The sequence below is a fragment of the Dactylosporangium sp. NPDC050588 genome (assembly GCF_040654975.1).
In the GTDB taxonomy this organism is placed as follows: Bacteria; Actinomycetota; Actinomycetes; order Mycobacteriales; family Micromonosporaceae; genus Dactylosporangium; species Dactylosporangium maewongense.
This window is the reverse complement of the sequence record NZ_JBFAJA010000040.1, coordinates 56,051-107,647: the sequence shown is the minus strand read 5'-3', so window position 1 is coordinate 107,647 and position 51,597 is coordinate 56,051. Positions and strand designations below refer to the sequence as shown.

Genomic DNA, 51,597 nt, shown 5'->3' with positions numbered 1-51,597 from the left:
AGTCCTCCACGCTCAACACCCTCCAAGATCATCAAAGAGGAGGGGTCAAGATTCAAAAACCCGCTGGGGGTCAGTCTTCAGGAAGCCGCGACAGCTGCGCGACCCGCCGCTGCGCAGACCAGGAGCCCTTCACGCACCACGCCGCGGACCCGCCGCTCCGTGGAGGACCAGGCGCCCTCCACACCACCTTGCCGAGCCTTCGCCCGCCGCATCGCGACCCGGCACACACCGCTGCGCGACCCGCTGCGCAGACCAGGAGCCCTTCACGCACCACGCCGCGACCCGCCGCTCCGTGGACCAGGCGCCTTCCACACCACCTTGCCGAGCCCGCCGGACCCGCGGTCAGCACCTCGCGCACCGCCCCGCGACCCGCCGACCCGTGGAGCAGGCGCACTCCACACCGCGCCGCGACCCAAGACCAGGCGCGCCTTGCACCCGCCGCCCTACGACCCGCCACTGCGCAGACAAGGCGCCCTTCACGCACCGCGTCGCGACCCGCCACCCCAAGACCGGGCGCGCCTTCCACCCGCCGCTCCGGAACACACCGCCCAAGGCCAGAGGCGCACTCCACTGCCGGGCCCCACGACCCGGCGCTCCGTGGACCAGGCGTCCCTCGCACACCGTTCCGCGACCCGCCGCCCCATGGCCTGGCGTCTTCCAGCCGCCGCGGCGCGATCCGGCGGGCCGTGGCCTGGGGGCGAATCATGCACCGCTGGGAAGTCGCTGTCGGGCCCGTGCCGCAGCCCGTCAGCTCCTGGTAGGCGTTGCGCGATGCATCCGCACAGCTAGGCGGTTGATCGCACGGGCGGTCAGGGGGTCCAGGACGGGTTGCGGCCGCTGAGGGCCAGGGCGCGGGACAGCGGCGGGGCGGCCAGAGGGACGGGGACCTCGGCGCCGTACACGTTCATCTGGCGGCCCATGTCGGCGGTGCGGGCGACCTCCTCGTACACCCGCTGCACAACGACATCGTCCCAGTGGGGGGCGACGCCGGTGGCGCGGGCGAGGTCCCAGCCGTGCAGGACCAGCTCGCCGAGGACCATGCCGCCGACCATGTCCGCGGGCAGGTCCATCGGGCCGCCCATCCGGGTGGTGCCCGACCACGCCGCGGGGGCGGTCCAGGCCGTGGTGAGCGACTCGAGGTGGGCGCGCAGCAGGGCGCGCCAGTCGCCGGCGGTGCGGTCCTGTTCTGGGCCCGGGTCGACGGTCTCCTTGCGGGCGGCGCCGGTCAGGGCCGGCGCCCAGTGCAGCAGGTGGTTGACGAGCGCCCGGACGTCCCACCCGGTGCACGGCGTCGCCGCGTCCAGGGAGTCGATGCCGTCCACGATCTTCAGGGTCACCGGAGTGGCGAGGCCGATGAGCAGGTGTCCTTCCATCGGCGCAACGGTAGGCGCCGCGGCACGCGCGGGTCTTGGACAAACGCGACGGCTACCCTTGCGGGGTGCGCGACCCGAGGGAGCTGGGCGGTGCGTGGTCGGCGTTCCAGCGGCACGGCGCCGCGGCGCCGTCGCCGGTCCTGGAGGGGGTCGTCGCCCGGCACTGGTGGGCGACCTGGGACCTGACTGGCCAGCCCGGCTACCGCCAGCTGCTCCCGCCGACGCCGAGCGTGCAGCTGACGTTTCCCACCGGCGGCGAGCCCCTGCTCCGCGGCGTCCACCGGCGTCACTTCACCCGGATGCTGCACGGCGCCGGCGGCGTCCAGGGTGTCGCGTTCGTCCCGGGCGCGTTCCGCCGGTTCCTCGGTGCGCCCGTGAGCTCCCTGACGGGACGCACCGTCCGCGCCGCGGAGGTCTTCCCCGGCATCCCCGCCGTGCCGCCCGGCGACAGCGCGACCGTCGACGCCTTCCTCGCCGGGGTGCTCCCGCCGCCCGACCCCGCCGGTGACGCGGCCGCCGCATGTGTACGCCACGCCGCCGCCACTCCTGGCCTCCGCCGCGTCGACGATCTGGCCGGCGCGTGCGGGCTGGGCGTACGGCACCTGCAACGCCTCTTCGCCGAGCACGTCGGTGTCAGCCCGAAGTGGCTGCTGCGCCGCTTCCGCCTGCAGGAGGTGACCGACGTGCTGGCCGCCGCGCCCGGCGCCCCGGTCGACTGGGCCGGCCTCGCCGCCGACCTCGGGTACGTCGACCAGGCCCACCTCAGCAGGGACTTCGCCGCCATGTTCGGCGAGCCCCCGACCACGTACGCCGCCCGCTACTGACGGCGACCGGCCGGACCCCTCGGACGGGGACCGGCCGGCAGCTTCCCGGTCAGCGACGCCTGCGGAACGGCAGCGCGCGCAGCCGCTCGGCGAGCATCTGGCTGCCCGCGGCCCGGCTCGCGGCACCGCCGGCGATCAGCGCGAGCGCCGCGAGGGTCAGGAGCGTGACCGGCGGGCCGGTGACGGGCAGGCCGCCACCGCCGGTGCCCGGCGCGGAGACGTCCGCCGGGGCGGCCCCGACGGTGACCGCCAGCTTCAGCACCCGCAGGGTGCCGGACGGGTCGGTGCCCATCGAGACGAACGTGTGCTCGCCGGCCAGGCCGGCCGGCACGGTCACCTGCTTGCTGAACGACCCGTTCTCGTCGGTGAGGGCGGTGCCCAGCGCGGTCGGGCTGGAGAAGACCAGCAGCTGCACCCACGTCCGCGGTGCGAACCCGGTGCCGACCAGGGTCGTCGGCCGGCCCGCGCTCGGCAGTGCCGTGCCGGCGCTCGACGTGAGGACGCCGTCGACGGCCGTCGGCGGCACGGTCGCCGGCACCGTCACGGGTGCCGCCGGCGTGACCGCGAGCGGGGCGCTGGCCGTCGCGTCGCCCTCGGCCACCGTCGCGGCCACCGTCACCTGGTAGGTGACCTTGTTGGTCACGCCGGTCAGCTTGTGGCTCGTCGTCGAGCCGCCGGTGACCGTCGCGGTGACCGGTGCGCCCGTCGCGGGGGTCGCCGTCACGGTGTACCCGGTGACCGCGCCGGCCGGCTGGGGCACCGTCCACGTCACGTCGATCGTCGTGTCGCCGGGCACGACGGTCACGACCGGGGCGGTGACCGCCGGCGCCGTGACGGATGCCGTGCCGGTCGGCGAGGCGCCCTTGACGTTGACCGCGGCCACCGACACGGTGTAGCCGGCACCGGGGATACCAGCGAAACTGCAGGTGGTGGCGAGCGGCGTCGCGGTGGCGCAGTCCGGCGCGGCCGGGCCGGCGCCGCCGGAGCGGGACACCGTCACCGTGTAGGACAGGATCGGCGCGCCGCCGGTCTCACCCGGCGTCCAGGCCACCTTGATCAGGCCGCCGTCGACCGAGGCGCTGACCGCCGGGGCGGCCGGCACCGCGGCCTCGAGGGTCACCGACGCGGTGCCGCCGACCGAGACCCCGGCGTTGTTCTGCGCCGTGACGGCGACGTCGTAGGTCGCGCCGGGCACGCCCGTGGCGCTGCACGTGGTGCCGGTCGGGGTCGCGGGCATGCAGGTCAGCACGGTGGCCGGGGTGCCCTGCCGGGTCACGGTGACCTGGTACGCGCTGATCGGCGCCCCGCCGGTGGCGTTCGGGCTCCAGTTGACCGTGATCGTGGTGCCCGACGACGCGGCGGTCACCGTCGGCGCGGCCGGGGCGACCGCGGCGGCCGTGATGGTGCCGGTGCCGGCGGTGGAGCTGCCGGCGCTGTTCACTGCGACGACCTCGACGTCGTAGGTCTCGCCGGGCACACCGGTCGCGGTGCAGCTGACCGGCGGCGTCGGTCCACCGGGCGGCGGGGTGCAGGTCAGCGACGGCGTCAGCGGGGCGCTCTGCGGCACCAGCGTCACCACGTAGCTGGTGATCGCCGCGCCGCCGTTGAAGTTCGGCGTCCACGCGACGGTGATGACGCTGCCGGAGACGGTGGGCGACACGGTCGGCGCCGACGGGGCGACCGCCGCCACCGTCGCCGTGGCGGTCCCGCCCAGGGAGGTGCCGGCGCTGTTCGTCGCGGTGACGACGACGTCGTACACCGAGCCGGGCGCGCCGGTGGTGCTGCAGGTCGTGCTCGTCGGCGTTGCCGGGGTGCAGGTCAGCACCGTCGCCGGCATGCCCTGCCGGGTGACCGTCGCCTGGTACGCGGTGATCGCCGCGCCGCCGGTGGCGTTCGGGGTCCAGTTGACCGTGATCGTGGTGCCGGACGTGCCGGTGGTGACCGTCGGCGCGGCCGGGGCGACCGCGGCGACCGCGGCGGTGGAGGTGCCGGCGGTGGAGGTGCCGGCGACGTTGACCGCGGCGACCGCGACGTCGTACGTCTGGCCGGGCACGCCGGTCGCGGTGCAGCTGACCGGCGGCGTCGGCGCGCCGAGCGGCGGGGCGCAGGGCAGCGTCGGCGTCAGCGGGGCGCTCTGCGGCACCAGCGTCACCACGTAGCTGGTGATCGCCGCGCCGCCGTCGCTGCCCGGCGTCCAGTTGACGGTGATCGCGCTGCCGGAGACCGACGTCGTCACGGCCGGGGCCGCGGGCGCGCTGGCGAGGACCGCCGTGGTGGTGCCGGCCGTCGACGGGCCGGTGGAGTTGTAGCTGCGGACCTCGACCGAGTACGTGGCGCCGACGACGCCGGTGAAGGTGCACGACGATCCGATCACCCAACCGGGCGGGTTGGCGGCCTCGACCGTCGCCGGGGCGTTGCACGCCACGGGGACCGGGCTCCCGCCGTCGGACCGGTTGACCAGGACGGTGTGCCCGACGATCCCGGTGACGCCGAGCTGCTCGGCCCAGGTGACCGTGACGCTGGTGCCGCTGACCGTGGCCTGCGCGGTCGGCGCGGGGGGCACCGGCGGGACGGTGACCGTGGTGGTCTGGTAGGTCGACCAGCCGACGCTGTTGTGGGCCCGGACCTTGACCTGGTAGGACGTGCCGGCCTCCCCGGCGATGGTGCAGGAGTTGGCGGTGGCCACGGTGCACGGCACCGTCACCACCGGGTTGCTGCCGGAGACCGTGGCGACCGTCTCGTAGTCGTCGATGCCGGTCTCGCCGCTGGCGGGCTGGTAGCTGATCGTGATGGTCGTGCCGGTCCGGGAGGACGACACCTGCGGCACGCCGGCCGCGGTCAGCAGCTGCGCCAGCCAGACGGCGCTGGACCGGGGCTGGCCGCCCACGTACGCGTACACGACCACCCGGTTGACGCCGGGGAAGATCAGGTTGGAGAACGTGCACGGGCTGACCGTGCACTGGGAGATGCCGTTGCCGTTGACGCTCACCAGGTAGCTCGTGGCACCCGGGGCCGCGGTCCACGCCACCGTGAACGTCGTCGTGGTCTCGACGATCGAGGTGATGGTCGGCGAGAGCGGCTCGCCGACCCCGCCGGGGCTCGGCGTCGCCTCGACGGTCGCCGTCCCCGGGACGCCGTTGCCGTGCCAGGGTGCCGGCGGAGGCGGCGGCGCCGTCAGCCCGGGGGCGGCCGGCCGCGCGTGCGTCGAGAGCGTCCGCGCGAACCCGTGCACGGTCTTGCCGGCGGCGGAGGCGCTGGCACCGGCGCCGGCCGAGCCTGACCGAGCCGTCGCGGCCGGGCTGCCGGCACCGGCCGGCGTGCTGGGGCTCCCCTTGCCCGCCGCCCCGCTCTTGCCGGCCTTGCCGCCCGCCTTGTCGCCGGTCTTGGCGTTCGTCTTGCCGTTCGTCTTGAGGTTCGTCTTGTCGCCGGCCTTGGTGCTGGCCTTGGTGCCCGCCTTCGCGCTGCCGGACCTGACGGCGGCCGGCTTGCCGGTGGGCTCGCCGGTGGCGGGCCTGGCGTCCCGGGCCTCGGTGGTGGCCCGCGGCGACGGGCCGCGCCCGGTGCCGGGGTCCGCCGAGGCGGGCGCGGACAGCCCGATCAGTGCCAGCAATGACGCGACGGCGCATGCCGCCGCCAATCGACGCGATCGGAAGTTCCTTGGCGACATCATGCCCCTGGTCCCTGGTGCGCTTGATTGATCCACTCCAACGGGACGCTATGGCACCTGACCGACAAAGTGGGTATTTCTCAAAAATCAGACGAATTTGCACCACACCCGGCGGCCACCGACCGGGCGGCGCCGCCGGACGGCCCACGTGTACAACAGACGCCATGGACGCGAAGCGGGCGCAGGGGATCGGGTTCGCCGCGGCGATGGGCGCGCTGGCCGGCGCGGCCCTCGGGGCGCACCGCGGGCCGCGCGGCGCGGTCGCGGGTGCGGTGCTGGGCGCCGGCGCCCTGGCGGGCGTCGACGCGCTCGCGCGGGCCAGGCAGCGGCCGGGCGAGATCCCCGCGGTGTGGTCGCGGGTCGCGGCCAGCGGCGCGATCGCGGCACCGGTCGGGTGGGCCGCCGGCAAGGCCGGCGCGAGCCCGCTCGCGGTGGGTGTGGCGAGCGGCGCGGTCGCCGGGGCGATGGGGATCAGGCCGCACAAGGTGGCGCTCGGGCCGGTGGTCGGGCTCGCCGTCGGCGCGGCGCTGCGCGACCGGCCGCCGGCGCAGGTCGCCGCGGCGAGCGTCGTGGCGTTCCGGACGGTGTCGCAGCTGGTGTTCCGGGATCCGCAGGTCAGCCTCCTCGCGGAGCGGGTGCCGGCGGAGCGGCTGCCGTTCGTCGTGCCCCTCGAGGCGCGGACCAGGTATGTCGGCACCGGTTACGTCCGGGCGCTCGCCGAGGCGACCGGCGGCACGTACCGGGAGGCGGCGCCGGACGTCGGCATCGTCGCCGACCTCGACGTCCTCGCGGGGCCGGGCTTCGACCCCGGCGCGGTGCCGCCGCTCGTGCGGGAGTTCTACGAGCACACGACCCGGTTCACGCTCGACATCGTGCCGCGCTGGCGGGCCTGGGTGCGGCCCGGGTATCTGCTGTACCGCAACCTCGTCGCCCGGCCGCTCGGGCAGGCGAACGTGCCGATGAACCAGCGGGAGGCGCTGCGCGGGGTCCGCAGCCGCATCGACACCGTCACCACCGGCGACGGCCTGCAGACCCGCGGCTGGATCCGCAGCTACGCCGACACCGACGAGCCGATCTACGTCGGCATCTACACGACGTACCGGCATGAGGGCCGCGGCTATGTCAGCGTGGGCTTCCCGTTGCCGCAGGCGAACTTCACCGCGACGCTCGCGCCGCGGCAGCGCGAGCACGGGCTGGTCCTCACCAGCTCCGCGCACGACGGGCAGACCGGGCACTACCTGAGCCACATCGACGCGGACACCCGCGAGCTGACGACCCTTGCGGTGAGCGGCTTCGCCGAGGAGCTCGACGTGTACGTCGACAACGGTGAGCTGCGGGCCGTGCACGCGTTCGCGGTGTTCGGGCTGCCGTTCCTGCGCCTGGAGTACACGATCCGCCGGAAGAGCCCGCGCTAGCGCCGCCCGCCGGGGTCCTCCGACAGGCCGAAGGCGGCGAGCGCGGAGTCCAGCATCGCCTCCTGCACGGCCGGCGGATACGCCGACGGGTCGGCCGCCGCGAACGCCGCCGCGCCCTCCACCATGGCGATGAGCGCGACGGTGACGGTGGCCGGGTCCTGCGGCGGGCCGCACGTCTCGACGAGCCGGCCGACCCTCGTCCGCCACGCCCGGCTGTTGACCCGGTGCAGGTCGGTGAGCTCCTCGTCGGCGACGGCCGCGGCGAGGAACCCGAGCCAGACGGTGCTCTCCGCGACCGTCTGCGGGTCGAGGGCGAGCCCCTGGTGCAGGATCGCGCGCAGCGCGGCGCGGGGCGAGGCCGCGGCGGCCTCCAGGGTCTCGACGCGGGCCTTGGTCGTCTCGTGCAGCAGCTGCCGGGCGTGCCGCAGCAGCGCCCGCCGGTTGGGGAACCTGTGCATGACGAGGCCGGTCGTGCAGCCCGCGGCGGCGGCCACGGCGCGGATCGTCAGCCGCTCCAGGCCCTGCTCCGCGAGGACGTCCCAGACCGCCTTCGACAGCCGCTCCTCGTGTGGCACGCGTCGCACTCCATCCGTCTCGTAACAACTGTTACGGTACCAGCCATGACCGACTGGATCATCGAGGAGCGGGGCTGGGACGACCCGGACGGGGCCGCCCTGCGCGCCGCGCAGCGGGCCGAGCTCGACGCCCGCTACGGCAGCGACGACCACGAGCCGGGCGGCCCGCCGTCCGGCGACGACATCGACCTGTTCCTGGTCGCGACCGCCGGCCGCGGCCCGGTCGGCTGCGGGGCGCTGCGGCACCTCGACGCGACCTCCGCCGAGGTCAAGCGGATGTACGTGGTCCCGGACGCCCGCGGCACCGGCGTCGCGACCCCGATCCTGCGCGGCCTGGAGGACGCCGCCCTGGCCCGCGGCTGGACGACGCTGCGCCTGGAGACCGGCACCGAGCAGCCCGACGCCCAGCGCTTCTACCGGCGCGAGGGCTATCACGAGATCCCGCTCTTCGGCGTCTACGCGGGCTCCACCCTGTCCGTCTGCTACGAGCGCGCCCTGCGCCGGTAGCGTGCCCGCCATGGCGCACCGGAGGCACCAGGAAACGGTGGGGCGCCCCTTGCCGTCCGGGGTGGCAAGGGGCGCCCGGTGGGTCAGGCCGTGACGATCGTGCCGTCGGGCTTGCGGGTGCAGGTGACGGTGCGGGCGGTGGCCGAGGCGGCGCCGGTGAGGCACTTGCCGAGGACGGCGTGGCCGGCGGCGCTGGGGTGCCACGACTCCTGGCAGGTCTGGAAGTACGTGACGCAGGTGTTCGCGATCCGCTGGATGGCGATCTTGTCCTTGCCGGCGAGGCTGGTCACGAACACGCCCGAGGCGCCGTCCTGCAGGCGGATCGGGGTGGCCAGGGCGTTGCCGGGGCTGCCGGAGCGCTCGCAGAGCCGCGCGCCGTCGAAGGCGTGCTGCACGTCGAGGTAGACCAGGTCGTCGCCGGGGAACTCGGCGGCGAGGGTGTCCCGGGTCGTGCGCACGATCGTGCCGAGGCCCTGCGAGAAGCCGTGCCCGGGCGCGAGGCTGGCCCGGTGGATCGGGCAGCCGGCGGCGTACCGCTCGGCGCCGAGGTCGCGGAACTTGTCCCGGTCGTCCTGCCGGCCGTCCTCCTCCCAGTAGGTCTGGTCGAGGTCCAGCGGCAGCGGGTTCGTGTAGTCCTGGAACACCACCCGGTGCTGCCCGTCGGCGTCGATCTGGTCGAGGGTGGCGATGATCTGCCGGGCGGCGGCGATCGTCTCGGCGGTCGCCGCCTGGACCTGCGCCGCGGTCGCCAGGTCGGCGGCCGTGCACGGCTCCTGCTCGACCGGGCCGTTCAGGTAGGCCCAGAACTCCCACCAGCCGGTCCACGCGTCGGCGATGAACCGGTTCGCGCACTTCTCGGCCACGTCGCCGAACGTGAACGAGCTGTTGTTGGAGCCGAGCCCGATCAGCACCAGGTCGATGTCGTGGGTCTGCGCGACGGCCCGGAGCTGGTCGAGCTGCGCGGCGACGGAGCGGCCCTTGTCGCGGGCGCCGGACGGGTTGGCGATGTCGTGCGGGCGGCCGCCGGAGCACGCCAGGTTGAAGCGGGCCTGGATGCCGGGCAGCGCCGCCTGGTTGAGCGACGCGTTGGCGGAGCGGTGGCAGAAGAAGGCGTTGGTGTTGGGCGCCGACCAGCCGGGGAACGGCTGCGCGACGCCGTTGACGTCGACGACCGGCTGGTAGCTGCCGGCGCCCTCCCCGCTGATGAAGCTGTCGCCGAGGGCGACGGCGGCGGTCGGCAGGGCGGCCGCGGCGGGCAGCGCCGGCACGACCGCCGCGCCGGCGGAGACCAGCACGCCCGCCACGACGAGCGCGGTACGACGGAACACGGACACGGCGGTTTCCTCGATCCCATCGAATGTGAGAAATCCTCTGGGTCGGGATCAGATCACGACGTGCGCACGTCCGTCAATGTTTCCGGGCGATTTCCCTATAACTCCGGTCGGATAAGTCACATGGATCGCGTGACCGTGAACATGAAGCAGCCGTAGGCGACGTTGCGGGAGTCCACCCGTACCACCGCCGCATCCGACAACACGTCGGCGATGACGCCCTCCGGGTCCCCGCCGTCGTGGACCCGGGTCGCGGGATGGATCCATCCGCGCGCGTCATAGGCCCGCAGCACCTGCGACCGGCCGCGCCAGCCCTCCGGGTAGCCGGTCCCGGCGGGCCCGCCGCACCGCCGCGCGTGGGCGAGGACGGCGCCGATCTCCCGGTACGGGCTCGCCGGCAGCACCGGTTCGAACCCGAACAGCATCAGCCGCTCCCCCGCCACCGCGTCGCGCAGGCAGCACCGCAGCGGCTCGCCCCCACTCGCGTCCTGCTCCACGACAGGGTTGCCGGAGACGTCGATTCCCTTGCCCCGCACCGATTCCAGGATCGCGGGGTCGATCGCGTGCACTGTGAACATGCCCCGATCCTGTCCCACGCAAGGGGTTCGAGGCTGGCGGGAATCGGCCGTCGCGCTCGCCGTGCGGACCCGCACCGGCGCCCTTACCGTTGCAGGAGTGGAACGCGTACCCCTGGACGAGAACGCCGCCACGCGGCAACGCCTGACCGCCCTCATCGACTCCCTCGGCGACGACGACCTCGCCCGGCCGGTGACCCCCAGCTGGAGCGTCGCCACCGTGCTCGCCCAGCTCGCGTTCTGGGACCGGTGGGCGCAGACCCTGGTGCGACGCTGGCGCTCCGGCGAGCTCCCGCCGCCGAGCGTGCCGCCGTGGTACGACGACGCGCTCAACCACACCCTCCTGCCGACGTGGCAGGCGCTCCCCGGCCGCGAGGCGGCACAGATCGCCCGCGCCGCCGCCGAGGCCGCCGACCGCGAGATCGAGAAGGCCGAGACCCCGGTCGTCGCCGGCATCCTCGCCTCCGGCCAGGCCAACCTCCTGGACCGCGCGACCCCCCGCAACGACGCCCTGGACCGGATCGAGCGCGCGCTGCGCTGAGCGGCACGGGAAGGGGGCGCCGCGAGAAGCGGCGCCCCCGGAAAACCCTGCGACGAGATCGGCTACAGGCCCGTGCGCGGGACGTCGCCCCGCGACTGGCCGGTCTCGGCGCCGTGCTCCTCGACGTACTTCTTGAATCGCTTCGCGTCGGTCTTCACCTGCAGGTCGTCGACGCCGACGGCGGCGCCGGCCTTCTCCACGACACCCTCGGGCTGCCAGTCGAGCTGGACGGTCACGCGGGTGTCCCGGTCGCCGAGGCGGTGGAAGGTGACGACGCCGGCGTGCTTGGTGTCGCCGCCGACGCTCCTCCAGGCGATCCGCTCGTCGGGGTGCTGCTCGGTGATCTCGGCGTCGAACTCGCGCCGGACGCCGCCGACCTTCGTCACCCAGTGGGTGCGACGGTCGTCGACCTGCCTGATCGACTCGACGCCGCTCATGAACTGCGGGAAGGACTCGAACTGCGTCCACTGGTTGTACGCGGTGCGCACGGGCACGTGGACGTCGATGGTCTCGGTCACGCCACTCATTCGTTCCTCCGAAGAACTCGTGATTGTCGCGTTCGCCCACCTCGTGCCCGCCCTTGAGCAGAGCAAACGGGATTCAGGCCTGTTGTTGCGTGGGTCGCACCAGCAGCTCGTTGACCGCGACGTGCCGGGGCCGGGTGACGATGTAGGTGATCGTGTCGGCGATGTCCTCGGCCTCGAGGCGCTGCATGTCGGCGAAGCGCTGCTTGATGCCCTCCAGGATCTCGGGGCGGTTGTGCCCGGCGAGCTCGGTGGCGACGGCCCCCGGCTCGACCAGTGACACGCGGACGTAGCGGCCGGTGACCTCCTGGCGGAGTGCCTCGCTGAAGGCGCCGACGGCGTGCTTGGTGGCGTTGTAGACGCCACTGCCGTTCCGGGCGACCCGCCCCGCGACCGAGCTGACGTTGACCATGTCGGCGACCCGGCGCGGACCGTCGGCCGCCGCGGCGAGCAGGTGCGGGAGCGCGGCGTGGGCGCAGTACATGAGCCCCATGACGTTGACGGAGACCATGCGCTGCCACTCCTCGACGGGCGCGTCGACCACGGGCCCGAGCAGCATCACACCGGCGTTGTTCACGAGGGTGTCCAGCCGACCGAGCTCGCTCACCGTCTGGTGTACCGCGGCGACGGCGGCCGACTGCTCGGTGACGTCCGCCTCGACGACCAGGGCGGTGCCACCGTCGGCGCGGATGCGCTCCGCGAGCGTGGCGAGCCGGTCGGCCCGGCGGGCGGCGAGCGCGACGGCGGCGCCGCGGGAGGCCAGCGAGAGGGCGGCCGCCTCACCGATCCCGCTGGAGGCGCCGGTGACCAGCGCGACGGTTCCTGACAAAGATCCCATACAAGGGAAATTACCCCCTTGCTACGCCTCCAGATCGCGCCGGATCTCCTCGAGGACCTTCTGCGTCTCCGTCGGCGGGCGGGCCTCGACGCACAGCCGCTCCATCGCCTCGGCGTACAGGTCGACGTCGTCGCGCTTGTCGAGGTAGAGGGCGCTGGTGAGCTGCTCGATGTAGACGACGTCGGGCAGGTCCTGGTCGGGGAAGCGCAGGATGGTGAACGCGCCGCCGGCCGCGGCGTGGCCGCCGGCGTTGAACGGGATGACCTGCAGCCGCACGTTGGGCAGCGTGTTGGCCTCCAGCAGCGCGTCGACCTGGCCGCGCATGACGTGGGTGCCGCCGATCGGGCGGCGCAGCGCGGCCTCGTCGACGACGACCCACAGCTTCGGCGCGTCGGCACGGGTGAGGACCTGCTGGCGGGCCATCCGCAGCTCGACCCGGCGGTCGATCTCGTCGGCCTTGGCGCGGCCGTGGCCGAGCAGGACGACGGCCCGCGCGTACTCCTTGGTCTGCAGCAGGCCCGGCACGAACTGGACCTCGTACGTGCGGATGAGGGCCGCGGCGGCCTCGAGCCCGAGGTAGGACTGGAACCAGTTGGGCAGCACGTCGCCGAAGCGGTGCCACCAGCCGGGGTTGTTGGCGTCGCGGGCGAGGGCGAGCAGCCGGGTGCGCTCCTCGTCGTCGTCGAGCCCGTACAGGGTGAGCAGGTCGGCGACGTCGCGCTCCTTGAAGCCGACGCGGCCGAGCTCCATCCGGCTGATCTTCGACTCCGACGAGCGGATCTCCCAGCCGGCGTCCTCGCGGGTCACGCCCTGCGCCTCACGGAGCCGGCGCAGATGGGCGCCCAGCAGCATCCGGAGGACCGTGGGGCCTCCGGCCGCGCCGCCTTCCGGTGTTCCGGTCGTCACCTACTGCCTCCGAGTCCTGGACGCCGCCCTGTCACCCACTGGCCCCGCGGCGATCCGTTCCTGAGCGGTCCGTCCTGGCGAACCTTCCCATGATGGTGCCGTCCCGTGGGCGAGCCGGAGTAAGCATGCCATGACCCGACAGTAAGCGGGAGTGGGCTCGCATCGATCGGCGGTATCTCCAGCGAGCCCGCCCCGACCGTCACATCCTCAGCCGTCCAGCAGGTTGTCGAAGTCGCCGTCGCGGGCGCCGGCGATGAAGGCGGCGATCTCGTCGTAGGTGTAGATGAGCGCGGGCCCCTGCGGGTCGCGCGAGTTGCGCATCGCGAAGCCGGTCCCGTCTGGCAGGGGGGCCAGCTCGACGCAGTTGCCACTGGGGTTGCTACGGCGGCTCTTCTGCCAGGTGACGCCCGGCAGCTCGCCGGCCGGCATCCCGTTGTACGTCTGCTCCATGGACATCTCTCTGCAACATGTAGTTGAAAGTTTGCCGAGAATCGGCGTCTGCACGTGCATCGGCTCTTGCGTATGCAGCCGATAACGCGCATGCTAGCGCATGTGCGAATGTGCGGGGACGCTCACAATTTGTGACCAGAACCGGACGTTCGTGCCCAAATGATCGGGTGGCTTCCCCAGCTACGATCTTGGAGGACGCGCGCATGGACCCTCTCGCCTTCCTGGCCGGTGCGGCCGTGGCGGCCGGAGCGTGCGCGGCGTGGGTGTCCCAGCGCCGGGTGACCCGCCTGCGACGGCAGCTGACCGCGGAGCGCCACGCCGCCTGCCATGACCCGCTGACCGGCCTGCCCAACCGCCGGGCCTTCTACTCACGGGGCGCCGAGCTCGTCTGCGACCCGCAGGCGCACCCCCTGGTCGCGGTCGTGCTCGACGTCGACGGGTTCAAGCAGATCAACGACGTCTACGGGCACTCCGCCGGCGACGAGGTCCTGGTCACCATCGGGCACCGCTTCGCCTCGTGCGCGGGCGAGGGCCCGCGGCGGGGCATCGTGGCCCGGCTCGGCGGCGACGAGTTCGCCGGCCTCATCCCCGAACGCGACGGGGAGCCCGACGAGCAGGCCGCCCGGCTCGCCGACATGCTCGCCGCCCCGATGCGGCTCGGCGGTCAGGTCGTTTCGGTCAGCACGTCGGTCGGGCTGGTCCCGGTCGAGCCCAGCGCGCACCTCGCCGATGCCGTGCACCGGGCCGACGCCGCCATGTACCGCGCCAAACGCCACACCCAGCGCCGCCGGACCCCCCTGGTGACGCACCAGCACGTCCTGCACACCTCGCTCCGTTGTGAGCTGCCCACCCACCCCACATCGGCGACCTGACAAGGACCCCCCGCGATGGACCTCAAAGAGCTCGTCCGCCAGCGCCGCCGCCACCAGCCCCGTCCGAAGAGCTGGCTGGCCGCCAAACTCCACCGTGCGGAGCAGTGCCGCGACTGCCACCAGCCGTGGCCGTGCGACCAGTACGTCGCCGCCCGCAACTCGGTCCTCGTCTACGCCCTGCGACGCCTCGAGCTCGCCCGGCCCGGGAGTCTGGGGTGACAATCGCGCACATCCCGGGCCGGCCGACCTGGCTGTGCACGGGATGTCGCGAGCCGTGGCCCTGCCAGGCCAAGCGCGACCAGCTCGTCGCGGAGCACGGCGACAGCCCCGCCGCGCTGCGCACGATGATGGCGCTGCGGGTCGCCGACGCCGCCGAGGACCTGCGCCAGCTGGGCGCCGACCAGCTGTGGACGCGGTTCCTGGGCTGGCTGCCCGCACCCGGCCAGGGCCCCGTGATCCGCTGGGTCGCGAACCCGCCGCTCGGCGGGCACCGCAGACCGGCGCCGGTCAAGGAGCAGATCGACCCGCGGGGTCCGTCGCGCACGTCGCCAGCACCGGAAAATGGTCCGACGCGGACGCAGTCCCGCCGCCGGTCACCACACGGCACGTCGTGAAGTCCCCGGCGACCGCCGGCGACGCCAGGATGTAGTCCAGCCGCGCCCGCGTGAACTCCTCGCCGCCGAGCGCCGTCGGCACCGTCCAGCCCGGCCCCTCGCCGACCGCCTGGAACACGTCGACCAGGCCGCGGCGGGCCAGCAGCGCCATCGCCCGGGTGTCCACCCCGCCCCGCCCGAACCAGGTGCGGTGCCGCCGCCGGACGTCGCCCGGCGGGCCGGACGACGGGGACAGCGAGTTGAAGTCGCCCATCAGGACGACCCGCTCCCGCCGCCTGGCGAAGGCCGCGAGCAGCCGGGCCTCGTACAGGCGGATCCTGCCCCAATAGGGGAACAGGTGCGTGCTGACCACGGTCAGCGGGCCCGCCGCCGTGTCGATCTCCACCCATGCCGCCCCGTGATGGAAGCTTCCCGGCACCGCGCCGTGGCGCAGGATCCGCAGGCGCGGCGCGACCAGCAGCCCGACCGGCTGCCCGGTCCGCGGCGGCGCCACGTGCAGGCGCATCCCGGTGCGCTCCGCCAGGGGCGGGTCGCCGCGCAGCTCCTGCACCGCGGCGACGTCGGGCGCCGCGGCATCGATGACCTCGCACACGGCGTCCAGCCGCCCGCCGTTCGCACCGGTCAGGATGTTGTACGACAGCAGCGTCAACGACATACATTGCCCGGATGGACGTCCACAACGCTCTCCTCAGCTCCCGCGACGAGACCATCCGCACGCTCGTCGACCTGGTCCGCGTACCCAGTGTGGGTGGCACCCAAGCGGAGGGCGAGATCGTGCGTCACGTCGCCGGCCTGCTCGCGGCGGAAGGCGTCGAGACCGACCTGTGGCAGATCCCCGTCGCCGACCTCGCCGGCCGCCCCGACTTCCCCGGCATGGAGGTCGAGCGGTCCGAGGCGTGGGGGCTCGTCGCCCGGCTGCCCGGCACCGGCGGCGGCCGCACGCTCATGTTCAACGGGCACCTCGACGTGGTCCCGCCCGGTGACCTGTCGACCTGGTCCGACGACCCGTTCTCCGGGCGGGTCGCCGACGGTCACGTGTACGGCCGCGGCGCCTGCGACATGAAAGGCGGCTTCGCCGCGGCACTGGCCGCCCTGCTCGCCCTGCACCGCAGCGGCACCCGGCTGCCCGGCGACGTCCTGCTCGCGGCGGTCGTCGGCGAGGAGGACGGGGGCCTGGGCACCTATGCGACCCTCGACCGCGGCTGGCGCGCCGACGCGTGCGTCATCACCGAGCCGACCGCGCTGGACGTCCTGGCCGCCAACGGCGGCGCGCTCACCTTCCGGCTGCGGGTGCCGGGCCTCGCCGCGCACGCCTGCGCCCGCACCAGCGGCGTGAGCGCGGTCGAGAAGTTCCAGATCGTCTTCCCGGTGCTGCGGGCCCTGGAGGCGTCCCGGAACCGGTCGGTCGACCCGATGATGCGGCGGTGGGACATCGCGTACCCCCTGGAGATCGGCACCGTGCGGGCCGGCGACTGGGCGTCGACGGTGCCGGACCTGCTGGTCGCCGAGGGCCGCTTCGGGGTCGCGCTCGACGAGCCGGTCGACGAGGCGCGCGCCGCGTTCGAGCGGACCGTCGCGGAGGCGTGCGCCGCCGACCCGTGGCTGAAGGAGCACCCGGTGACGGTCGAGTGGTGGGGCGGGCAGTTCGCGTCCGGCCGCTGCCCCTCCGGCACCGACCTGGTCCGGCGGGTCCTCGACGCGCACACCTCCACCCACGCCGGCTCCCCGTTCGCCGCCGAGCCGGCGGTCGTGGGCGCGCCGTACGGCTCCGACCTGCGCCTGCTGACGAACATCGGGGGCATCCCGGCCGTGCAGTACGGGCCGGGCGTCGGCTACGGGCACTGCCCCGACGAGAAGGTGTCGATCGAGCAGGTCCACGCGTGCTCGGCCACCCTGGTCAACCTCGCCCTGGCATTCTGACCGTTCGCGCTCATCGCGCTACATTTCGTGTTGATAGCGCTCCCGTACCGGCGAGGCATTGACCAAGAGTTGTAAAGACTGTTAACTAATCAGCCAGACGAACGCTGCGATGCGGAACGAGGCTGGTCAATGCGGATCTCTCGCACGGTGCTGCCGGCTCTCACCGCCGCCGGCGCCGCGGTCCTGCTGCTCGCACCCCTGACCGCGGCCGCCGCGGCGGCGTCGCTGACGGCGACGTTCGCGCAGACGTCGGTGTGGGGCAGCGGGTACGGGGCCGAGTTCGCCGTCACCAACCGCGGCGACGCGGCGGCGAGCGGCTGGGTGGTCGAGTTCGACCTGCCGGCAGGGTCGGCGGTCAGCAGCTCGTGGGACTCGACCCGCACCAGCACCGGGCAGCACCACCGTTTCGCGAACGCCTCGTGGAACGGTGCCGTGGCCGCCGGCGCGACGGTCCGGTTCGGGTTCAACGTCAGCGGCACGGGGGTGCCGGTCAACTGCACCGTGAACGGCGCGCCGTGTGCGGGCGGTCCTGCACCCTCACCGTCTTCGCCCGCCCCGTCATCGCCCTCGCCTTCGCCGTCGCCGTCCTCGCCTTCGCCGTCGCCGTCCTCGCCGGGTGGGTCCACTGTGGACGTCTCCACGGCCGCGCAGCTCGAGGCGGCCCTGGCGGGGGCGCGGCCCGGCCAGACGATCCGGCTCGCGCCGGGGGTGTACGACGGGTCGTTCATCGGCACGACGCCCGGCACCGCGGCCGCGCCGATCACCGTCACCGGCCCGCGGACCGCCGTCCTGACCAACCCGGCAGGAGCTGGCAGCGGCCCGTCGTGCCCCGTGCCGACGCCCGGCTGGGACCCCGGCTACGGCTTCTGGCTCGCCGGCGCGCCGTACTGGCGGCTGAGCGGGTTCACCGTCGCGAACGCGAAGAAGGGCGTCGTCGTCGACGACTCGCCGCACGTCACGCTCGACGGCCTGTACGTGCACCACATCGGCGACGAGGGCGTCCACTTCAGACGGTCCTCTTCGGACGGAGTGCTCCGCGGCTCGACGATCGAGTACACCGGCACGGCGCAGCCCGCGTACGGCGAGGGCGTCTACCTCGGCTCCGCGAACTCGAACTGGGCCTGCCACGGCAACACCGGCGGCGTCGACCGCTCCGACCGGGTGCAGGTGCTCGACAACCGCATCGGCCCGTACGTGGCCGCGGAGCACATCGACGTCAAGGAAGGCACCGTCGACGGGGTGATCCGGGGCAACACGTTCGACGGGCGGGGCATCGCGGGGCAGAACTCCGCCGACTCGTGGGTCGACGTGAAGGGCACCGGCTACCTGATCCAGGGCAACACCGGCACGTTCGCGCCGCCCGGCACGTTCGCCAACGGGTACGAGACCCACAACCCGGTCGCCGGCTCCGGCTGCGGCAACGTGTGGCGGGACAACAGGTCCGACCTCGGCGGCGCCGGCCGCTACGCGGTCAACGTGACGTCGACCTCGAAGTGCGCCGGAAATCTCAACGTGGTCTACTCCTCCAACAGCGTCACCAACGCCACCGGAGGATTGACGAACATCTCCGTCACGAGCGGATGACCGATCGGTCGATGTCATATATCGATGAGCTGAATATAGTGATGGGCATGACTGGCGTACCGTTACGTGAACCGACGTTCCTCGTGCTGACCGCGCTCGCGGCCGAGCCGCAGCACGGCTACAGCGTCCTGGAGGACGTGCGGCGAATCTCCGACGACCGCGTCCGCCTCCAGGCCGGCACGCTCTACGGCATCCTCGACCGGCTCCGGGTGGACGGCCTCATCGAGGTCGACCGGGAGGAGGTCGTCGCGTCCCGGCTGCGCCGCTACTACCGGCTCACCGTCCCCGGCCGAGACCTGCTCAGCGCCGAGACCGACCGGCTGCACCGCAACGCCGCCGCCGCTGACCGGCGCCTCCGCCAGCTCCGCCTGGCCACCGACGCCGCCTGACCCCTTCCCCGCTCCGCTCACCCCGCGGTGATCGGATCGCGGATCCGGTCGCCATGACGACCAGATCCGCTACCTGATCGAGGACGGGCCGCTCAGGTGGCACTGATCCGCAGGAGCGACTCGCGGAGGCGGGCCAGCTCGTCCGCGCCCAGAAGGACGGGCCGCTCAGGTGGCACTGATCCGCAGGAGCGACTCGCGGAGGCGGGCCAGCTCGTCCGCGCCCAGCAGGGCCGCGAAGTCACCGTCGACCGCCGCCATCGCCGCCGGCGCGTCGGCGAGGAACGCCGTGCCACGGTCGGTCAGCGCCACGATCACCGCCCGCTGGTCGCTCGGGTCCGGACGGCTCGACACGTAACCGCTCGCCTCGAGCTCCTTCACCAGGCGGCCCGCCATCTGCCGGGTCATGCCGGCCTTCGCCGCCAGGTCCGTGATCCTGATGCCGGCCGGGTCCAGGCTCGTGATCACCGGCACGTGCCCGAGGCGGATCTCGCCGTGCCCGCCCGCCTGGAGCTTGGCCAGGGACGCCGCCTGGGCCCGCCGGTGCGCGTGCAGCAGCAGCCGGCCGAGCGGCAGCGCACGCAGTTCCTCGGGCGTGAGATCAGACATACGAAACCCCGTTTACAAAGTACGAAACCTGGTTTAGCTTTTGGGGACGGCCTTCAAGGAGACCTTGCAGGCGACCTTCAAGGGGGACAACTATGAGTATCGTCCGTGCGGCCGACGCGCCGCGATTCGAGCTCGACGGATCCAGGTTCACGGTGTTCTCGGGGCCCAGCAACGGGTCCCACCAGGTGTGCGCGTGGCGGCTGACCGTCGCCGCGGGCCACGAGTCGATGCCGCACAGCATCGATCGCGACGAGGTGTTCATGGTGCTGTCGGGGCAGCTGCGGGTCACGCCCGGCGGTGAGGTGCTCGGCGCCGGCGACTCGGTCGTCGTGCCGGCCGGCTCGCCGATCGCCGCCCACAACCCGGGCAGCGAGCCCGCCGAGGTGTACGTCTCGGTCGCCGCGGGGTTCACCGCCTACCGCGCCGACGGCAGCGTCTTCGGCACCCCACCGTGGGCCGCGTAGCGGGCCGGGGTGACCCCGACGTGCCGGACGAAGTGCCGGTGCAGGTGTGACTGATCGTGAAACCCGACCTCCGCGGCCACGTCCGCGGGGCGGCGGCCGCTGAGCAGCAGCCGGCGGGCCTGCTCGACCCGGCGGCCCACCAGGTACCGGTGCGGCGGCAGGCCGAAGGTCGCGGTGAACGACCGGACCAGGTGCCCCGGGTGGCACCCCAGCAGCGCGGCCGCCTCGACGAGGGTGACGCCCTCCCGGGTCCGCGCGTCGAGCAACTCCCGCAGCCCGCCCGCGACTCCCCGTGCGGGCGGGCCCGGAATTACGTGCCGGCCGAAATGTCCTTGCAGGCGGTCGCGGATCAGGGTCAGCCGGCTCTCCGCCTCCAGCTCCTCACCCGGCGCGTCCAGGGCCAGGTGGAGCTGGTGGATGCGCTGCCGCAGCAGCGGATCGTCGACGCCGGGACGGTCCACGGCGGCGCCGGCGAGGCCCGCGTCGAGGACGGTCGTGTCCAGGTACAGCACCCGCTTGCGGAACCCGTCGCCGGTCGCGGCCCGCCCGTCGTGCGGCACGTCCGGCGGCAGCAGCGTCACCGACGCGCCGGCCGCGCCGCGGTGGTGGCGGTCCAGGTCGAAGCGGATCGCGCCCTCGTCGACGATGAGCAGCGTCCACGCGTCGTGCACGTGCGGCGGGTACGCGTGGTCCACGAAGTGCGCGTGGAACACCTCGGCGATCCCGGGCACGCTGGGCCGCCACGCGGTGACGAGCTCCATGTGCACAACGTACAAGACCACCCCGGCCGGCCCGGGCACGCTGACGGCATGACGTCTCCCACGAAGATCGCGGTGCTGCTGCGGGACGACCTGGCGGTCTGGCAGCGCCTCAACGTCACCGCGTTCGTCGTCAGCGGCATCGCCGGCACCGCGCCGCAGCTGCTCGGCGAGGACTACGCCGACGCCGACGGCAACCGGTACCTGCCGATGTTCGGCCAGCCCGTCATGGTCTTCGAGGGCGACGCGACCACCCTCGCCGTGGCGCACCGCAGGGCCGTGCAGCACGCGGAACGGTCGGTCGCGTGTGCAACGTTCACGGAGGAGCTGTTCAAGACCGGCAACGACGAGGACAACCGGGCCGCCGTCCGGGCCGTGCACCAGGCAGATCTCCGGCTCGCCGGGATCGCGGTCCACGGGCCGCGCAACGCCGTCGACAGGATACTGAAAGGTGCGCGCCTGCATCGTTAGGCTCCGCCGCCATGAACCACGCGCCTGTTGAAGCCCCCGTCCCGGCCGCCGCTCGCGCCGAAGCCGATCACGTCCCGGCCGCCGCTCGTGCCGTGGCCGGTCACGTCCCGGCTGCCGCTTGTGCCGTGGCCGAGCACGTCCCGGTGGTCTTCGAAGGGCCGGGTGCCGGGAGCGGGCCGCTGTCCTGGGGGCAGATCGAGAGCTGGAACGCGGTCACGACCCTCGGCCACTGGATGCCGATCGGCGGCGCGCTGCCGGTGCGGCCCGGCACGACCGTCGAGGACCTCGCCGGCGAGCTGCGGCACCACCTGAGCCGGCACCCGTCGCTGCGGACGCTGCTGCGGATCCCGCCCGGCGGCGGCACCCCGACGCAGGAGGTCCACGCCTCCGGTTCGGCGACGCTGCAGGTGTACGACACGCGCGGCGCCGACCCGTCCGCCCTGGCCGATCTCGTCGCCGCGCGGTTCCGGGACGCGCCGCTCGACTTCACGGCCGAGTACCCGATCCGGATGGCGGCGGTGCTGCACGGCGGCGTGCCGAGTCACGTCGTCGCGCTCATCTCGCACTTCGCGGCCGACGGCGCCGGCGCGCAGGCGATGCTCCGCGACGTCGCCGCGCGGCCGGCCGCGCCGGTCGAGGGCCGGCAGCCCCTCGACCAGGCGCAGTGGCAGCTGTCCCCGGCCGGCCGCCGCCAGAACGAGGCCGCGCAGCGGCACTTCGAGTCCATCCTGCGGACGATGCCGCCGGCGCGCTTCCGCAAGCCTGTTGCGGCGCGGCGGCCGCGGTACTGGCGCGGCGTTCTCGACTCGGCGGCGCTGCCCCTGGCGTTGCGGGCGCTGACCGCGCGGACCGGCGCGGACCCGTCGGCGGTGCTGCTCGCCGTGTTCGCCCTCGCCGTGCACGCGACGTGCGGCGTCGACCCGGTCGTCGTCCGCCCCCTGGTCAGCAACCGCTTCCGCCCCGGCCTCGCCGACGTGGTCTGCACCGCCGTGCAGGCCGGCCTCTGCCAGGTGCCGGTCGCTGCCGGCTCCGCTGCGGCTGCCGGTTCCGTTGCCGGCTCCGCTGCGGCTGCCGGCTCCGTTGCCGGTTTCGCTGCCGGCGACGGGGGTTTCGAGGAGGTGCTGGCGCATGCGAAGCGGGCGACGATGAGTGCCTACAAGCACGCGTACTTCGACCAGCGGGACCTGTTCGCGCTCGTCGACCGGGTCGGCGCCGAGCGGGGCGAGCGGCTGGAGATCGGCTGCTTCCTCAACGACCGCCGCGACCCTCCGGCCGGTGCGGGCGGCCCGGCCCCGACGGCGGCGGAGATCGCGGCGGCGCTGCCGGGGACGGTGTTCGACTGGACGGTCCGCCGGGACGCGCCGGGCTTCGAGCCGATGATCCTCGACGTCGAGGACACCCCGGGCGGCCTGCGCTGCACCGCGCACACCGACACGGCGCACATCTCCCCGACCGACACCGCGGCGCTGCTGCACCACCTGGAGCGGATCGCGGTCACAGCGTCAGGTGCGCGGCACGGCTGAGGCCGACCAGCTGCGTCATGTCCAGCGGCGGCTCGGGCCGGGTCGTGGTGACGGCGCCGTCCGCGCCCGTATCGAAGTTCGCTGCGGTGACCCGGACGTGCACGCCGTCGCGCCGGTACGCGTCGACGGTGCGCCGCACGGCGCCGCCGCCGAGGTCGGCCGTGACCCGGACGACTGTGCCGTCCGCCTCCACGCTCCGCTCGCAGGTGCTGCCGGCGGCGCACCCGGCCCCGGCGGGCTCGGCCTCCTTCGACACCTCGGCGTCGACGCGGGACACGCCGGCGGCGTCGGCGACGACGACCGCCGCCACGAACCGGCCGCCGTCCGCGTGGAACGCCATCCCCCGCTCGCAGCTGATCGCGTCCTGCAGCGTCGCACCCGGCAGCGCCCGGCCGAGCGGCTCGGCAAGCGCCGGCGTCAGCATGCCCTCGGTCACGGCCTCGAGCCGCCGGGCCGCGTCCTCCGCCTCGGTGCTCGCCGGCGGCCGGGTGACCGCGCCGGTGGGCTCGCACGTCGCCGGCGGCTGCGCGGCGGCGCCGCCGTCGCGGTCCCGGTCCACGACCAGCGGCACGGCCGCCGCCGCGACGACCACCACCGCCGCGACGGCGACGAGCAGCCGGGTCCTGGTCCGGTGGCGGCGCGCCCGGCGCACGACGGCGTCGAGGTCGACGCGCGGCGGCGGGTGCGGCGGGTCGAGGCGGCGCAGTTCGTCGGTCAGCTGGTCCACGGTGACTCCTCCTGGACGGTCATGCGCTCCCGCAGCGTGTCGAGGGCCGCGCCGCCTGGCTCTTCACGGTGCCGGTGCGGCATCCGAGCTCCCGCGCGGTCTCCTCGACGGAGAGGTCGCAGCGGTACCGCAGCACGACCACGGCACGGCGGCGCGGCGGCAGCTCGTCGAGCAGCGCCACCCGCGCGTCGACGGCGCCGCTGCTGGTCCTGCCGCCCACGGCGGTACGCGATCCGGCGCAGCGCCGGCAGCCGTCCCGTCACGTACGCGCGACTAACCTCGACATCCGTTGCCACAACCACCTGACACCGACGGCGGCGTCCAGGGTTGCTCAGGATCCGCTACCGCTCCTGGGCGCGGTCCGCTACTGCTCCTGCTCGCGGAGCAGGTCGGCGAACTCCGGATACGACGAGTCCGACTTGGGGAGGATGCCGGCGGCGACCATCGCGGGACCGAGTTCCCGGCGCACGTCCGGGTCGTCGCACTCCAGGCCGAACTGGATGACCTCGGCGACGACCTCGGTCGTGCCGGCGCGGAAGACGGTGCCGCTGTCCACCTGGTACAGCCACGCGTCGAACCTGGGCTCGTCGCCGTCGACCACCCGCCGCAGCCAGCAGAACCCGCGGAAGCCGGACTCGTCCTGGTCGTCGTCGGACAGCCGGGCCTCCGCGTCGAGGTCCTCGCCGTCGTACAGCCGGCCGGCCACACGCAGCTGCTCACGCTCGACCGGGCTCAGGTCACCGGCGTCGGTGATCTCCCGCTCGTCCACGAATCGGCTCACCACGCCGCACAGCCAAGCGCACGCGACTTCCCGCGTCAACCACCCGCGCCGGCCCGCTGGCCGTGGGGCGGGGCTGCAAGCGGCTTGCGGGTCAGACGGTACCCAGGGTGTAGGCGACCTCGTCGAGGAGCTCGCGGGCCAGGAAACCGGTCCGGCCGTGGTGCGGTGCGAGGCGCTGGCCGCTGACCGCGTGCGCCCAGGTGCCCCAGCACGCGGCCTGCTCGGGGTCGGCGCCGCGGGCCAGCAGACCGGCGACCACCCCGGCGAGGACGTCGCCGCTGCCCGAGGTGCCGAGGCCGGCGTCGCCGCTCTCCTCGGTCCAGATGCCGCCTCCGGGTGCGGCGACCGTGCCGTACAGCGTGACCACCGCCGAACAGCGTCGCGCGACCTCCACGGCGACGGCCGCGAGGTCGTCGCCGGCGGCGCCGGGCCGTCCGAGTAGGTAGCCGGCCTCGGTGACGTTCGGCGTGAGCACGACGCGCATCCGGCGGCCGGCGAGGAGCCGCGGGTCGTGGCTGAGCGCGCCCAGCGCGTACGCGTCGAGGACCACGCCGGCGTCGGGGCGCACCGCGTCGAGGACCGCGCCGAGCAGGGTGGCGGTCTCGTCGATGTCGTCGAGTCCGGGGCCGATCGCGACGGCGTCGGCCTCGGCGGCGAGGTCGAGCAGCCGCTTCGGCACGTCTCCGGCCACGCTGCCGGACCTCGTCTCGGGCAACCCGACGACGGCGGCCTCGGGCACCGCGATGCTCAGCGCGGTCGCGGTACCTTCGGTGACCGCGAGCTGCAAGCGTCCTGCACCGGCCCGCAGCGACGCGACCCCCGCGAGGAGGACGGCGCCCGGCGTGGAGCGGGAGCCGCCGATGACGAGCACCGTGCCGCGGCCCTCCTTGCCGGCCGTCCCCGCCTTCGCGGTCCCCGGCAGCGGCCAGTCGCGGAGCAGGCCCGGCGTGATGGTGCGCGGTTCAGATGTCGGCATTGACGTCCTCCTGCCGCGTCGCCGGGGTGCCCTCGCGGTGCAGGTGCTCCACGGCGTTGAAGCGTTCGGGCCGCAGCCGCTCGCCGTCGGAGCGCCAGCTGCTGATCGAGCAGTTGCCGAGCGCGCTTTCCCGGGAGAGCCGCATCAGGGTCGCTTCGTCGAGGCCTTCGACGAGGTACCGCACGAGCATGACGATCGCCTCGTGGCCGAACAGGACGACCCGGCCGCCCGGGTGCGCGCCCCGCACGTCGCCGAGTAGCGACCGCAGCCGCAGCAGCACGTCGGCCCAGGACTCGCCGCCCGGCGGCCGGTAGTAGAACTTGCCGAGCCGGCGGCGCCGGGCGGCCTCCACCGGCAGCCGCGCCTCGACGCCGCGGGCGGTGAGCAGGTCGAGGACGCCGAGCTCCCGGTCGCGGAGCCGCTCGTCGAGCACGGCCGGGACGTCCATCCCGGCCAGCGCCAGCTCGGCGGTCTGCCTCGTCCGCAGGTACGGCGAGACGACCGCCACCTGGGGACGCTCGTGCACAGGCAGGCCGGCGAGCCACTGCCCGACGGCCTGCGCCTGCTCGCGGCCGAGCCCGGACAGCGGGACGTCGGCGTCACGTTCCGGGATGGCGATCTCCTCGAGTCCACCCGCCTCGGCCTCTTGCGCAAGCACGTTTCCGGTCGACTGGCCGTGCCGGACGACGCCGAGCCACTGAAGATCCGCCATGTCCTACCTGTTGCCCGCCTGGATTCCGTTCACACAGGGACTCTGACAAGATCGGAGCTTCGTTTCTCGGGGGGGTGCGCGCAACGATGCTCGCACGCCCTCGCCGGCCATCCGGGTGCTGAGCACCCTCGCGTTCGTGGCCGGCCTGTTCGCCATCTGCGCCGGCACGGTCGCGCCGTGGGTGAACGGGTTCCGCGACGAGATGACGACGGCGGCGAGGGGCGACATGCCGCTGCACGACGCCGGCCGGACCGCCTCCGACCAGGGCTCCTCGGGCCGCGCCTACGACAGCACCCTCAACGGCGTCCACTTCGCCGACTCGACCGGCTTCTGGGTCGGCTGCGAGGGCAAGCCGTCGGCGGTGACGTTTGCGCTGGACGGCAAGTTCAAGCGCTTCACCGGTACCGCCGGACTCGACGCCATCACACCGAAGGACGTCGTCATCAAGCTGGTCGTCGAGGTCGACGGCAAGGACGCGGCGACGGTGTCCGTGAGCCGGACGTCCTCGGCACCGCTCGACGTCGACGTCACCGCCGCCCGCACGCTGACCCTGTCCGCGCTGCGCACGAAGGGCACCTGCGGCAACGCCACCCGCCCGTACGGCGCCGTCGGCGACGCGCTGCTGCACCAGTCCTGACCTCCGGCACCCGTCCTCAGCCGCGCAGCGGCGTCGACGAGCGGGCCGGCCACGTGTCTAGGCCCGAGCGCCTTCTCGTCGTCCACGCCGAAATTGTCGTACCTCTCGGGCACGATGCTGGCATGCACCTCGTCACGCACGGCGCCGGCACCCCGGTGCTCGCCCTGCACGGCTGGACCGTCGACCACCGCATCATGTCCGGCTGCCTGGAGCCCCTCTTCACCCGCCGCCCCGGCTACCGGCGGCTCTACCCCGACCTGCCCGGCATGGGCCGCACCCCCGCCGGCACCGCCACCACCACCGACGACATCCTCGCCGCCGTCCTGACCCTCATCGGCGCCGTCCTGGGCGCCGCGCCGTTCCTCCTCATCGGCGAGTCCTTCGGCGGCTACCTGGCCCGCGCCGTCGCCCGCGCCCTGCCCGACCAGGTCCTCGGCCTGGCCCTCCTCTGCCCCGTCGGCCAGACCCTCGACCGCGACCTTCGGGTCCGCCCGCCGCACCAGGTGCTGCGCTCCACCCCAGGCCTCCTCGACGACCTCGACCCCACCACCCGGGCCGCCTACACCGACGGAGCCGTCGTCCAGACCCCGCAGACGCTGCACCGCTTCCACGACGAGATCGCGCCCGCCATCCAGCTCACCGACCACGCGGCGATCGCCCGCTTCGAGCAGCGCTGGCACCTGACCGACGGACCGGAGGGCCCGGCACCGTTCGGACGCCCGACGCTGATCCTGTGCGGCCGCCAGGACTCGTCCGTCGGCTACGCCGACCAGTACGCACTGCTCCCCCACTACCCGCGCGCCACGTTCGCCGTCCTCGACGTCGCCGGCCACAACCTCCAGATCGACCAGCCCACCCTGTTCGAGGCCCTGATGGACGAGTGGCTCGACCGCTGCACCGCCGAGCCGCCCATGTGACCACACTCCACACCCCGCTGGCCGCCCGTCGAATCAGCGCCCCGCCACACCCCGTAATCCGCCGACGCACGCCCGAGGTCTTCGGCCGGAGACGGTGTTGCGTGCGCTGCTCCTGCGACGCCCGACGGGCCGTGCCCGACCACATGCTGCGGCAGCCCAGCGACGCCACCTGCCCCCGACGAATGGCACCGGCAATGCTGCCAGCGGGCGCCACCTCCAGCAGCGGCATGCGGCAACGACCTCAGAACAACCGACCGACACCAACGACCCCCGTCCACAGCGCAACCAGCAGGCACCACCACCAGCAACGGCTGACTGCGGTGGCGGGCAGTCTCAGGTGGACCGACACGCCGACGGTCCACGTCATCGGCGCGGCTGGCGGGCACTGCCACCGGTAGCGCCTAGCTGCTGACGGCAGGCGCCCCAGGAGGGCCGGCGGCGACGACGACCTATGTCCGCAGTGCGACCAGCAGGCGCCACCTCGAGCAGCGGCTGGTGCGGCGGCTGGCTGCCGGCGGCGGGCAGCCTCAGGAGGACCGACACGCCGACGGTCCACGTCATCGGCGCGGCTGGCGGGCACTGCCACCGGTAGCGCCTAGCTGCTGACGGCAGGCGCCCCAGGAGGGCCAGCGGCGACGACGACCTACGTCCGCAGTGCGACCAGCAGGCGCCACCTCGAACAGCGGCTGGTGCGGCGGCTGACTGCCGGTGGCGGGCAGCCTCAGAAGAACGGCGGCGCCGACGGTCCACATCGACGGCGCGACCGGCGGGCACTGCCATGGGTAGCGGCTGACGGCGGGCGTGGGCGGGGGCCCAGGGGGACCGGCGGCGTCAACGGGCACGTCGGCGGCGCGGCCAACGGGTTCTGCCCCGGTAGCGGCCGGCGGGGTCAGGATGACCAGCTGTGCCAGCGGGCTCCGGTAATGGCGTCGGCGGAGCGGCCAGCGGTTGCTGCCTCCAACAGCGGCAAGCGGCAAGCGATCCTCGAGGACCGGCGGCGTCGACAACCCACGTCAGCAGCCCGGCCGCCTGGTGCCGTCTCAGCAACGGTCGGCGGCAGTCGGCCCTAGACGGCCAGCGGCGTCGACGATCCACGTCAGCAGCGCGGCCGCCTGGTGCCGTTTCAGCAACGGCTGGCGGCAGTCGGCCCAGGCGAGCCGGCGGCGTCGACGATTCGCGTTGGCAGTGCGCGACGAGGCTGTCCAATGCGGTGACCAGTTGGAGGCATGGGCTCTGCCCGGGCACACCGCCAGTGATCCCGTGCGGTTTGGTAGCCGGGGCTACCGGAACCGCACGGGATCATGAGACGGCCACCGGTGGAGCATCACGGGCGCCGCAAGATTCTCATGATCCGGAAGACTTATCGCTGCTATAACGACAAAAAGTCTTCCGGATCATGGGGAACGGCGGAGGGCGACCACCCGATGCGGCGCGCATGCGGCGCTTGGTCTGCCTCGCGTCTCGGCGCGGGCAGTGCGTCGCGGAGCGGCGCATTGGGGTGCGGGTGAGAATCCCCGCCGGGCCCCGCCGCGGCAGCGGTGGGGGGAAGTCCAGCATTACAGCGTTGCAGCGGGCGGGTGGCGGCCGGACGCCTGGTCGCCACCCGCCCTGGGCCCCGACCGTCGGCGTCGGTCAGGGGGGTTCGGGGTCAGCCCGTGTAGACGCGGAACTCCGAGACCTGGCCGGCGGGCCAGCCGGTGTTGGCGGTGAAGTTCAGGCGGAGGTAGCGGACGCTGGTGGTGTTGGGCAGGGTGATGGTGACGGTGTTGCCGGTCGACTGGTTGAACGTGTAGGTGGCGGAGCCGACGATCGTCGTGCCGGTGGCGCCGTCGGTGACGGACAGCGTCTGGTTGCGGGTGCCCCAGTTCGACGGCAGCGTGAGCACGACGCGGCGGGCGGCGGTGGCGGCGCCGAGGTCGACCTGGAGCCACTGCGGCCAGGCGTTGTTGGCGCTCTCCCAGTAGGTGCCGGTGTTGCCGTCGACGGCGTTGCCGCTGCCGTACACCTGGGTGTGGCTGCTCTCCGACGTGGGGCGGCCCTGAGCCAGGTTGGTGTTCGTGTTCGGCGGCGGCGCGGTGGTGACGGTGACGGCGTTGGAGGCGCCGGACGTGTTGCCGGCCGCGTCGTAGGCGGCGACGGTGAAGGTGTACGAGGTCGACGCGGTCAGGCCGGTGGCGGTGAAAGCGAGCGTGCCGGTGGTGCCGATCGCGGTCGAGCCGGAGCCGTTGACGCGGGACACGCGGTAGCCGGCGACGCCGACGTTGTCGGTGGAGGCGTTCCAGGCGAGCGCGACGGTGGTGTCGGTGCTGCCGGTGACGCGCAGGTTGCCGGGGACGCTCGGCGCGGTCTGGTCCGGGCCGGTCGGGAACGGCACCGTGAAGCGGGTCGCGGTCAGGGCGACCTGGCCCTTCAGCATCCGGCCGCCGTCGTTGGTGAGGCGCAGGTAGTAGTCCGACGAGCAGGGGGTGCCGTCCTCGTCGAGGGCGCGCATCCCGGAGTTCGTCGGCTGCCACGCGGCGCTCTCGGCGGTCTTCGCGATCTGGTTGCCCTCGTTGAACTCGTCGAACATGGAGATGTAGACGCTCTGTACGCCGGCGCGGGTGTGGTTGTAGAACTGGCGCCACATCAGCTCGCCGTGGCGGCGGTGGCCGGCGGCGAGGTCGCCGGGGATGACGCACGGCTGGTAGTCGATGCCGCGGGCGTTGAGGTCGGCGAGGTCGGGCAGGACGCGGTTGGTGTAGAACCAGTCGGCGCCGTTGTTGTCGCTGATCCGGCCGACCATCCACGGCGAGATCATGTTGAACGCGTGGTACACGTCGATGAACCCGGCGCGGGAGTCGTCGGTGCCGAGGCGCCAGTGGGTCGGGACGCCGCCGATCACGTAGCAGCCCTGGCCCTTGAACCAGTTGATGACGTCGAGGCACTGCGCGGGCGTGAACGGGCGGCCGTCGTCGTTGAAGCCGAAGCCCCAGATGCACACGACGGGCTTGCCGTTCTGGCGGGCGTAGGCGGAGGAGGCGGTGTACGCCGACATCTTCGTCGTCCAGTCGGTCTTGATCTCCGACTGCATGGTCAGCCACCAGGTGACGTCGTACATGATGTAGAACTTGCGGCCGGTCGCCTCCGCGGCGGAGCGGACCTTCGCCGCCATCGCGTCCCGGGTCGGTCCTTCGCCACCGAACGGGTTGAAGCGCTGCAACGCCGCGACGTCGCAGCCGTTCTGCTGCATCCAGCGGAAGTGGGTGTCCACGGTCTGCTGGTCGTAGGAGGAGAAGAGGTTGGCCGGCTGGCCGTTGCCCAGGTTGGCGAAGTTGCTGCGGTACCCGCGGGTGAAGTCGCGCATGTCGGGCCAGCAGGTGATCGAGCAGGCCCCGGGGGCCGGCGGCTGCGACCAGTTGGGGCTGTAGTGCCACCAGCCGTTGATCGGGGCGCCGTCGCCCGGGGCGGCGAACCAGCCCTGGTAGCCGACGGTGACCTTGCCGACGACGTCGCCGGGCGGGCTCGCGGCCTCGGCCGGTTGGGTGGCGGCCGCGATCGGCAGGGCGGTGGCGGCCGTCCCGGCGAGCGCGGTGGTGATGACGGAGCGGCGGGAAACTCCCATGTGGACTCCTCGGGTGTGCCCGTCGGGGCGTCCGGGGTCCCGCGCGCACGGTCGGCGGCGCCGGCCCGATGGCGGTCGGGCCCGCGAACGGCACCGCGGCCCGTGCCGCGAATGGCGCTGCGGCTGGTGCTCCGGGCTCGCGTTGCGGCTGGTGCTGACGACGGTGCGGCGGGACGGCTGACTGACGACGGGGCGGGCGGGGCTTGTATTGGCGGTGCAGCGGGCAGGCGGACCCGCGGACCGGCACTGAGCAGCCCACGCGGTGTCACGGCGCGGTTGGCGGTGCTGCCGATGTCGGCTTCTGGGCTGGAATCCTGCCAGCAACCCGCAGCTTCACGCAATACTTCGATGCGATCCTCGCAAGATTTCGACGACCATGGTGTGATCCAAGGAGGTCTCTTGACACGATCGTAAATGTGCAGCTCAGAGGCACATTGAGAAGGTTCTTCGCCTGTTAGGTAAGATCTTCGATGTGGCAGCCACAGCAGCGCAGCGCTTCGCGGAGATCAACACGCCGCACCCGCCGGCCGAGACGAAAGTTCTCATGCGGCGGGCGGTCGTCCTCGGCGGCAGCATGGCCGGCCTGATGGCCGCCCGGGTCCTCGCCGACCACGCCGACGAGGTCGTCATCGTCGAACGCGACGACACCGACGTCAACGCCGGACCGCGCCCGGGCGTGCCGCAGGGCAGCCAGGTCCACGCGCTGCTGCCCGCGGGGCAGGTGCAGCTCGACCGCTGGTGGCCGGACTTCACCGAGCGCGCGATCGCGGCCGGCGCCCCCGACGAGGGCCGCACCGACGCGAAGATCTTCATCAACGACGAGCTGCGCGTGACCACCGAACCGCCGCCGGAGAAGCCGATCCTCATCACCACCCGCCCGTTCCTGGAGGCCCAGGTCCGCCGCCGGGTCCTGGAGAACCCGAAGGTCCGGATGGTGTACGGGCGGGCCGACGGCCTGCTGTTCGCCCCCGGTGAGGGTGGCGGCGTGGTCGGGGCCCGCTACGTCCCGGCGGCGACGGGCACCCCGGCCACCGCAGCCGACGACGGCGGGCGGCAGGGCGCCGTCGGTACCGACGCCGCAAACGCTGACGGAGGACAGGACGCTGCCGTCGAGCTCACCGCCGACCTGGTCGTCGATGCGATGGGCCGGGCGAGCTCGCTCAACGACTGGCTCGAGGCGCACGGCTGGCCCCGCGCGCCGATGCAACGCATGCCGATCAAGCTCAACTATGCGTCGGCCCTGTTCGAGCGCGACCCCGCGGTCAGTGACACGTGGATCGCGATCTCGCAGACCACGCCGGCGAAGGACCGGGTCGCCCGCATCGGCGGCATCAACTCCGTCGAGGGCGACCGCTGGATCATGCTGGTCGCCGGCTACGACGCCGACCGGCCCAGCCGCGACGTCGAGGAGTTCGCGAAGCGCTGCCGGCAGTACTTCCCGACGATGTTCGGCGACATCGCCGAGCGCGGGAAGATGATCGGCAACGTCATCACGTATCACCAGGCCGACAGCCGCCGGCGCGACTTCGACCAGGTCGACCGTCTGCCGACGGGGATCGTCGCGGCGGGTGACGCGGTCGCGTCGTTCAACCCCGTGTACGGCCAGGGTATGACGTCCGCGACGCTGCACGCGTCGTGCCTTTCGGAGTGGCTGCGCACCGGGCCCGACCTCGCCACCGAGCCGGCCCGCGGCTACTTCGAGCGGGTCCGCGTGGTGGTCGACGCGGCCTGGCAGGTGTCGACGTTCGCCGATCTCGGGCTGCCGCACATCACCAGCGGCCAGCCGCGCGGCTACAAGGTCATCAAGTGGGCCAGCGAGGTCATCCTCAAGGCGTCCATGACGGACTCCGTCACGAGCCAGAAGCTCAACCGGGTGACCACGATGCTGGACCACCCGAACGCGCTCGCCAGCCCGGGGCTGCTGCTGCGGGCGCTGCGGCTGAAGTGGTTCGGCGGCGCCCGCGCCTGACTCCAGGGCGTCGGCCCATCCAGAGTGCCGGGGGCGTCAGCCCCTCCAGGGCTCCGGGGCCTCAGTTCGTCCAGAGCTCCGGAGCGTCAGCTCATCCAGATGACGACGCTGTCGCCGTCGGCCGCGGCGGCGTGGAAGAACGCGACCAGGGTCTCGTAGGACGACCGCAGGTAGTCCAGGGACCACGGCTCGTGCCAGATCATCGGATACACGTCGTCGGCGGTCAGCGCCGCCGGCTCGTAGTGCGCGGCAAGGTCGGCGAACGGGGTGACGTCGAGGAACGCGGCGGCGGTCGCGACCTCCTCGGGGGTGAGCACCCGCGGCGAGTCGTAGCCCCACTGCTCGTCGGTGATCGGCACGCCGCCGCTGATCACGTCGACGGGCGCGTCGACCTGGGCGAGCAGGAACTCCAGCCCGCCCCACGCCTTGTCGACGTCGGCGTGCGGCCGGTCGGTGATCTGGTCGTTCGCGGCGAAATGATCGGTGCGCAGCAGGACGCGCAGGTCGGCCAGGTCGCCGTCGCGCAGCCGCGCGTACTGCGTGATCATGCTCATGAGGCGCGATCGTAGCCGAGCGTCCGGCGGGCCTCGCCGACCTGGCGTGCGACGGCGGCGGCGCCGTGCTCCGCGGCGAGCCGCTCCGCCCGCTCCAGCAGTGACAGCACCTCGTCGTGCCGCCGCGCCGCCGCCTCCAGCTGCGCCAGGGTCAGCAGGCTCGCCGCGACGCCCGCGTGGTGACCGGCCCGCTCCCGCAGCCGCGCCGCGTCGAGCAGGTGCTCGCGTGCCTCGTCGAGCCGCCCCGCCAGGTGCGCGGCGATGCCGAGATGATGCAGTACCGACGACAGGGTGAGCGTGTCGTCCTCCGCCTTCGCGAGGACTCTCGCCCGTTGCAGCGCGGGGACCGCCGCGTCGTCGTCCTGGCGGACCACCTGATGGAAACACCCGATCCAGAACAGCGCCTCACCCTCGCCGCGCGCGTCGCCGAGCTGCTGGTAGAGCTGCGCCGCGCGGGAGAACAGCGGCAGCTCCGCCGGGTCCTCGACCCTGTCCCGCAGGAACCGGGCGTGCACGACCCTTCCGCGGGCCAGGGCGAGGTCCGCCTCGACCGCGTCGAGCTCGCGGTCGGCGGTGGGCAGCGCGTCGTGGTCGTCGCCGAGGACGCTCCGCTCGTACAGCTCCCAGGCCCTCGCCAGGCGGTGCTCCGCGCTCATCCGGCAAGCATAGGACCCGGTGGATCAGATCCGGCTCGTCAGATCCGGGCCAGCCGACGGGCCCGCACATGGCCGATCGCGAGCAGCGCCACGGTGATCGCGGCGAGGACGCCGATCGTGGGCCCGAGCCGCCACGTCAACGTGTCCGCCGCCCAGTAGGTGTCCAGTGGCGCCGGGAGGTGTACCGAGTTGTCGAGGATCACGACGACGGTCAGGACCGCGACGGCGATCGGCAGGCGCGGGTCCGCCACGACGCCGACGGTGATCGCGGCCAGCAGCGCGACCGGGTAGAAGAGGTCGTACGCCGGGGAGTAGTAGGAACCGGTGAGCAGGACGTAGCCCAGCCACATCAGCAGGCCCACCGGCGCGGCGACCAGCCAGACCGCGGAGATCCTGCGCTTCTCGGGACTCCGGTCGGCGAAGCTGAGACCCACGAGGACGACGAACGCGGTGAGCAGCAGGTGCGAGACGCCGTCGGACGCGAACGGCACGGCGGTCCACAGGCCCGTCAGCACGGTCGCGGTGACCGTCCGGCCCGAGAGCAGCGCGAGGATGGCGACGGCGCCCAGCGCGGCCGTGAGGACCCCCCAGACGACCATGGTCGACAGGTAGACGTCGAGGCGGATGTCGTACAGGAAGTACAGCAGCGCGAGGAGCGACTGCGCCTGCAGGACCAGGGCGCCGATGCGCAGCCCCTCGGACCAGACCGCGCCGGCGGTGCGACGGCGCCGCAGCCCGAACCGCTCCTTCGTGCCCTGCACCAGGATGCTCGCCGCCTCGCGCGGGCTCGGCGTCCGGCGGCCGGGCTCGGCGGCGTCGAGCAGGGTGCCGAGCATCTCCTCGCCGCGCCCGGTCCGCCATGCCTTGGGGTACGCCCGCAGCAGCGCCTCATAGCGGCGGGCGAGGACGGCCTCAGGGCCGGCGCTCGTGCCGGCGCTCGTGCCGGCGCTCGTGCCGGCGCTCGTGCCTGCGCTCGGGCCGGCCTGGCTGTCGGCGCGCATGCCGGGCTCGCCGCCCCCGTGGCGGCGTGCGCTCATGTCGGCCTCGCCGGCGGGTGTGGGCGCGTCCGCCTCGCCGGCGGGTGTGGGCGCGTCCGCCTCGCCGGCGGGTGTGGGCGTCTCCGCCTCGTCGTGGGCGGGTGTGGGCATGCCGGGCTCGCCGCCCCCGTGGCGGCGTGCGCTCGTGCCGGTCTCGCCTGTGCCAGGCTCGTCGTCGTGGTGGGGGTTGCTCATGCGGGGCTCACCGCCGTGTTGATGGCGCGGCGCCGGGCCGATGCGTTGGTGACGACCTTCGCGGCGGCCGCGAGCCGGGCCGCCTCTTCGCGCAGGGCGGCGCCGCCGTCGTCGGTGAGCGCGTAGTAGCGCCGGGCCCGCCCGTTGACGATCTCCTCGCTGACCACCTCGACCAGGCCGGCCTCGGCGAGCCGGTCCAGCACGGCATACAGCGAGCCGGCGGCGAGGCGGACCGACCCGTCCGACAGTGCCTCGACCCGCTTGATGATGACGTATCCGTGCAGCGACCCGTCCAACAACGCGGCGAGCACGAAGTAGCTCGGTGATCGAAGTTGTATAGTCATGTGAGAAGACTATCCGTGCCACATGTCCATCGCAAGCGACCCATCCACGCAACTCACTGTCAGGGACTCGCTCACAGTCGCCACCACCGCCGCCCGCCGATACAGCCGGTGAACCCGATGCCGGGCAGTTCCGGATGTTGGGCAATGCGGCGGGCGGCGGGGCGGAGTTTCATCGGGCGCGCCGGCGTTCATGGTTCGGTGCGGCGCGGCAGCTGCACTGCGGCGCGGCATCCTCGCTCAGGTGCGGCAGGCTTCGCTGCCGTGTGACGGCGGCCCTCGCAGGGCTCAGCCGATGATGCGGCGCCCGGCGTAGAACGCGTAGACCTTGGCGATCCGGACGTGGTCGCCGGGGTGCGGTGCATGGATCATCATGCCGTCACCCAGATAGATGCCGACGTGGCCCGAGCTGGGAAACACCAGGTCTCCGGGCTGCAGTTGGGCCCGGGACACCGACCGTCCGCGGCCGATCAGGCCGCCGGTCTGGTGCGGAAGTTTGATGCCGGCCCGGGCGTAGCTGGCCACGACCAGCCCCGAGCAGTCGAACGAGTTCGGCCCGGCCGCGGCCCACACGTACGGCTTGCCGAGCTGCGCTCGGGCGTACGCCAGAACTGCGCTCACCGACCCGGCGACGACCGGCGTCTGCACCTGCGGCACCGCGGGCTTCTTGGGCTTCGACTTGGGTTGCGCCTGATTGGTGGCCTTGACCTTCGGGGCCTTCACCACGGCTTGGACCGCCTGTGCGGTCTGGACGACCGGCCGGACCGGCGGGTTGCGCCGCTCGAAGAACCGGTCCGCGCGCAGCACCGGTGTGCGTGCGGCGAGCTGTTGCGGGATGTCGGCGGCGGCGGTCGGTTGACGACTGGCGGCGGCCGAGGTGGGTGCGGGCAGGACGACGGCGGACAGGACTATGGAAACCGCGACGAGGCGGAGAACTGAGGACAGAACGTGCTCCAACGCTAGGTCCAGGACTCAGCTGTGCATCCTGTGGCCGCCAGCGCGACCCGCCCTGCGACTGAGGCAAGGGCTTTCCAGGAACCTGGACGAGACCGAACTGTTGTCAACACCCGGACTGAACCGCGGTGTAGTTCGGAACCTATGGCGTCGAAACGAGATCATCGACCGCTCATCATCGATCTCACACGCGATGTCACCCCACCCTCCGGCGCGTCGGAGCGGGACCGACGACAGCGATGGCAGGCGATTGGACCATCGAGGTCCGTGACGTCGTGGACACTCCAGGAATGCGAAGAGCGCGCGCCACCACCGGAAGCGGCCGGCCATCAGCCCGCTTCGTCAGTGGTCAGCCTGCTTCGCTGGCGGTCAATCCCGTCTCGTCGGCGGTCAGCCCGTCTCGCCGGTGAACAGGCTGGGGAGGTTGACGACGATGCCTTCCTGGCTGCTGCGGGCGATGACGACGACCGCCTCTTCCGCGCCCGGGTTCTCCTCGCGGTGCGGCACGAACGGCGGCACGAAGACGTAGTCGCCCGGCTCGGTCTCGATCCTGACCTCCCGGCCGCCCTCGGCGAACACGAAGACCGGATGGCCGGACACGACGTAGATGGCGGTCTCGGCCTCGCCGTGGTGATGGTCGCCGGAGCTGGTGGCGGGGGCGACGTGGGTCTGGCCCATCCAGACCTTCTCGGAGCCGACGGTCTTGCCGGAGACCGCCTCCAGGCGGGTCATGCCGGTGGTCTGCCGGGTGTCGCCGCTGAGCTCCCTGCCCTTGATGTGCCGCAGCGGCGCGTGCCAGCGATCCTCCATCCTCAAAATCCTACCAACAGCAGCAATATGTTCATTACGCTCATCTTTGAGTCCTTTAGTCCGTTTTGTCGTTAAGGTCACCAGTGGCTGGGCACGAGGCCCGGCCGGACGGGAGCGACGAAAGCATGAACCGCAGGAGTCTGCTGCTGGGGGCGGGCGCGGTCGGCCTCACGGCCGCCGTCGGCGGCGCCGCGATCGCGGTGGCCGCGCCGGAGGACACCGAGGCGGGCCGACGGCCGCAGCCGCTGCTCACCTGGGAGCTGACCGGCGGGTTCGTCCCCGCCGGCTGGACCGCGCTGCGCCCCGCTCGCCTCGCCGCCTACGAGGACGGCACGCTCATCGCCGACGCCACCCGCCGGCTGAAGGTCAGCCAGGGCACGCTGCGCTCGCTGCGCAACCACGCCCTGCTGGTCCTGCGCGACCCCGCGAACTCCCGCCGCCGCCCCGGCGCCCCGATGATCGCCGACGTGCCGTCGACGGTCTTCACCGTCCGCGGCAACGGCCGGCGCTTCCGCGCCCAGTACGAGGGGCTCGAGGAGACCCGGTCGGACAGGGCGTACCCGCAGGCGTCGTACTCACTGCTGGACCACCTGACCCAGCTGCGCGACCGCACCCTGCGGACGGGTTCGTCCTACCACCCCGACGCGGTGCGGCTCATCGCCGTCAAGCTCGACCCGGCGCAGCAGCCGTCGACCCCACCACCGTCGACCCGCCCGTCCCCCGTGACCCAGTGGCCTGCGGACGTGCCGCTGCCCCGCCTGGGCAAGGACGAGTTCGTCGCCCAGCTCGACCTCCGCGGCCGCCAGGCCCGCGCCCTCCTGCGCGCCCTGCCCCACCCCGACCCGTCGAGCTGGCCGGTCCTGGCCACCCCGGACGGCACCCGCTTCCAGGTCAACCACCGCTTCCTGCTCCCCCACGAGTGAGCACGAGCCGCCGGTTTGGGCGGTAAGGAAACGTAGCGTAATGTGGTGATGACGCCATCGAAGATCAATTAGGTGGGCGTTGGTACGGTGCTTAGGTAAGCAGGCGCCGCACCCGCCGGGGTCGTGTGATGGGGTCGCGAGTCGTCGCTCTGCCCGCCCCACCCAAGGGCGACGACTCGGCCGGTCCGCCGCCGGCCCGCACTCAGGCCCGCGCCCGGGAAGCCAGGCGCCGGCCACAGCGGGCAGGTGGGGCCGCGGAGTTACGCGCTGGGGTTAGCGTGCGGCCGCCGCGCGGAGCGCACCGTGCGACTGCCGCCTGGGACTCTGTCGCGCAGAGCCCACGTAGGGCTGCCGCGTGGGGCTCTACCGCGCGGAGTGCACCGTGGGGCTGCCGTCTAAAACCCTGCCGCGTGGAATTCACCGTGCGGCTGCCGCGTGGGGCTCTCAGTGTGGGGCTCAGTGCGGGGCTGCGGCGGTGACGCCGTGGACGACGGTGGCGATCAGGCGGTCGAGGGTTGCGTCGACGGACTGGGGCAGGCCGAAGCCGCCGGAGGTGTGCAGGACCGCGAAGCCGTGCATGGCGGCGCGGGCGATCCGGGTGGCGTGGACGAGTTCGTCGTCGGCGAGGCCGCAGCCGCGCAGCACGGCGAAGCACACCTCGACGAACCTGTCCGCGGCGGCCGTGACCGCCGGGTCGGGGTCGGGGGCCTGCGGCAGCAGCGCGTAGCGGTGCGGGTGGGTCATCGCGTAGCGGTGGTAGGCGCGCATGAGGGCTTCGAGGGCGGTGTCGCCGCTGAGGCCGAGCACGGCGGTGGTGGCGGCGGCGGTGAACTCGTCGAGGAGGCGCACCGCGAGGAGGTTGCGCAGGTCGGTGAGGCTGCCGACGTGCTTGTACAGCGACGGCGTGGCCACCCCCGTCCGGGCCGCGACCGCCGCGAGGGTCAGCGACGCCGGGCCTTCGGCGTCCACGAGGGCCAGTGCGGCGTCGACGACCGCGTCCCGGCTCAGGCCCGCCCTAGGCATGGGCCGCGCCCACGAGGGCCAGCGCGGCAGCGACGACCGCGTCCTGACCCAGGCCCGACCTAGGGGCCGCGTCCCGGCCGGCGTCGACGACCGCGTCCCGCCTCAGTTTCGCCCAGACATGGAGCGCATCCCGGCTCAGACCGGCCCCGGAGGCGTCCCAGCTCAGATCGGCCCTAGGCACGCCCCAGCTCAGACCGGCCCCGGGCACGTCCCGGCTCAGGCCCGACATAGACATATCCCGGATCAGACCGGCCCCGGGCACGTCCCGGATCAGGCCGGCCCTGGGCACGTCCCGGATCAGACCGAGCCTAGGCATGGGCCGCGGCTGGCTCGGGGCTGGCCTAGGCATGGGTGGCGGGCTGGTTGAGGAAGGCGAGGACGGCCGACGCGGTCTCGGCGGGGAACTCCGAGTGCGGGTAGTGGCCGGCGCCGTCGATCATCGTGACGGTGGCGCCGATGCGGGAGGCGACCAGAGCGGCCTCGGCGGCGGGGTCGGGGAAGTCGGGGTCCTTGGTGCCCATGAGCACGAGGGCGGGCGTGCGGACCTCGCCCATGCGGGCCTCGCACACGGACACGTCGGCGGCGAACATCGCCCGCAATGCTGCCATACGGCCGGGCTCGGCGAGGTTCGCGGAGAGGGCGGCGCGCTCCGCCTTGTGGTTCGCGGGTTTGCGGGTCTTGAACAGGCTCGACCAGTACAGCATCCACAGTGGACGGAAGCGGCCGACGGCGGCGATCGCCAGGCGCATCACGGGGTTCGGCGCGGGCATGACCCTGGCGAACGGGGCGCAGAGCACGATCGCACGGAAGAGCGAAGGGGCCTCGGCGGCGGCCCAGACCGCGCTGGCGCCGGTGTAGGAGTTGGTGAGCAGCACGGCCGGGCCGGCGTCGAGGTGGCGCAGGAGCGCGACGGCATCGCGGGCGATCGCCTCCGGTGAGTAGTCGGACCAGACGGCGTCGGAGGAGCCCGAGCCGCGCAGGTCCATCGTGACGACGCGGTGGCCGGCGTCGACGAACAGCGGCCGGATCAGGTCGTACGTCATCCGCGTGACGCCCATCCCGGGCAGGCACAGCAGGAGCGGCCCGTCGCCGCCGCTGTCGTCGTACCCGACGCGGCCACCCTCAACAGCGAAGCTAAGTTCCATAGCTTTAAAGCTAATGCCATTAGCCAGCAAGCGCAAGACCCCCGGGTTCAGGCGATCCCCGCCGCCTTGCACGCCTCCGCGTAGGCGCCCGCGCACAGCGCCGACGGCGTGACGAAGCCGTCCTTCACCACCGTGGACGCGATCGTGTCCTTGGTGACGGTCACCGGGTCGAGCAGGATCGACGGGACCTGGCCGGCGCCGTTGTCGACGCTCGCCGGCGCGGCCGGCCGTTTGCCACGCACCAGGTCGCTCGCGAGGGCCGCCGCGGTCTCGGCCTCGGTGCGGATCGCCTTGTAGACGGTCATGTACTGGTCGCCGACGAGGATCCGCTGCAGCGCTGCCGTCTCCGCGTCCTGGCCGGTCACCGGCACCTGCGGCAGGCCCGCGGCCTTCATCGCGGCGATCGCGGCGCCCGCGGTGCCGTCGTTCGCGGCGTACACGCCGACGATCGTGCGGCCCCGGAGGGTCGGCAGGGTGCGGGCCGTCCACGCCTTCGCGTTGTCGGGGTTCCACTCGGCGGTGTCGGACTCGGCGGCGACGCGGACCTTGCCGTCGAGACCGGCGTGGGCGCCCTGCTTGAACAGGGTGGCGTTGTTGTCGGTGGGCGAGCCGTTGATCCACAGGATCTCCCCCGCCGCCGCCTTCGGGCCGAGGGCCTGCAGCAGCGCCGCCGCCTGCAGCGCGCCGACCTTCGCGTTGTCGAAGGAGATGTAGTAGTCGACCGCAGTCTTGAGCACCAGGCGGTCGTACGAGATGACCGGCACGCCCTTCGCTGCCGCCGCGGAGACGATCTGGCCGGCGGCGACGCTGTCGACGGGGGTGAGCACGAGGACCTTGGCGCCCTTGGCGAGCGCGTCCTGGGCCTGCTGCAGCTGGGTCGCGGCGTCCTGCTCGGCGTTGCGGTAGTCGACCTCGCAGGCCGGGCACAGCTCCGACAGCTTCTGCGCGAAGTAGGGCTGGTCCCCGGCCTCGTACCGGCTGGCCTTGCGCTCCGGCAGCAGCAGCGCCACCCGCGCCGACGGGCCGCCGTCGTCGGTCTTCAGCGCCTCCGTGCATCCCGACAGCAGGGCAACGAGACCCGACAGCAGTGCAACGAGAACCGCGAGGAAAACAGAGCGCCGCATGACGTCCTCAGTACGTGAAGCGCGACACGAGGCCACGCATGTCGGAGGCCATCCGGGCCAGCTGGTCGACGGCCTCGCCGGTGCTGGTGACGCCCTCGTTGGTGGACCTGGTGGCGTCGGCGACGCCGGAGATGTTGGTGGCGATGTCGACGGACCCGCCGGCGGCCTCGTCGACGCTGTGACCCATGGTGCGGGCGGTGACCGCCTGCTCCTCGACGGCGGCGGCGATCGAGTGCTGGTACTCGCTCATCTGCGCGATGACCTCGCCGATCCGGCTGATCGCGTTGACGGCGTCCTCGGTGTCGAGCTGGATCGCCTGGACGCGTCTGCCGATGTCGTCGGTGGCCCTGGCGGTCTCGCGGGCGAGGTCCTTGACCTCCTGGGCGACGACGGCGAAGCCCTTGCCGAAGTCGCCGGCGCGGGCCGCCTCGATCGTCGCGTTGAGCGCGAGGAGGTTCGTCTGCCCGGCGATCGACGTGATGACCTTGATGACCTCGCCGATCTCGCCGGAGGAGGCGCCGAGCTTGCCGATGGTCTCGTTGGTCGTGGCGGCGATCGAGACGGCGGTGGCGGTGACGGTCGCGGCGTGCGCGGTGCTGCGGGAGATCTCCTCGATCGCGGTGCTCATCTCCATGGCGCCGTTGGCCACGGCGGCGACGTGCTCGCTGACCTCGCCGGCGGCGCGGGCGACGAGTGAGGCGCGGGAGTTGGCGTCGGTGGCGCTGGTGTCGATCTGCCGGCTGATCGCGGTGAGCTCCTCCGCGGCCGCGGACAGCGTCGCGGAGTTGTCGCCGAGGCTGCTGACCGCCTCGCGGGTGCTGGCGGTCGCCGCGTTCAACGCGCGGGCCATGTCGCCGACCTCGTCGCGCTGCGGGATGTCGGCCTCGGCGGTCAGGTCGCCGGCGGCGACAGCGGTCAGCACGGCGTGGACGCGGCGGATCGGCCGGACGATGAGCCCGGTCAGGTAGCGGCTGAGCAGCATCGCCGCGGCGAGCCCGGCGAGCAGCGCGACGATCATGGCGATCCGCGCCCGGTTGTAGGCGTCGGCGGCGTGGCCGGCGCCGGACCGGCCGCCGGCCTGCTCGTAGGCGAGCAGGTCGGTGAGGGCCGCCATCGCGTTCGCGGAGACGGTGGCGCCGTCGCCGAGGTACGCGGCCTGGAATCCGGGGATGTCACCGGCGGCGACGAGCGGCAGCAGCCGGTGGTCGCGGATGTTGCGGAACGCGCCCCACCAGATCTCGAAGCGGGCGAGCAGGTGCCGCTGCCTCGCCGTCGTGACCGTCGACCGGTACGCGGCGAGCTCCTTGTCGACGGCGGCGTCGGAGGCGGCGATGCCGTCCTGGAACGCCTTGCTGGCCACGGGCCCGTTGGACAGTGCGAGGTTCGCGACGTCGCCCTGGACCTTCATCGCCGACTGGCTCATCGCCGCGAGGTGCGACGAGGGCACGAGGTTGTTCCGGTACAGGTCGCCGGCCTTGGCGTTGACCTCGCCGAGGCTGCTGACCCCGACGCCGAGGACGACGGCCCCGACGGCGCAGCACACCAGCACCAGCAGCAGGAGTTTCCTGGCCACCGGCTGGTCGGCCAGCCACTGCCGTTTCGAACGCCGCGACTCTGCACGCTCCACGGATTCACCGATCGGCGGCGATACGTCCCACCTGAGCGAAACCGCCCGCGCCGCGCGGCGCGACAAAGCCGGCGGCACGGTTCACAGCGCGCGGCGCAGCCACTCCTCCACGCCCGCGACGTGGATCGTCGCCCAGGAGCGGGCGAGCTCGGGCTGGCGGGCGCCGATCGCGTCGACGATCGCCTGGTGCTGCTCGCGGGTCCGCTCGGCGGCGCCCTCCTGGGTGAGGCCGCGCCAGATCCTGGCCCTGGTCGTGGGGCCGGACAGCCCGTCGATGAGGGAGCACAGCACGGCGTTGCCGGAGCCGGCCGCGATCTGCCGGTGAAACTCCAGGTCGTTGGCGACGAGCGCCTCGATCGTCGGGTCGTCGCCGAGCTGGTCGAGCACCGTCTGCAGCTTCGCGACGTCGGCGGGGGTCATCCGCTCGGTGGCGAGGGCGGTCGCGGCGGGCTCCAAAATCCGGCGCACCTCGAGGAACTGCAGGACGGTGTCGTCGCGATGGAAGTCGACGACGAAGCTCAGCGCGTCGAGGAGCAGGTCCGGGGCGAGGCTGGTGACGTAGGTGCCGTCGCCCTGCCGGACGTCCAGGACGCGGATCATCGACAGCGCCTTGACCGCCTCGCGCAGCGAGTTGCGGGACAGGCCGAGCCGCTCGGCGAGGTCGGCCTCCTTCGGCAGCCGGTCGCCGGGGCCGAGCTCACCGGAGGTGATCATGCCCTTGATCTTGTCGATCGCCTCGTCGGTCAGTGCCATGTTTCCCTCATGGATTCCTCCGGGGCGACTGTATCGCCCGCCGTGCCGGTGTCCAGCCGGTAGACCGCGGTGGCGGTCCCGGCGAAGATTGCCGCGCGACCCGCGTCGTCCGTGTCCGGCAGCACGTCGCGCAGCAGGTCCCGCATGGTGTCGAGGACGCGTCGGTACGAGGCGGCGAGCAGGCAGACGGGCCAGTCCGACCCGAACATGAGCCGTGCGGGTCCGAACAGTTCGACGGCGGCCCGCACGTACGGGGCCAGGTCCGCCGCGGTCCAGGCGGTCCGGTCGGCCTCGGTGACCAGCCCCGAGAGCTTCGCCGTGACGTTCGGGCACCCGGCCAGGAGCGCCAGGTCGCGCCGCCACGGGTCGAGCCCGCCGGAGCTGATCGCGGGCTTCCCGAGGTGGTCCAGGACGAACCGGACGTCGGGCAGGTCCCGGGCGAGGCGGGCCGCCTCCGCGAGCTGATCGTGCCGGACGACCAGGTCGAAGGCGAGGCCGGCGGCGCCGATCGCCAGCAGCCCGTCGCGGACGTCCGGCCGGTCCAGGTAGCCGGCCGGCTCGGCCTGCACCTGGGCGCGCAGCCCCACCAGGTGCTGCGCGCCCGGCAGCTCCCGGTACCGCGACAGGGGCAGGTCCACGGGGTCGGCCCAGGCGACCACGCCGGCGATCGACGGCGTGTCGAGGGCGTGCCTGAGCAGTACCGCGGCCTCGTCGGCGTCGCAGCGGCCGCCCTCGACGAGGACGGTGTGCGACACCCCCGCCGCGGCCAGCTCGGCCTCCAGGTCCGCGGGGGTGAACGTGCGGCGGATCGGGGCGAGCGAGGGGTCGTCGAGCCAGGTGTACCCGCCGTCCAGGTCCCACAGGTGGTGGTGCGCGTCGATGACCGTCACAGCAGCCCGGCCTCCCGCAGCGCCGGCCACAGCGACGCGGGCGGCGGGGTGCCGGCGAGCGCGACGTTGCGGCGCACCTGCTCCGGGGAGTCGGCGCCGACGACGACGGCGGTGACGGCCGGGTCCGTGGCGGCGAAGGCGAGCGCCGCCGCCGGCAGCGTCGTGCCGTGCCGGTCGCAGGCGGCGGCCAGCTCGCGGGCCTTCGCGACGAGCGCGGCGGGTGCGGTGGCGTACTCGTAGGGCAGGTCGGCGCGCGGGTCGGGCAGCGCCAGGAGCCCGCTGTTGAACACGCCCGCGTTGTACACCTGGACCCCCGCCGCCTTGCACGCCGGCAGCAGGCGCTCCTCGGCGGTCTGGTCGAGCAGCGTGTGGCGGCCGGCGACGAGGACGACGTCGGGGGTGCACTCGACGACGACGCGGGTCAGCACCGCGGCGTCCTTCGACCCGGCGCCGATGGCGCCGACGACGCCTTCCGCGCGCAGCTCGGCGAGGGCCGGGAAGCCGGTGCGCAGCGCGACCTCCGGATGCTGCTCGGGGTCGTGCAGCAGCGCCACGTCGATCCGGTCGAGGCCGAGCCGGGCCAGGCTGGCCTCCAGGGAGCGGCGGATCCCGTCGCGGCTGAAGTCCCAGACCCGCCGGTGGGTGGCGGGCACCACGAACCCTTCGGTGTCCATGCCGCCTGCGTAGGACGGGTCGCCGACGAGGAGCCTGCCGACCTTGGTGCTGACGGTGTACTGGTCGCGGGGCCGCCCCCGCAGTGCCTCGCCGAGCCGCCGCTCCGACAGGCCGAGCCCGTAGTGCGGCGCGGTGTCGAAGAGCCGCACCCCGGCGTCCCAGGCGGCGTCGACGGTCGCGTGCGCCCGCTCGTCGTCGATCTCGTGGTACAGGTTGCCCAGCTGGGCGCAGCCGAGCCCGAGCTTCACACCGAGCTTCATGCCAGGGGGCGCAGTCGCAGGCCGTGCATGCCGCCGTCGACGGACAGCACGGTGCCGGTGGTCGCCCCGGCGAGGGGGCTGGCGAGGTAGGCGATGGCGTGCGCGACCTCCTCGGCGCTGACCAGGCGGCCGGTCGGCTGGCGGGCCTTGAGCGCCGCGAGCTCCGCGGCGGGGTCCGCGGCCTGGTCGAGGAGCCGGCGCACCCAGGGCGTGTCGGCGGTGCCGGGGTTGACGCAGCAGACCCGGATGCCTTCGCGCACGTGGTCGGCGGCCATCGCCGCGGTCAGCGCCTGCACGGCGCCCTTGCTGGCGCTGTAGAGGGCCCGGTCGGGCAGGCCGGCGTGGGCGGCGATCGAGCAGGTGTTGACGATCGCGGGGTGCGCGGAGCGGCGCAGGTGCGGCAGCGCGGCCCGGCTCACCCGGACCAGGCCGACGACGTTGACGTCGAGGACCCGGTGCCATTCGTCGTCGGGGTTGCTCTCCACGGTGCCGATGGCCCCGATGCCCGCGTTGTTGACCAGGATGTCGATGCCGCCGAGCCGTTCGGCGGCGGCGGCGATGCCGGCCCGGACGGTGGCGTCGTCGGACACGTCGGCGGTGATGCCGATCAGCGGCTCGGGCAGCTCGCCGGGCCGCAGGTCGAGGCAGGCGACGCGGGCGCCGCGCCCGGCCAGGTGCAGCGCCGTGGCGAGCCCGATCCCGGACGCGCCCCCGGTGACGACGGCGGCGAGCCCGTCGAATTCTCCTCGCACAAGACCCCCAAATACATCGGAGGTTTGATGTGTATCAGGCGTAAGCCACGAAACACAAGGGCTGGCGTTTCGAGATTCATCCGATGACATCGGTCGCGAGCGTCGGGGCGTCCAGCACGTCGGGCAGCGGGCGCGGCCGGTGCGTCAGGACCGGCGGGACGTGGACCGACACGTCGACGGCGGCGGCGAGGATCAGGGCGAGGGCGACCGCCGTCGGCCGGCACTCGGGGACCTTCGACAGGCACGACGTGCACAGCTCGGCGATCTCCGGGGGCAGGCCCGGGATCGGCGGCAGCGCCTCCGGCGGGGTGAACCGGTGGGCGCGCAGGACCTGCTCGTCGGTGCCGGCCGGCCACGGGATGCGCCCGGTCAGGCACTGGTAGAGCAGGACACCGAGGGCGTAGATGTCGGTGGCGGGGCTGGCGGGCCCGGTGTCGAGGCGCTCCGGGGCCAGGTACGCGGGGGTGCCGAACACGATCCGCTCCGACGGGTGGCCGACGGGGGCGGCGACCCCGAAGTCGAGGATCTTCGCGCCGGCGGGGGTCAGCACGACGTTCGCCGGCTTCACGTCGCGGTGGACGATGCCGTGGCCGTGCGCGGCGGCGAGGCCCGCGCCGACCTCGGCGCAGATCCTGACCGCGACCTGCCAGTCGAGGGGGCCGGCGCGCATCGCGTCGATGAGCAGCGGGCCCTCGACGAGCTCCATCACCAGGTACGCGGTGCCCCGGCCGCCGCGGCGGGACGTGCCGAAGTCGTAGACGGCCACCACGTTGGGGTGGGCGAAGCGGGCGCCGGAGCGGGCCTCGTTGCGGGCACGGTCGAACGCCTCGGGGTCGGCGGCGTGCTCGGGGGTGAGCAGCTTGACCGCGACGTCCCGGTCGAGGACGTCGTCGTGCGCCCGCCAGACACTCGCCATGCCACCCTCGCCGAGTTTCGCGCCGAGGTGGTACCGCCCGCTCAAGCACCGCATGTGTATTCCATGCCCGCTTCGCCGGGGAACCACACGGCAACGACCTGGGCAACCGCGCCGCAACCGCCCGCGGGTGCACTCGACGTAACCCGATCACCGAGCGGAGGCGCGCGTGCACACGACGAGATGGGTGCTGCTCACCGCCGGTGCGGCCGGGATCGCCGCATCGGCGGTGACCGACGGCCGGCTCGGGCGGGTGATCTGGCTGCTCACCGCGCTCGTGTGCGCGTCGCCCCTGCTCGCGCGCCTGTGGCGGGAGCGCGGCCGGGACCGCGGGCCGTGGCGGCTGGTCGCGGCCGGGTTCGCGGTCCGGCTCGGCGCCGACCTGGCGTGGGGCGCCGAAGGGCTGAGCAAGGGCACGGTGCCGTTCCCGTCCTGGAACGACATCGGCTACCTGGCGTCCTACGGCCTGCTGATCGCCGGCCTGATCCGCGCGGCCGGCGGGCGGGCCCGCACCGCCCTGCTGGACGCGTCGATCATCGCGGCCGGGCTGGCGCTCGTCGACTGGATGATGCTGCTGCACCCGTACCTGCACCACGCCGACCCGGGCGGGCCGGGCGCGACGGCGCTGGCGCTGCTGTACCCGGTGTGCGACCTGGTGCTGTTCGCGGCCGGGGTGCGGGTGCTGTTCGCCGGCGCGATGCGCGACCCGGCGAACCGGCTCGTGCTGCTGGCCCTGGGCCTGCTGCTGGCGGCGAACTTCATCTTCTTCGCGCACGCCGCGACCGGCGCGACCCGGTCGGTGGCGCTGCTGGACAACGTGCTGTGGCTGCTGTCGTACCTGGCGCTGGGCCTCGCCGCCCTGCCGCGACGGCGGCCGGCACAGCAGACGCAGGAGCGGCAGCCGCAGGTGGACGCCGAGGTGGCATCCCACCCGCGGATCCTCATGTTCGCCTGCGCCGCGGTGATCGGGCCGGTCGCGTTCGTCGTGCACCGGGGCACCGCCGGCAACGACCACCTGTACGTGCCGGCGCTGCTGTCCGCCGCCCTGTCGCTGCTGCTGGTGCTGCGCCTCGGCGGCCTGGCCAGGGTCGCGCAACGGCGCTCCGGCGAGCTCGACGCGCACGCGGGCGAGCTGGAGCGGCACGGGCGGGAGCTGTCCGACGCGCTGGTGGAGCGCGAAGCGCTGGAGCACCAGCTGCGGCACGGCGCCCTGCACGACCCGACGACCGGCCTGGCCAACCGGGCGCTGCTGACCCAGCGGATGGAGTGGGCGCTGACCCGGGCCGAGCAGGGCCGGCACGCGCTGATCCTGCTGGACCTGGACCGGTTCACCGACGTCAACGACGCGCACGGGCACGCCTTCGGCGACGAGGTCCTCGTCGCGGTCACCGCCCTCCTGCGGCGGCTCGCCGCGCCCTCGGACACGCTCGCACGGCTCGGCGGCGACGAGTTCGCGCTGTTCGTCGAGGACGTCGAGCAGCTGCGGGCCGCGCACCTCGCCGAGCACCTGCGGGCGGAGCTCAAGGCGCCGCTCACCGTCGGCGGGCGGGCGGTGCACCTCACGGCGAGCCTCGGGCTGGTGCACCTCGCGGCGAAGGCCGCGCCCCGCGACGCGGTCGCCGACGCCGAGCTGGCGCTGCGGGCGGCGAAGCGCTCCGGGCGGGACCGGGTCAGCGTGTACCGGCCGGAGCTGCGCACGGCCCGCGAGACGTTCACCCGCATCAGCGCCGGGCTGCGGCACGCGATCGACCGCGGCGAGCTGGCCGTGCACTACCAGCCGGTGGTGGAGCTGCCGTCGGCGCGGATCGTGGCGGTCGAGGCGCTGCTGCGCTGGACGCCGGCGGGCGGGCCGGTGCCGCCGCTGGACTTCATCCCCGTCGCCGAGGAGACCGGGATGATCGTGCCGATCGGCGCGTGGGTCCTGGAGCAGGCGTGCCGGGACGCGAAGGCGTGGCACGACCGGCACGGCGCGTCATTGACGGTGAACGTGTCGGTGCGGCAGCTCGCCGAGCCCGGCTTCGCCGAGCAGGTGCTGCGGACCCTCGCCCGGACCGGGCTGTCGGCGTCCGCGCTCGTCCTGGAGATCACCGAGTCGGTGTTCGTCGGGGTCGCCGACGACGCGGCGCCGCTGCTCGCCGCCCTCGACGGGCTGCGCGAGCACGGGATCCGGATCGCGATCGACGACTTCGGCACCGGGTACTCGTCGCTGTCGTACCTCACCCAGCTGCCCGTCGACATCCTGAAGATCGACCGGTCGTTCGTGCCGGCGGACCCCGCCGACGCCGCGGGCGGCGACCACGCGTTCACCCGCGCGGTGCTGCAGCTGGGCACCAGCCGGCAGCTGCCCGCGATCGCGGAGGGCATCGAGACCCAGGAGCAGGCGCGGCTGCTGCACGACCTCGGCTGCCGGCTCGCGCAGGGCTACCACTTCGCCAAGCCGGGGCCGGTCGCGCAGGTCGAGGCCGCGTTCCTGCGCCTCAACCCGGCGCTGACGCCGTGATCGGGCACCTGCGGCGCGACCGGGCCCTGCTCGCGATCGCCGTGGCCGCGGTGGTGGTCGTCGGCTGCCTGCTGACCGGCGCCGGCGGGGTCCGGCTGTTCTGGACCGTGCTGCCGGTGTCCGACCTGCTGATCTGGGTGTTCGCGCGGCGGGTCGCGGCGATGCCGCAGCTGCCGGAGGAAGCGCGCCGGTTCTGGCGGCAGGCGGCGCACGCCGCGGTGTTCTTCGTCGCCGGCGACCTCAGCCAGACCGTCGTCGCGTGGACGCATCCGGGGCCGCCGGCGGCGGTGCCGAACTCGTTCCAGGCCGTGGCGATCCTCGCCGGTGCCGGCTGGCTCATCTGGGTCATGCTCAGCCACCCGGCGCCCCTGACGACGCCGCGGTTCTGGCTGGACGCCGGGACGGTGATGATCGGCGCCGTGGTGCTCATCTGGCTGCTGCTCCTGCCGCAGGCCGGCGACTCCCCGGTCGCGCTGCTGCTCGGCACCGTGATCATCGCGTTCGCCGGGTTCGCGGCGGTGAAGCTGGTGCTCAGCGGCAACGCGCCGCTGAGCGTGCTGGCGGCGGCGCCGATGGTGGCCGCCGCCGTGATCCAGGGGTTCGTCGGATCGCTCGTCACCGCCGACGGCCGGCACCTGCGGCTGCTGCTGGCCGCGCAGGTGCTGCCGGCGCTGCTGCTCGCCGTCGCGCCGCGGCTGCAGGAGCACTCGGTGCGGCTGGAGCAGCGGTCCACGCAGCGGACCCGGCGGCCCTACAGCCTGCTGCCGTACACGACCCTCGCCGGGCTCTTCGCGGCGCTGCCGGTCGTGCTGCGCGACGGGCTCGGCCCCGACGTGTGGCTGCTGCTCGGCGGTCTCGCCGCGACCACCGTCCTGGTCGTGACCCGGCAGCTGCTGGCGTTCCGGGAGAACGCGGCGCTGCTCGCGGAGCTCGGCGCGCAGCAGGAACGCTTCCGGTCGCTGCTGGCCCACTCGACCGACATCACCTCGGTCGTCGACGCCACCGGCGCGCTCACCTACGTGACCCCGGCGACGGAACGCCTGCTGGGCAAGTCACCCGCGGCGGTGCTCGGCACGACCGTCATGTCGCACGTGCACCCCGACGACCTGCCGGCGTTCGCGGCGGCGATGGACACGCTGCGGGCCGCCCCGAACGCGTCGGTGAGCTACCAGGTGCGGTACGCGCACGCCGACGGCTCGTGGCGGTGGCTGGACGTCGTGAGCCGCAACCTGCTGCACCTGCCGAGCGTCGGCGGCTACGTCAGCAACGCCCGCGACGCCACGCAGGCGCGGCTGCTGCAGGACGAGCTGCGGCACCAGGCGACCCACGACGGGTTGACGGGCCTGGCGAACCGGGCGCTGTTCGACGCGCGGCTCGCCGCCGCGGCGGCGCCCTCCCCCGGCGACACCGCCGGCAAC

Annotated in this window: 51 protein-coding genes and 1 pseudogene; 19 read left to right on the top strand and 33 right to left on the bottom strand. The window is 73.5% G+C overall.

The window, feature by feature from the left end; translation table 11 throughout:
• Positions 1–809: 809 nt before the first annotated feature.
• Complete coding sequence (locus AB0I21_RS27430) at positions 810–1,373, bottom strand: TIGR03086 family metal-binding protein (protein WP_360565347.1); 564 nt, start codon at positions 1,371–1,373, stop codon at positions 810–812.
• Between the two features lie 65 nt (positions 1,374–1,438).
• On the opposite strand from AB0I21_RS27430, the gene AB0I21_RS27425 reads away from it, so the two are divergent.
• Positions 1,439–2,197 (top strand): helix-turn-helix domain-containing protein, encoded by a 759-nt coding sequence (locus AB0I21_RS27425; RefSeq protein ID WP_360565346.1) that lies wholly within the window; start codon positions 1,439–1,441, stop codon positions 2,195–2,197.
• 49 nt (positions 2,198–2,246) lie between these two features.
• Here the strand turns inward: AB0I21_RS27425 and AB0I21_RS27420 are convergent, their stop codons facing one another.
• Positions 2,247–5,807 (bottom strand): fibronectin type III domain-containing protein, encoded by a 3,561-nt coding sequence (locus AB0I21_RS27420; protein ID WP_360565344.1) that lies wholly within the window; start codon positions 5,805–5,807, stop codon positions 2,247–2,249.
• Positions 5,808–6,028: 221 nt separating this feature from the next.
• Between AB0I21_RS27420 and AB0I21_RS27415 the strand changes: the two genes are divergently transcribed.
• Complete coding sequence (locus AB0I21_RS27415; RefSeq protein WP_360565342.1) at positions 6,029–7,279, top strand: hypothetical protein; 1,251 nt, start codon at positions 6,029–6,031, stop codon at positions 7,277–7,279.
• On the opposite strand, the gene AB0I21_RS27410 is transcribed toward AB0I21_RS27415, so the two are convergent.
• Positions 7,276–7,854: a TetR/AcrR family transcriptional regulator gene (locus AB0I21_RS27410; protein ID WP_360565340.1), complete on the bottom strand. Its 579-nt coding sequence runs from the start codon at positions 7,852–7,854 to the stop codon at positions 7,276–7,278. The genes AB0I21_RS27415 and AB0I21_RS27410 overlap by 4 nt on opposite strands.
• Positions 7,855–7,899: 45 nt before the next feature.
• Here AB0I21_RS27410 and AB0I21_RS27405 point away from each other — a divergent pair, with 45 nt between their 5' ends.
• On the top strand, positions 7,900–8,361 hold the full coding sequence (locus AB0I21_RS27405; RefSeq protein ID WP_360565338.1) for a GNAT family N-acetyltransferase: 462 nt from the start codon (positions 7,900–7,902) through the stop codon (positions 8,359–8,361).
• A gap of 83 nt (positions 8,362–8,444) precedes the next feature.
• On the opposite strand, the gene AB0I21_RS27400 is transcribed toward AB0I21_RS27405, so the two are convergent.
• Positions 8,445–9,695, bottom strand: coding sequence for a hypothetical protein (locus AB0I21_RS27400; RefSeq protein ID WP_360565337.1), 1,251 nt, complete (start codon positions 9,693–9,695; stop codon positions 8,445–8,447).
• Between the two features lie 116 nt (positions 9,696–9,811).
• Positions 9,812–10,270 carry a DUF1203 domain-containing protein gene (locus AB0I21_RS27395; protein ID WP_360565335.1) on the bottom strand — a complete coding sequence of 153 codons (459 nt, stop codon included), beginning with the start codon at positions 10,268–10,270 and terminating at the stop codon, positions 9,812–9,814.
• Between the two features lie 97 nt (positions 10,271–10,367).
• On the opposite strand from AB0I21_RS27395, the gene AB0I21_RS27390 reads away from it, so the two are divergent.
• Positions 10,368–10,808, top strand: coding sequence for a maleylpyruvate isomerase N-terminal domain-containing protein (locus tag AB0I21_RS27390; RefSeq protein WP_344502620.1), 441 nt, complete (start codon positions 10,368–10,370; stop codon positions 10,806–10,808).
• A gap of 62 nt (positions 10,809–10,870) precedes the next feature.
• Here AB0I21_RS27390 and AB0I21_RS27385 read toward each other — a convergent pair whose 3' ends face one another.
• From AB0I21_RS27385 to AB0I21_RS27370, 4 genes are all read right to left on the bottom strand, one after another.
• Positions 10,871–11,335, bottom strand: a complete 465-nt coding sequence (locus tag AB0I21_RS27385; protein ID WP_360565333.1) for an SRPBCC family protein — start codon at positions 11,333–11,335, stop codon at positions 10,871–10,873.
• 73 nt (positions 11,336–11,408) lie between these two features.
• On the bottom strand, positions 11,409–12,170 hold the full coding sequence (locus AB0I21_RS27380) for an SDR family NAD(P)-dependent oxidoreductase (RefSeq protein ID WP_360565331.1): 762 nt from the start codon (positions 12,168–12,170) through the stop codon (positions 11,409–11,411).
• Positions 12,171–12,191: 21 nt separating this feature from the next.
• A complete protein-coding gene (locus AB0I21_RS27375; RefSeq protein WP_344502805.1) occupies positions 12,192–13,022 on the bottom strand; it encodes a helix-turn-helix transcriptional regulator in 831 nt (276 codons plus the stop codon).
• 261 nt (positions 13,023–13,283) lie between these two features.
• On the bottom strand, positions 13,284–13,526 hold the full coding sequence (locus AB0I21_RS27370) for a DUF397 domain-containing protein (protein ID WP_360565354.1): 243 nt from the start codon (positions 13,524–13,526) through the stop codon (positions 13,284–13,286).
• Between the two features lie 203 nt (positions 13,527–13,729).
• Here AB0I21_RS27370 and AB0I21_RS27365 point away from each other — a divergent pair, with 203 nt between their 5' ends.
• From AB0I21_RS27365 to AB0I21_RS27355, 3 genes are read left to right on the top strand one after another with little or no spacing between them, the layout of a single operon-like run.
• The gene (locus AB0I21_RS27365; protein WP_360565330.1) at positions 13,730–14,398 is read left to right on the top strand and encodes a GGDEF domain-containing protein; all 669 of its coding nucleotides are present in this window, start codon (positions 13,730–13,732) and stop codon (positions 14,396–14,398) included.
• 15 nt (positions 14,399–14,413) lie between these two features.
• Positions 14,414–14,617, top strand: coding sequence for a hypothetical protein (locus AB0I21_RS27360; protein WP_344502625.1), 204 nt, complete (start codon positions 14,414–14,416; stop codon positions 14,615–14,617).
• On the top strand, positions 14,614–15,012 hold the full coding sequence (locus tag AB0I21_RS27355) for a hypothetical protein (protein WP_360565328.1): 399 nt from the start codon (positions 14,614–14,616) through the stop codon (positions 15,010–15,012). The genes AB0I21_RS27360 and AB0I21_RS27355 overlap by 4 nt, the downstream gene beginning before the upstream one ends.
• On the opposite strand, the gene AB0I21_RS27350 is transcribed toward AB0I21_RS27355, so the two are convergent.
• Positions 14,906–15,667, bottom strand: coding sequence for an endonuclease/exonuclease/phosphatase family protein (locus tag AB0I21_RS27350; RefSeq protein WP_360565326.1), 762 nt, complete (start codon positions 15,665–15,667; stop codon positions 14,906–14,908). The genes AB0I21_RS27355 and AB0I21_RS27350 overlap by 107 nt on opposite strands.
• A gap of 11 nt (positions 15,668–15,678) precedes the next feature.
• On the opposite strand from AB0I21_RS27350, the gene AB0I21_RS27345 reads away from it, so the two are divergent.
• The 3 genes from AB0I21_RS27345 (at position 15,679) to AB0I21_RS27335 (ending at position 18,905) form a co-directional block, all read left to right on the top strand.
• Positions 15,679–16,932 (top strand): ArgE/DapE family deacylase, encoded by a 1,254-nt coding sequence (locus tag AB0I21_RS27345; RefSeq protein WP_360565324.1) that lies wholly within the window; start codon positions 15,679–15,681, stop codon positions 16,930–16,932.
• Between the two features lie 129 nt (positions 16,933–17,061).
• The gene (locus tag AB0I21_RS27340; RefSeq protein WP_360565322.1) at positions 17,062–18,516 is read left to right on the top strand and encodes a cellulose binding domain-containing protein; all 1,455 of its coding nucleotides are present in this window, start codon (positions 17,062–17,064) and stop codon (positions 18,514–18,516) included.
• A 47-nt stretch (positions 18,517–18,563) separates the two neighbouring features.
• Positions 18,564–18,905 (top strand): PadR family transcriptional regulator, encoded by a 342-nt coding sequence (locus tag AB0I21_RS27335; protein WP_344502630.1) that lies wholly within the window; start codon positions 18,564–18,566, stop codon positions 18,903–18,905.
• A gap of 165 nt (positions 18,906–19,070) precedes the next feature.
• Here AB0I21_RS27335 and AB0I21_RS27330 read toward each other — a convergent pair whose 3' ends face one another.
• Positions 19,071–19,511 (bottom strand): MarR family transcriptional regulator, encoded by a 441-nt coding sequence (locus AB0I21_RS27330; RefSeq protein WP_360565320.1) that lies wholly within the window; start codon positions 19,509–19,511, stop codon positions 19,071–19,073.
• 92 nt (positions 19,512–19,603) lie between these two features.
• Here AB0I21_RS27330 and AB0I21_RS27325 point away from each other — a divergent pair, with 92 nt between their 5' ends.
• The gene (locus tag AB0I21_RS27325; protein ID WP_344502632.1) at positions 19,604–19,975 is read left to right on the top strand and encodes a cupin domain-containing protein; all 372 of its coding nucleotides are present in this window, start codon (positions 19,604–19,606) and stop codon (positions 19,973–19,975) included.
• Here AB0I21_RS27325 and AB0I21_RS27320 read toward each other — a convergent pair.
• Complete coding sequence (locus AB0I21_RS27320; protein WP_360565318.1) at positions 19,927–20,736, bottom strand: AraC family transcriptional regulator; 810 nt, start codon at positions 20,734–20,736, stop codon at positions 19,927–19,929. The genes AB0I21_RS27325 and AB0I21_RS27320 overlap by 49 nt on opposite strands.
• Before the next feature lie 48 nt (positions 20,737–20,784).
• Between AB0I21_RS27320 and AB0I21_RS27315 the strand changes: the two genes are divergently transcribed.
• Together AB0I21_RS27315 and AB0I21_RS27310 are read left to right on the top strand one after the other, a co-directional pair.
• Complete coding sequence (locus AB0I21_RS27315) at positions 20,785–21,204, top strand: DUF2000 domain-containing protein (protein ID WP_360565316.1); 420 nt, start codon at positions 20,785–20,787, stop codon at positions 21,202–21,204.
• Between the two features lie 125 nt (positions 21,205–21,329).
• A complete protein-coding gene (locus AB0I21_RS27310; RefSeq protein WP_360565315.1) occupies positions 21,330–22,727 on the top strand; it encodes a condensation domain-containing protein in 1,398 nt (465 codons plus the stop codon).
• On the opposite strand, the gene AB0I21_RS27305 is transcribed toward AB0I21_RS27310, so the two are convergent.
• The 5 genes and pseudogenes from AB0I21_RS27305 to AB0I21_RS27285 all read right to left on the bottom strand — a co-directional run bounded on the left by AB0I21_RS27305 (position 22,699) and on the right by AB0I21_RS27285 (position 25,923).
• The gene (locus tag AB0I21_RS27305) at positions 22,699–23,454 is read right to left on the bottom strand and encodes a hypothetical protein (protein ID WP_360565313.1); all 756 of its coding nucleotides are present in this window, start codon (positions 23,452–23,454) and stop codon (positions 22,699–22,701) included. The two genes, AB0I21_RS27310 and AB0I21_RS27305, sit on opposite strands and share 29 nt — an antisense overlap.
• Before the next feature lie 19 nt (positions 23,455–23,473).
• Positions 23,474–23,626, bottom strand: a pseudogene (locus tag AB0I21_RS27300) (sigma factor-like helix-turn-helix DNA-binding protein); the annotation flags it as partial.
• Positions 23,627–23,818: 192 nt separating this feature from the next.
• On the bottom strand, positions 23,819–24,238 hold the full coding sequence (locus AB0I21_RS27295; RefSeq protein ID WP_360565311.1) for a hypothetical protein: 420 nt from the start codon (positions 24,236–24,238) through the stop codon (positions 23,819–23,821).
• 88 nt (positions 24,239–24,326) lie between these two features.
• Positions 24,327–25,211 carry an NAD(P)H-hydrate dehydratase gene (locus tag AB0I21_RS27290; RefSeq protein WP_360565309.1) on the bottom strand — a complete coding sequence of 295 codons (885 nt, stop codon included), beginning with the start codon at positions 25,209–25,211 and terminating at the stop codon, positions 24,327–24,329.
• Positions 25,198–25,923: a histidine phosphatase family protein gene (locus tag AB0I21_RS27285; protein ID WP_360565307.1), complete on the bottom strand. Its 726-nt coding sequence runs from the start codon at positions 25,921–25,923 to the stop codon at positions 25,198–25,200. The genes AB0I21_RS27290 and AB0I21_RS27285 overlap by 14 nt, the downstream gene beginning before the upstream one ends.
• Before the next feature lie 115 nt (positions 25,924–26,038).
• Between AB0I21_RS27285 and AB0I21_RS27280 the strand changes: the two genes are divergently transcribed.
• Both AB0I21_RS27280 and AB0I21_RS27275 read left to right on the top strand, forming a co-directional pair.
• Entirely contained in the window at positions 26,039–26,560 is a 522-nt protein-coding gene (locus AB0I21_RS27280) for an NPCBM/NEW2 domain-containing protein (RefSeq protein ID WP_360565305.1), read from the top strand.
• Positions 26,561–26,682: 122 nt separating this feature from the next.
• Positions 26,683–27,477, top strand: coding sequence for an alpha/beta hydrolase (locus AB0I21_RS27275; RefSeq protein ID WP_360565303.1), 795 nt, complete (start codon positions 26,683–26,685; stop codon positions 27,475–27,477).
• Between the two features lie 1,648 nt (positions 27,478–29,125).
• On the opposite strand, the gene AB0I21_RS27270 is transcribed toward AB0I21_RS27275, so the two are convergent.
• The gene (locus AB0I21_RS27270) at positions 29,126–31,078 is read right to left on the bottom strand and encodes a discoidin domain-containing protein (RefSeq protein WP_360565301.1); all 1,953 of its coding nucleotides are present in this window, start codon (positions 31,076–31,078) and stop codon (positions 29,126–29,128) included.
• Positions 31,079–31,550: 472 nt separating this feature from the next.
• On the opposite strand from AB0I21_RS27270, the gene AB0I21_RS27265 reads away from it, so the two are divergent.
• Positions 31,551–33,047 carry an FAD-dependent oxidoreductase gene (locus AB0I21_RS27265; RefSeq protein ID WP_360565299.1) on the top strand — a complete coding sequence of 499 codons (1,497 nt, stop codon included), beginning with the start codon at positions 31,551–31,553 and terminating at the stop codon, positions 33,045–33,047.
• Positions 33,048–33,133: 86 nt separating this feature from the next.
• Here AB0I21_RS27265 and AB0I21_RS27260 read toward each other — a convergent pair whose 3' ends face one another.
• The 6 genes from AB0I21_RS27260 to AB0I21_RS27235 all read right to left on the bottom strand — a co-directional run bounded on the left by AB0I21_RS27260 (position 33,134) and on the right by AB0I21_RS27235 (position 37,594).
• The gene (locus tag AB0I21_RS27260; RefSeq protein WP_360565297.1) at positions 33,134–33,601 is read right to left on the bottom strand and encodes a YfbM family protein; all 468 of its coding nucleotides are present in this window, start codon (positions 33,599–33,601) and stop codon (positions 33,134–33,136) included.
• On the bottom strand, positions 33,598–34,257 hold the full coding sequence (locus tag AB0I21_RS27255) for a tetratricopeptide repeat protein (RefSeq protein WP_360565296.1): 660 nt from the start codon (positions 34,255–34,257) through the stop codon (positions 33,598–33,600). The genes AB0I21_RS27260 and AB0I21_RS27255 overlap by 4 nt, the downstream gene beginning before the upstream one ends.
• A gap of 38 nt (positions 34,258–34,295) precedes the next feature.
• Complete coding sequence (locus tag AB0I21_RS27250; RefSeq protein WP_360565294.1) at positions 34,296–35,489, bottom strand: hypothetical protein; 1,194 nt, start codon at positions 35,487–35,489, stop codon at positions 34,296–34,298.
• Positions 35,486–35,833, bottom strand: coding sequence for a PadR family transcriptional regulator (locus AB0I21_RS27245; RefSeq protein WP_360565293.1), 348 nt, complete (start codon positions 35,831–35,833; stop codon positions 35,486–35,488). Before AB0I21_RS27245 ends, AB0I21_RS27250 begins: the two co-directional genes overlap by 4 nt.
• A 285-nt stretch (positions 35,834–36,118) precedes the next feature.
• Positions 36,119–36,787, bottom strand: a complete 669-nt coding sequence (locus AB0I21_RS27240) for an NlpC/P60 family protein (RefSeq protein ID WP_360565291.1) — start codon at positions 36,785–36,787, stop codon at positions 36,119–36,121.
• 387 nt (positions 36,788–37,174) lie between these two features.
• Positions 37,175–37,594, bottom strand: coding sequence for a cupin domain-containing protein (locus tag AB0I21_RS27235; RefSeq protein WP_360565289.1), 420 nt, complete (start codon positions 37,592–37,594; stop codon positions 37,175–37,177).
• Positions 37,595–37,719: 125 nt separating this feature from the next.
• Between AB0I21_RS27235 and AB0I21_RS27230 the strand changes: the two genes are divergently transcribed.
• Positions 37,720–38,517 (top strand): hypothetical protein, encoded by a 798-nt coding sequence (locus AB0I21_RS27230; RefSeq protein ID WP_360565287.1) that lies wholly within the window; start codon positions 37,720–37,722, stop codon positions 38,515–38,517.
• 456 nt (positions 38,518–38,973) lie between these two features.
• Here the strand turns inward: AB0I21_RS27230 and AB0I21_RS27225 are convergent, their stop codons facing one another.
• The 9 genes from AB0I21_RS27225 to AB0I21_RS27185 form a co-directional block, all read right to left on the bottom strand.
• Positions 38,974–39,540, bottom strand: coding sequence for a WHG domain-containing protein (locus AB0I21_RS27225; protein WP_360565285.1), 567 nt, complete (start codon positions 39,538–39,540; stop codon positions 38,974–38,976).
• A gap of 341 nt (positions 39,541–39,881) precedes the next feature.
• Positions 39,882–40,685 (bottom strand): alpha/beta hydrolase, encoded by an 804-nt coding sequence (locus AB0I21_RS27220; RefSeq protein ID WP_360565283.1) that lies wholly within the window; start codon positions 40,683–40,685, stop codon positions 39,882–39,884.
• A gap of 47 nt (positions 40,686–40,732) precedes the next feature.
• The gene (locus AB0I21_RS27215; RefSeq protein WP_360565282.1) at positions 40,733–41,809 is read right to left on the bottom strand and encodes a substrate-binding domain-containing protein; all 1,077 of its coding nucleotides are present in this window, start codon (positions 41,807–41,809) and stop codon (positions 40,733–40,735) included.
• Positions 41,810–41,816: 7 nt separating this feature from the next.
• Entirely contained in the window at positions 41,817–43,436 is a 1,620-nt protein-coding gene (locus AB0I21_RS27210; protein WP_360565280.1) for a methyl-accepting chemotaxis protein, read from the bottom strand.
• A gap of 81 nt (positions 43,437–43,517) precedes the next feature.
• Positions 43,518–44,189 (bottom strand): FadR/GntR family transcriptional regulator, encoded by a 672-nt coding sequence (locus AB0I21_RS27205; protein WP_344502654.1) that lies wholly within the window; start codon positions 44,187–44,189, stop codon positions 43,518–43,520.
• Positions 44,180–45,079: an amidohydrolase family protein gene (locus AB0I21_RS27200; RefSeq protein ID WP_360565278.1), complete on the bottom strand. Its 900-nt coding sequence runs from the start codon at positions 45,077–45,079 to the stop codon at positions 44,180–44,182. The genes AB0I21_RS27205 and AB0I21_RS27200 overlap by 10 nt, the downstream gene beginning before the upstream one ends.
• On the bottom strand, positions 45,076–46,014 hold the full coding sequence (locus AB0I21_RS27195; RefSeq protein WP_360565276.1) for an aldo/keto reductase: 939 nt from the start codon (positions 46,012–46,014) through the stop codon (positions 45,076–45,078). The genes AB0I21_RS27200 and AB0I21_RS27195 overlap by 4 nt, the downstream gene beginning before the upstream one ends.
• On the bottom strand, positions 46,011–46,766 hold the full coding sequence (locus AB0I21_RS27190) for an SDR family oxidoreductase (protein WP_360565275.1): 756 nt from the start codon (positions 46,764–46,766) through the stop codon (positions 46,011–46,013). Before AB0I21_RS27190 ends, AB0I21_RS27195 begins: the two co-directional genes overlap by 4 nt.
• A gap of 76 nt (positions 46,767–46,842) precedes the next feature.
• On the bottom strand, positions 46,843–47,736 hold the full coding sequence (locus AB0I21_RS27185) for a serine/threonine-protein kinase (RefSeq protein ID WP_360565273.1): 894 nt from the start codon (positions 47,734–47,736) through the stop codon (positions 46,843–46,845).
• 112 nt (positions 47,737–47,848) lie between these two features.
• On the opposite strand from AB0I21_RS27185, the gene AB0I21_RS27180 reads away from it, so the two are divergent.
• Together AB0I21_RS27180 and AB0I21_RS27175 are read left to right on the top strand one after the other, a co-directional pair.
• Positions 47,849–50,179, top strand: coding sequence for a bifunctional diguanylate cyclase/phosphodiesterase (locus AB0I21_RS27180; RefSeq protein ID WP_360565271.1), 2,331 nt, complete (start codon positions 47,849–47,851; stop codon positions 50,177–50,179).
• Positions 50,176–51,597 (top strand): PAS domain S-box protein (locus tag AB0I21_RS27175; RefSeq protein ID WP_360565269.1); only part of this gene is annotated, 1,422 nt, incomplete at its 3' end. The genes AB0I21_RS27180 and AB0I21_RS27175, both read left to right, overlap by 4 nt.

Coding starts and splice junctions, on each gene's coding strand:
- AB0I21_RS27415 (WP_360565342.1), top strand. CDS start 6,029: ATGGACGCGAAGCGGGCGCAGGGGATCGGGTTCGCCGCGGCGATGGGC.
- AB0I21_RS27385 (WP_360565333.1), bottom strand. CDS start 11,335: ATGAGTGGCGTGACCGAGACCATCGACGTCCACGTGCCCGTGCGCACC.
- AB0I21_RS27235 (WP_360565289.1), bottom strand. CDS start 37,594: ATGGAGGATCGCTGGCACGCGCCGCTGCGGCACATCAAGGGCAGGGAG.
- AB0I21_RS27320 (WP_360565318.1), bottom strand. CDS start 20,736: ATGGAGCTCGTCACCGCGTGGCGGCCCAGCGTGCCCGGGATCGCCGAG.
- AB0I21_RS27260 (WP_360565297.1), bottom strand. CDS start 33,601: ATGAGCATGATCACGCAGTACGCGCGGCTGCGCGACGGCGACCTGGCC.
- AB0I21_RS27345 (WP_360565324.1), top strand. CDS start 15,679: ATGGACGTCCACAACGCTCTCCTCAGCTCCCGCGACGAGACCATCCGC.
- AB0I21_RS27225 (WP_360565285.1), bottom strand. CDS start 39,540: ATGCCTAGGGCGGGCCTGAGCCGGGACGCGGTCGTCGACGCCGCACTG.
- AB0I21_RS27340 (WP_360565322.1), top strand. CDS start 17,062: ATGCGGATCTCTCGCACGGTGCTGCCGGCTCTCACCGCCGCCGGCGCC.
- AB0I21_RS27315 (WP_360565316.1), top strand. CDS start 20,785: ATGACGTCTCCCACGAAGATCGCGGTGCTGCTGCGGGACGACCTGGCG.
- AB0I21_RS27215 (WP_360565282.1), bottom strand. CDS start 41,809: ATGCGGCGCTCTGTTTTCCTCGCGGTTCTCGTTGCACTGCTGTCGGGT.
- AB0I21_RS27365 (WP_360565330.1), top strand. CDS start 13,730: ATGGACCCTCTCGCCTTCCTGGCCGGTGCGGCCGTGGCGGCCGGAGCG.
- AB0I21_RS27220 (WP_360565283.1), bottom strand. CDS start 40,685: ATGGAACTTAGCTTCGCTGTTGAGGGTGGCCGCGTCGGGTACGACGAC.
- AB0I21_RS27270 (WP_360565301.1), bottom strand. CDS start 31,078: ATGGGAGTTTCCCGCCGCTCCGTCATCACCACCGCGCTCGCCGGGACG.
- AB0I21_RS27230 (WP_360565287.1), top strand. CDS start 37,720: ATGAACCGCAGGAGTCTGCTGCTGGGGGCGGGCGCGGTCGGCCTCACG.
- AB0I21_RS27205 (WP_344502654.1), bottom strand. CDS start 44,189: ATGGCACTGACCGACGAGGCGATCGACAAGATCAAGGGCATGATCACC.
- AB0I21_RS27185 (WP_360565273.1), bottom strand. CDS start 47,736: ATGCGGTGCTTGAGCGGGCGGTACCACCTCGGCGCGAAACTCGGCGAG.
- AB0I21_RS27360 (WP_344502625.1), top strand. CDS start 14,414: ATGGACCTCAAAGAGCTCGTCCGCCAGCGCCGCCGCCACCAGCCCCGT.
- AB0I21_RS27330 (WP_360565320.1), bottom strand. CDS start 19,511: ATGTCTGATCTCACGCCCGAGGAACTGCGTGCGCTGCCGCTCGGCCGG.
- AB0I21_RS27350 (WP_360565326.1), bottom strand. CDS start 15,667: ATGTCGTTGACGCTGCTGTCGTACAACATCCTGACCGGTGCGAACGGC.
- AB0I21_RS27370 (WP_360565354.1), bottom strand. CDS start 13,526: ATGGAGCAGACGTACAACGGGATGCCGGCCGGCGAGCTGCCGGGCGTC.
- AB0I21_RS27285 (WP_360565307.1), bottom strand. CDS start 25,923: ATGGCGGATCTTCAGTGGCTCGGCGTCGTCCGGCACGGCCAGTCGACC.
- AB0I21_RS27255 (WP_360565296.1), bottom strand. CDS start 34,257: ATGAGCGCGGAGCACCGCCTGGCGAGGGCCTGGGAGCTGTACGAGCGG.
- AB0I21_RS27405 (WP_360565338.1), top strand. CDS start 7,900: ATGACCGACTGGATCATCGAGGAGCGGGGCTGGGACGACCCGGACGGG.
- AB0I21_RS27245 (WP_360565293.1), bottom strand. CDS start 35,833: ATGACTATACAACTTCGATCACCGAGCTACTTCGTGCTCGCCGCGTTG.
- AB0I21_RS27430 (WP_360565347.1), bottom strand. CDS start 1,373: ATGGAAGGACACCTGCTCATCGGCCTCGCCACTCCGGTGACCCTGAAG.
- AB0I21_RS27380 (WP_360565331.1), bottom strand. CDS start 12,170: ATGGGATCTTTGTCAGGAACCGTCGCGCTGGTCACCGGCGCCTCCAGC.
- AB0I21_RS27290 (WP_360565309.1), bottom strand. CDS start 25,211: ATGCCGACATCTGAACCGCGCACCATCACGCCGGGCCTGCTCCGCGAC.
- AB0I21_RS27195 (WP_360565276.1), bottom strand. CDS start 46,014: ATGAAGCTCGGTGTGAAGCTCGGGCTCGGCTGCGCCCAGCTGGGCAAC.
- AB0I21_RS27335 (WP_344502630.1), top strand. CDS start 18,564: ATGACTGGCGTACCGTTACGTGAACCGACGTTCCTCGTGCTGACCGCG.
- AB0I21_RS27250 (WP_360565294.1), bottom strand. CDS start 35,489: ATGAGCAACCCCCACCACGACGACGAGCCTGGCACAGGCGAGACCGGC.
- AB0I21_RS27375 (WP_344502805.1), bottom strand. CDS start 13,022: ATGCTGCTGGGCGCCCATCTGCGCCGGCTCCGTGAGGCGCAGGGCGTG.
- AB0I21_RS27325 (WP_344502632.1), top strand. CDS start 19,604: ATGAGTATCGTCCGTGCGGCCGACGCGCCGCGATTCGAGCTCGACGGA.
- AB0I21_RS27395 (WP_360565335.1), bottom strand. CDS start 10,270: ATGTTCACAGTGCACGCGATCGACCCCGCGATCCTGGAATCGGTGCGG.
- AB0I21_RS27275 (WP_360565303.1), top strand. CDS start 26,683: ATGCACCTCGTCACGCACGGCGCCGGCACCCCGGTGCTCGCCCTGCAC.